At 45.5% G+C, this 57671-nt stretch carries 53 protein-coding genes, 1 tRNA gene and 1 pseudogene (2 of these 55 only partly in view); 9 read left to right on the forward strand and 46 right to left on the reverse strand.

The features are described 5' to 3' along the window. Both H9L42_RS05175 and H9L42_RS05180 read left to right on the forward strand, forming a co-directional pair. On the forward strand, positions 1–902 hold the 3' portion of the coding sequence (locus H9L42_RS05175; protein ID WP_187302319.1) for an ATP-binding protein. Its footprint begins 421 nt before the window's first position; the window shows 902 of its 1323 coding nt (coding positions 422–1323); the start codon falls outside the window, past its left edge; its stop codon occupies positions 900–902. Further along, the gene (locus tag H9L42_RS05180) at positions 896–2209 is read left to right on the forward strand and encodes a sensor histidine kinase (RefSeq protein ID WP_187302320.1); all 1314 of its coding nucleotides are present in this window, start codon (positions 896–898) and stop codon (positions 2207–2209) included. The genes H9L42_RS05175 and H9L42_RS05180 overlap by 7 nt, the downstream gene beginning before the upstream one ends. Before the next feature lie 61 nt (positions 2210–2270). On the opposite strand, the gene H9L42_RS05185 is transcribed toward H9L42_RS05180, so the two are convergent. From H9L42_RS05185 to H9L42_RS05215, 7 genes are all read right to left on the reverse strand, one after another. Beyond that, a complete protein-coding gene (locus tag H9L42_RS05185; protein ID WP_187302321.1) occupies positions 2271–3407 on the reverse strand; it encodes a DUF4317 domain-containing protein in 1137 nt (378 codons plus the stop codon). 20 nt (positions 3408–3427) lie between these two features. Further along, positions 3428–4210, reverse strand: coding sequence for an SDR family NAD(P)-dependent oxidoreductase (locus H9L42_RS05190; RefSeq protein WP_187302322.1), 783 nt, complete (start codon positions 4208–4210; stop codon positions 3428–3430). A 143-nt stretch (positions 4211–4353) separates the two neighbouring features. Continuing rightward, positions 4354–5481, reverse strand: a complete 1128-nt coding sequence (gene recA, locus H9L42_RS05195; protein ID WP_207734920.1) for a recombinase RecA — start codon at positions 5479–5481, stop codon at positions 4354–4356. A gap of 398 nt (positions 5482–5879) precedes the next feature. Further along, positions 5880–7109: a competence/damage-inducible protein A gene (locus H9L42_RS05200; protein ID WP_187302323.1), complete on the reverse strand. Its 1230-nt coding sequence runs from the start codon at positions 7107–7109 to the stop codon at positions 5880–5882. A gap of 23 nt (positions 7110–7132) precedes the next feature. Next, positions 7133–7660 (reverse strand): CDP-diacylglycerol--glycerol-3-phosphate 3-phosphatidyltransferase, encoded by a 528-nt coding sequence (gene pgsA, locus H9L42_RS05205; RefSeq protein WP_187302324.1) that lies wholly within the window; start codon positions 7658–7660, stop codon positions 7133–7135. Further along, on the reverse strand, positions 7657–8976 hold the full coding sequence (gene rimO / locus H9L42_RS05210) for a 30S ribosomal protein S12 methylthiotransferase RimO (RefSeq protein ID WP_187302325.1): 1320 nt from the start codon (positions 8974–8976) through the stop codon (positions 7657–7659). Before rimO ends, pgsA begins: the two co-directional genes overlap by 4 nt. After that, the gene (locus H9L42_RS05215) at positions 8977–11622 is read right to left on the reverse strand and encodes a DNA translocase FtsK (protein ID WP_243235662.1); all 2646 of its coding nucleotides are present in this window, start codon (positions 11620–11622) and stop codon (positions 8977–8979) included. 273 nt (positions 11623–11895) lie between these two features. Between H9L42_RS05215 and H9L42_RS05220 the strand changes: the two genes are divergently transcribed. Both H9L42_RS05220 and dapA read left to right on the forward strand, forming a co-directional pair. After that, the gene (locus tag H9L42_RS05220) at positions 11896–12888 is read left to right on the forward strand and encodes an aspartate-semialdehyde dehydrogenase (protein WP_187302326.1); all 993 of its coding nucleotides are present in this window, start codon (positions 11896–11898) and stop codon (positions 12886–12888) included. Between the two features lie 23 nt (positions 12889–12911). Next, entirely contained in the window at positions 12912–13793 is an 882-nt protein-coding gene (dapA, locus tag H9L42_RS05225) for a 4-hydroxy-tetrahydrodipicolinate synthase (protein ID WP_187302327.1), read from the forward strand. A gap of 63 nt (positions 13794–13856) precedes the next feature. Here dapA and H9L42_RS05230 read toward each other — a convergent pair whose 3' ends face one another. The 34 genes and pseudogenes from H9L42_RS05230 to H9L42_RS05395 all read right to left on the reverse strand — a co-directional run bounded on the left by H9L42_RS05230 (position 13857) and on the right by H9L42_RS05395 (position 49146). Continuing rightward, on the reverse strand, positions 13857–15383 hold the full coding sequence (locus H9L42_RS05230; RefSeq protein WP_187302328.1) for an N-acetylmuramoyl-L-alanine amidase: 1527 nt from the start codon (positions 15381–15383) through the stop codon (positions 13857–13859). Positions 15384–15398: 15 nt separating this feature from the next. Further along, complete coding sequence (locus tag H9L42_RS05235) at positions 15399–17378, reverse strand: N-acetylmuramoyl-L-alanine amidase (protein WP_187302329.1); 1980 nt, start codon at positions 17376–17378, stop codon at positions 15399–15401. Positions 17379–17862: 484 nt separating this feature from the next. After that, positions 17863–19041, reverse strand: coding sequence for a D-alanyl-lipoteichoic acid biosynthesis protein DltD (gene dltD, locus H9L42_RS05240; RefSeq protein ID WP_187302330.1), 1179 nt, complete (start codon positions 19039–19041; stop codon positions 17863–17865). Between the two features lie 4 nt (positions 19042–19045). Beyond that, entirely contained in the window at positions 19046–19276 is a 231-nt protein-coding gene (gene dltC / locus H9L42_RS05245; RefSeq protein WP_187302331.1) for a D-alanine--poly(phosphoribitol) ligase subunit DltC, read from the reverse strand. Between the two features lie 28 nt (positions 19277–19304). Then, on the reverse strand, positions 19305–20462 hold the full coding sequence (gene dltB, locus H9L42_RS05250) for a D-alanyl-lipoteichoic acid biosynthesis protein DltB (protein ID WP_187302332.1): 1158 nt from the start codon (positions 20460–20462) through the stop codon (positions 19305–19307). After that, entirely contained in the window at positions 20462–21982 is a 1521-nt protein-coding gene (dltA, locus tag H9L42_RS05255; protein WP_187302333.1) for a D-alanine--poly(phosphoribitol) ligase subunit DltA, read from the reverse strand. The genes dltB and dltA overlap by 1 nt, the downstream gene beginning before the upstream one ends. 242 nt (positions 21983–22224) lie before the next feature. After that, positions 22225–23679 (reverse strand): polysaccharide deacetylase family protein, encoded by a 1455-nt coding sequence (locus H9L42_RS05260; RefSeq protein WP_187302334.1) that lies wholly within the window; start codon positions 23677–23679, stop codon positions 22225–22227. A gap of 89 nt (positions 23680–23768) precedes the next feature. Next, entirely contained in the window at positions 23769–24842 is a 1074-nt protein-coding gene (gene mutY, locus H9L42_RS05265; RefSeq protein WP_187302335.1) for an A/G-specific adenine glycosylase, read from the reverse strand. Between the two features lies 1 nt (position 24843). Next, entirely contained in the window at positions 24844–25773 is a 930-nt protein-coding gene (gene cysK / locus H9L42_RS05270) for a cysteine synthase A (RefSeq protein WP_187302336.1), read from the reverse strand. A 137-nt stretch (positions 25774–25910) separates the two neighbouring features. Beyond that, on the reverse strand, positions 25911–28670 hold the full coding sequence (locus H9L42_RS05275) for an SbcC/MukB-like Walker B domain-containing protein (RefSeq protein ID WP_187302337.1): 2760 nt from the start codon (positions 28668–28670) through the stop codon (positions 25911–25913). Beyond that, positions 28671–29807, reverse strand: a complete 1137-nt coding sequence (locus H9L42_RS05280) for an exonuclease SbcCD subunit D (protein WP_187302338.1) — start codon at positions 29805–29807, stop codon at positions 28671–28673. A gap of 10 nt (positions 29808–29817) precedes the next feature. Next, positions 29818–30039 carry a YdbC family protein gene (locus tag H9L42_RS05285; protein ID WP_187302339.1) on the reverse strand — a complete coding sequence of 74 codons (222 nt, stop codon included), beginning with the start codon at positions 30037–30039 and terminating at the stop codon, positions 29818–29820. A 43-nt stretch (positions 30040–30082) separates the two neighbouring features. After that, positions 30083–31018, reverse strand: coding sequence for an alpha/beta fold hydrolase (locus tag H9L42_RS05290; protein ID WP_187302340.1), 936 nt, complete (start codon positions 31016–31018; stop codon positions 30083–30085). A 154-nt stretch (positions 31019–31172) separates the two neighbouring features. Continuing rightward, positions 31173–32381, reverse strand: a complete 1209-nt coding sequence (locus H9L42_RS05295) for an RtcB family protein (protein WP_187302341.1) — start codon at positions 32379–32381, stop codon at positions 31173–31175. 27 nt (positions 32382–32408) lie between these two features. Continuing rightward, the gene (locus H9L42_RS05300; RefSeq protein ID WP_187302342.1) at positions 32409–32846 is read right to left on the reverse strand and encodes an HD domain-containing protein; all 438 of its coding nucleotides are present in this window, start codon (positions 32844–32846) and stop codon (positions 32409–32411) included. A 361-nt stretch (positions 32847–33207) separates the two neighbouring features. After that, entirely contained in the window at positions 33208–33600 is a 393-nt protein-coding gene (gene mutT / locus H9L42_RS05305) for an 8-oxo-dGTP diphosphatase MutT (RefSeq protein WP_187302343.1), read from the reverse strand. Positions 33601–33613: 13 nt separating this feature from the next. Then, positions 33614–36904 (reverse strand): DEAD/DEAH box helicase family protein, encoded by a 3291-nt coding sequence (locus H9L42_RS05310; RefSeq protein ID WP_187302344.1) that lies wholly within the window; start codon positions 36902–36904, stop codon positions 33614–33616. Continuing rightward, positions 36891–37889, reverse strand: coding sequence for a translation initiation factor 2 (locus tag H9L42_RS05315; RefSeq protein WP_187302345.1), 999 nt, complete (start codon positions 37887–37889; stop codon positions 36891–36893). Before H9L42_RS05315 ends, H9L42_RS05310 begins: the two co-directional genes overlap by 14 nt. Positions 37890–37899: 10 nt before the next feature. After that, positions 37900–38340: a DUF4869 domain-containing protein gene (locus tag H9L42_RS05320; protein ID WP_187302346.1), complete on the reverse strand. Its 441-nt coding sequence runs from the start codon at positions 38338–38340 to the stop codon at positions 37900–37902. Positions 38341–38524: 184 nt separating this feature from the next. After that, positions 38525–39556, reverse strand: coding sequence for a restriction endonuclease subunit S (locus tag H9L42_RS05325; protein WP_187302347.1), 1032 nt, complete (start codon positions 39554–39556; stop codon positions 38525–38527). A gap of 61 nt (positions 39557–39617) precedes the next feature. Further along, positions 39618–40175 (reverse strand): hypothetical protein, encoded by a 558-nt coding sequence (locus tag H9L42_RS05330; protein WP_187302348.1) that lies wholly within the window; start codon positions 40173–40175, stop codon positions 39618–39620. A gap of 49 nt (positions 40176–40224) precedes the next feature. Continuing rightward, on the reverse strand, positions 40225–41193 hold the full coding sequence (gene xerA, locus H9L42_RS05335; protein WP_187302349.1) for a site-specific tyrosine recombinase/integron integrase: 969 nt from the start codon (positions 41191–41193) through the stop codon (positions 40225–40227). A gap of 70 nt (positions 41194–41263) precedes the next feature. Continuing rightward, positions 41264–41653 (reverse strand): HI0074 family nucleotidyltransferase substrate-binding subunit, encoded by a 390-nt coding sequence (locus H9L42_RS05340; RefSeq protein ID WP_187302350.1) that lies wholly within the window; start codon positions 41651–41653, stop codon positions 41264–41266. Further along, positions 41640–41933 (reverse strand): nucleotidyltransferase family protein, encoded by a 294-nt coding sequence (locus H9L42_RS05345; protein ID WP_187302351.1) that lies wholly within the window; start codon positions 41931–41933, stop codon positions 41640–41642. Before H9L42_RS05345 ends, H9L42_RS05340 begins: the two co-directional genes overlap by 14 nt. Before the next feature lie 34 nt (positions 41934–41967). Continuing rightward, complete coding sequence (locus H9L42_RS05350) at positions 41968–42432, reverse strand: hypothetical protein (RefSeq protein ID WP_187302352.1); 465 nt, start codon at positions 42430–42432, stop codon at positions 41968–41970. Beyond that, a complete protein-coding gene (locus H9L42_RS05355) occupies positions 42429–42893 on the reverse strand; it encodes a DUF3990 domain-containing protein (RefSeq protein ID WP_187302353.1) in 465 nt (154 codons plus the stop codon). The genes H9L42_RS05350 and H9L42_RS05355 overlap by 4 nt, the downstream gene beginning before the upstream one ends. Positions 42894–42909: 16 nt before the next feature. Next, a complete protein-coding gene (locus tag H9L42_RS05360) occupies positions 42910–44043 on the reverse strand; it encodes a restriction endonuclease subunit S (RefSeq protein WP_187302354.1) in 1134 nt (377 codons plus the stop codon). Positions 44044–44067: 24 nt separating this feature from the next. Then, the gene (locus H9L42_RS05365; RefSeq protein WP_187302355.1) at positions 44068–45570 is read right to left on the reverse strand and encodes a class I SAM-dependent DNA methyltransferase; all 1503 of its coding nucleotides are present in this window, start codon (positions 45568–45570) and stop codon (positions 44068–44070) included. A gap of 120 nt (positions 45571–45690) precedes the next feature. Further along, positions 45691–46275 (reverse strand): class I SAM-dependent methyltransferase, encoded by a 585-nt coding sequence (locus tag H9L42_RS05370; protein ID WP_243235663.1) that lies wholly within the window; start codon positions 46273–46275, stop codon positions 45691–45693. Positions 46276–46321: 46 nt separating this feature from the next. Then, on the reverse strand, positions 46322–47413 hold the full coding sequence (locus tag H9L42_RS05375; protein WP_187302357.1) for an HNH endonuclease domain-containing protein: 1092 nt from the start codon (positions 47411–47413) through the stop codon (positions 46322–46324). Further along, positions 47410–47679, reverse strand: coding sequence for a hypothetical protein (locus H9L42_RS05380; protein WP_187302358.1), 270 nt, complete (start codon positions 47677–47679; stop codon positions 47410–47412). The genes H9L42_RS05375 and H9L42_RS05380 overlap by 4 nt, the downstream gene beginning before the upstream one ends. Beyond that, on the reverse strand, positions 47639–47797 hold the full coding sequence (locus H9L42_RS05385) for a hypothetical protein (RefSeq protein WP_187302359.1): 159 nt from the start codon (positions 47795–47797) through the stop codon (positions 47639–47641). The genes H9L42_RS05380 and H9L42_RS05385 overlap by 41 nt, the downstream gene beginning before the upstream one ends. A 77-nt stretch (positions 47798–47874) precedes the next feature. Then, positions 47875–48114 (reverse strand): annotated as a pseudogene (locus H9L42_RS05390) (WCX domain-containing protein); the annotation flags it as partial. Between the two features lie 435 nt (positions 48115–48549). Beyond that, positions 48550–49146 (reverse strand): TetR/AcrR family transcriptional regulator, encoded by a 597-nt coding sequence (locus H9L42_RS05395; RefSeq protein WP_187302360.1) that lies wholly within the window; start codon positions 49144–49146, stop codon positions 48550–48552. Between the two features lie 135 nt (positions 49147–49281). Here H9L42_RS05395 and H9L42_RS05400 point away from each other — a divergent pair, with 135 nt between their 5' ends. The 3 genes from H9L42_RS05400 to H9L42_RS05410 all read left to right on the forward strand — a co-directional run bounded on the left by H9L42_RS05400 (position 49282) and on the right by H9L42_RS05410 (position 51129). Beyond that, positions 49282–50178, forward strand: coding sequence for an ABC transporter ATP-binding protein (locus H9L42_RS05400; protein ID WP_187302361.1), 897 nt, complete (start codon positions 49282–49284; stop codon positions 50176–50178). Continuing rightward, positions 50171–50956: an ABC transporter permease subunit gene (locus tag H9L42_RS05405; RefSeq protein WP_187302362.1), complete on the forward strand. Its 786-nt coding sequence runs from the start codon at positions 50171–50173 to the stop codon at positions 50954–50956. The genes H9L42_RS05400 and H9L42_RS05405 overlap by 8 nt, the downstream gene beginning before the upstream one ends. Positions 50957–51041: 85 nt before the next feature. Next, positions 51042–51129, forward strand: a tRNA-Ser gene (locus tag H9L42_RS05410). Positions 51130–51787: 658 nt separating this feature from the next. Here H9L42_RS05410 and H9L42_RS05415 read toward each other — a convergent pair. The 5 genes from H9L42_RS05415 to H9L42_RS05435 form a co-directional block, all read right to left on the reverse strand. Next, positions 51788–51985: a helix-turn-helix transcriptional regulator gene (locus tag H9L42_RS05415; protein WP_207734921.1), complete on the reverse strand. Its 198-nt coding sequence runs from the start codon at positions 51983–51985 to the stop codon at positions 51788–51790. 2 nt (positions 51986–51987) lie between these two features. Beyond that, positions 51988–52371 (reverse strand): hypothetical protein, encoded by a 384-nt coding sequence (locus tag H9L42_RS05420; protein WP_187302363.1) that lies wholly within the window; start codon positions 52369–52371, stop codon positions 51988–51990. 478 nt (positions 52372–52849) lie between these two features. Further along, entirely contained in the window at positions 52850–53629 is a 780-nt protein-coding gene (locus tag H9L42_RS05425) for a protein-ADP-ribose hydrolase (protein WP_187302364.1), read from the reverse strand. Beyond that, positions 53626–54573, reverse strand: a complete 948-nt coding sequence (locus tag H9L42_RS05430) for an SIR2 family NAD-dependent protein deacylase (protein ID WP_187302365.1) — start codon at positions 54571–54573, stop codon at positions 53626–53628. Before H9L42_RS05430 ends, H9L42_RS05425 begins: the two co-directional genes overlap by 4 nt. A gap of 2 nt (positions 54574–54575) precedes the next feature. Then, complete coding sequence (locus tag H9L42_RS05435) at positions 54576–56126, reverse strand: pyridoxal phosphate-dependent decarboxylase family protein (RefSeq protein ID WP_187302366.1); 1551 nt, start codon at positions 56124–56126, stop codon at positions 54576–54578. Positions 56127–56254: 128 nt separating this feature from the next. On the opposite strand from H9L42_RS05435, the gene H9L42_RS05440 reads away from it, so the two are divergent. Next, positions 56255–57142 carry a LysR family transcriptional regulator gene (locus H9L42_RS05440; protein WP_187302367.1) on the forward strand — a complete coding sequence of 296 codons (888 nt, stop codon included), beginning with the start codon at positions 56255–56257 and terminating at the stop codon, positions 57140–57142. Between the two features lie 66 nt (positions 57143–57208). Continuing rightward, positions 57209–57671, forward strand: the 5' portion of a protein-coding gene (locus H9L42_RS05445; protein WP_187302368.1) for a LysR family transcriptional regulator. 443 nt of this gene lie beyond the right edge of the window; only the first 463 of its 906 coding nucleotides appear in the window; the start codon lies at positions 57209–57211; the stop codon falls past the right edge of the window.

Raw genomic sequence — 57671 nt, forward strand, 5'->3', positions numbered from 1 at the left:
CCATCTTTCTGGCCGCGGCATTGATCAAAAGAAGAAACGCAATCTATCATGAGGGTTGGAAACTGCTCTGCCTGTTTATGATCGTACAGATTATTCTGGGGCTCTGCTATGCTCTTGGTACAGAATCCGATCTGTCTTCGGAGACCGTTTATGAAAATATCCGTTTGGCTGTCATTTGCATGGCTGCAGATCTGTCAATTTTTTATGTGATCAGCGAAGTGGATAAGAAAGCGGCGCTGGAAGCTGCCGCTGAATTCTACAAAAACCAGCTGTCCATGCAGCTTTCACTCTACGAGAATTTTTCTGCTTACGGAGAAAGCCTGCGGCAGACAAAGCAGGATCTGGTTGAATCTCTTTCTCAGGCACAGCAGTCTTTGAAAAGCCGTGATTACTCCAGCGCGGAAAAAATGCTGAAGCCCCTTCCCCAAGAGCTGGAGAAGCTGCGGACCATATCTTACTGCGGGCACCGCATCGTAAACGCCCTGCTCTTTGTGAAGCAGCGCAAAATGAAACAGTACGGTATTTCCTTTGACTGCCGGGTTCGTCTGGCAGAGGACTGTTTTGTAGAAAGCAGCCACCTTTGCCGGATTCTCTCTAATCTGCTGGACAACGCAACCGAGGCCTGTAAGAAAATCTCGAACGCGGAAATTCATCTTACCTGCATTCCGGTAAAAAATACCCTTCTTATTAAGACGGAAAACCCGATTTCCGGTTCGATTCCCATGCAGAAAAACGGATTTCCCGCATCTACAAAGAAAGAACCTGGTCATGGGAAAGGCCTTGCCAGTGTAAAGGAGATCGTAGATCGGTATCATGGAGAACTTCGTATTGAGCAAAAAAGCAGTATGTTTCTGGTATCGGTTGCTTTATTTCAAAAGACAGGAGGAAAAGGAGAATGTTGATCTATTGTTTGACTCTGCTATGTACCACATTAAACTCGGTAATCACCGGTTTGTTTTGCTGTTTTACCCTGTCTGGCCGGCATAAAATCCGGTTTCTTTTGTTCTTTTCTTTGTTTGTCCCTGTACTTTTGGTTGCTCTGGACTGGGCCGATATCGCGGAAATTGCTGAGGGCCACCCTCTGCGAACAATAATTGCTTTAATCGAAAATATATTACTGCTACATTTCTTTTTTGAAGATTCTCTTGTAAAGAAATTACTGATTTTTGCGGCTGGCGCGGTACTCCAGTATTTAAGTGTATTTTTAGTTGCCTTCCCACTTGCAATCCTCGATTTTTTCGATCCGATTCTTGTAGATGTAGAGCTGACCCCGGAATTTCTGGTTACACAGTATCTGGGCATGATCTGCTACTTTTTTCTTATGCTGGTGACTACTCGATTTATCAGAAACCGTTCTGCTGAGGGAAATGAAGGGTGGAACCTGCTGATTCTTTTTATGATTGTTCAGCTTTTTCTTCTCTTCACTTTTCCTGTAGGCATGGGAAAGGTTATCCCTCAGGAATTCCTCGTTTTTTTTATCTTTGCGGCTCTGCTATGCTTTTGTACGGATTTGGCGATCTTCTACGTTATCGACGGTATTAATAAAAAGACAGCACTGGAAGCTGCCGCTGAATTCTACAAAACCCAGCTGTCCATGCAGCTTTCACTCTACGAGAATTTTTCCGCTTATGGGGAAAACCTGCGGCAGACAAAGCAGGATCTGGTCGAATCCCTTTCCCAGGCACAGCAGTCTTTGAAAAGCCGTGATTATTCCAGCGCAGAAAAAATGCTGGAGCCCCTTCCGCAAGAGCTGGAGAAGCTGCGGACCATATCTTACTGCGAGCACCGCATTGTAAACGCCCTGCTCTTTGTAAAGCAGCGTAAAATGAAACAGTACGGTATTTCCTTTGACTGCCGGGTTCGTCTGGAAGAGGATTGTTTTGTAGAAAGCAGCCACCTTTGCCGGATTCTGTCCAACCTGCTGGACAACGCTATCGAGGCCTGCCGTGAAATTCCAAACGCGGAAATTCATCTGACCTGCATGCCGGTAAAAAATACCCTTCTTATTAAGACGGAAAACCCGGTTTCCGATTCGATTTCCATGCAGAAAAACGGACTTCCCGCATCTACAAAGAAAGAACCCGGTCACGGGAAAGGACTTGCCAGTGTAAAGGAGCTTGCGCAGCATTATAACGGAGGTCTGCAGGTGCAGACAGGATCTCTCTTTCGCGCAACAGTAATTCTATTCCCCGATGGCAGGAACGCGTGATCGGATCCTTGATAAAATCAGCCGGACCAAAGACGAGTTTTCGCTGCCGATTGCAATTCAGCTATTCATCTGTACCATCCATTTCAATGTCCAGTCCGTTGACTTCCACATGATCATTGATGGCGATGACGAGGCATTTTCGATCGTCAATAATACGGGTCTCCACAAGATCCGCCCGATCCGGACTTACTTTAATGACAACATCCGGAGTCTCGATGCTGAATTTTTTCGTTTCTGCTACATTAGCAGCCATTAACCGCCGTTTTTCGCCGGCAGTTTGGGTAAAGACAGTTTCCACTTTTTCAAGTTTTTCTTCGGAGGCGCCGCTCTGCTCTAAGAGCCGACGCATATCAAATTTGTCCAGTTCCAAAGGTTCCGGCTCTTCTTTATTTTCCTCGATCATCTCCTGCAGATTGTCATGGATGCAGCGTACCATTTCGAAGTTACACTCTTCGCCCAGGGTCTCGGAAAGGATCTCATTAAAGGTTACTTTCTGATTTTCCGCGGAAAGAGGAATATCGCTTCCAAGCAGTTCCTCGATAAGTTTTGGCTGCAGTTCTTCCGGTTTTTTTGTGAAATAGAGGGCCTGGTGAATATCGGCGGTCCGGTCGTTAAATGCCGGGAACAGGAATCCCTTCACCGGAGGATCCACCACCCAGTCTCGATTGCGGCCGACGATAGAGTTCTGATCCACATCATAACTAAGTCCGGCTTTTGACAATTTAACTGGACAGATACTACACAGTATGTACTCATAAACATTATCCGAAGCATCAAACATCTCGGAACCGTCGGAAGCTTTGCCCGGCACATCATAAACAGCGTGAATCAAAATGATATAGTAATTCTCTCCATATTCAAAGTTGTCGATAATCTTGTTGTAAAATTCGTCGATCAGAGCTTCATCCTCCAGCTTGCTGTTTCGCAGCCGATAAAGGAATTCCTGCGTGCCTCCCGCCTCTTCCTGGTGAAGGGGAAATTCCATGTTAATCAGTTTTTTCCCCAGGGTCCCTGTAAGTGTCTGCTTGAAAATTTCAAAGTATTTAAAGGCTTCCTCCTCCGGAAGGCTCAGAAAAGACCGGTTTATTTCGCATTTACGATTTTTTTCGTGATCCACATAACACCCGCACATCCGGGTAATAGCGCAGTTTTCCGGTGTAAACTGCTTTTTGATTTCCAGAATTTCTTTGCTTATCATAATAACCTCGCTTTATCTTTTTAAATCTTTCGTATGCCCTCCCACAGAGCCATCATAATCGAATGGGGAATAAATTTGGCGGCAATCCGGTGGAGAAAACAGATCGGTCCCGGCGTCGAAACCGCAAGACCGGCTCGATTGTCGCGGAGCGCCCGATTTACAACCCTCTCGCTTTTCGATGCCAGTGGAAAATGCCGTATAGCCTGTCCGTTCCTCGTTTCTTTCGCTCCGGGAATAAATTCGGTATCTTTAATCCAGTAAGGGCAGACCGCCGTTACATGAATTCCCCGGCCTTTCAACTCCCAGCGCAACGCTCTGCTGTAGCGCAGAAGAAATGCTTTGGAGGCGGCGTAAATATTCAGATAGGGAAATGGCTGAAAGGCAGAAGTAGAACAAATTTCCAGAATCCGCGCCCCGGACTCCATCCAGGGCAGACAGAGCCGTGTCATCATCACCGCGGCGCGGCAGTTCAGATCGATCATATCCATACAGTCCGAATCGGAAATATCACGGTAACTCCCGATTTTTCCGAAGCCGGCACAGTTAATCAGAATCCTCAAATTCGGCTTCGCCTCGGACAGTAATTTTTGAAAATAGGGAAAACTGGACGTTTCAGTAAGATACATGGGAAGGACGCGTATCGGAAGCTTCCCCTGCTTTTCCAGTTCACGAAGCCGGTTCCCCCGCCGGGCAATTACCCAGATTTCCTCCACGTCCTCCATATCCTGAATCCGACGTACAAAGCAGCGCCCCAGTCCGCTGGAAGCGCCGGTTACAACCGCGATCCTTTTACCTCTCTCCATATCCGTTCCTCCTGCCTCTCAAAAGAAAACAGGTACCGTACAGCCGATGCGCTCACCTGCTTCCGACACCTGTTTTGTTTCTAGTATTTTCGGCTGTGTATTTGCCGCAGCTTCCTTTTTTAGGATTTCCGGAAAGTGCGGTTTTATTCAATAATTACGCCGTCTTCATCCACTTCAAAATCATCTGGAAACAGGTCGCCCTCTTTCTCATCTTCTTCACTGGAACGGTCTGTCTTGTCGGAATCTTTTTTCAGCGTATCGCGGACAAGCTCTTCAACACGTTCCATCATTTCCGGATGCTCCAGCATGTATTTCTTTACATTTTCACGGCCCTGCCCGATGCGGTCGCCTTCAAAGCTGTACCAGGATCCGGCTTTATCGATTACCTTCAGTTCAATGGCGCAGTCCAGCACATCCCCTTCTTTGGAAATCCCCTCTCCATACATGATGTCAAACTCGGCCTGTTTGAAGGGCGGTGCCACTTTATTTTTTACAATTTTAACCTTTGTGCGGTTTCCTAAAAAGTCATCTCCGGATTTAATGCTTTCCACTCTGCGCACATCCATACGCATGGTCGCGTAGAATTTCAGCGCTCTTCCGCCTGTAGTCGTCTCCGGATTTCCGTACATGACCCCTACCTTTTCACGCAGCTGGTTGATAAAGACTACGGCTGTTTTGGATTTGTTGATAAATCCCGCCAGTTTTCTGAGAGCCTGGGACATAAGTCTGGCCTGCAGTCCTACATGGCTGTCTCCCATTCCTCCTTCAATTTCGGTTTTTGGAACCAAAGCCGCAACCGAGTCTACAACGACAATATCCAGCGCGCTGCTGCGGACCAGCATTTCGCAGATTTCCAGTGCCTGTTCACCTGTATCCGGCTGAGATACTAAAAGCTCGTCTACATTAACGCCCAAGTTTTTAGCGTACTCCGGATCCAACGCGTGCTCCGCGTCGATGAAAGCTGCCTTTCCTCCGTCTTTCTGCGCCTCCGCAATCATGTGCAGCGTCAGAGTTGTTTTACCGGAAGACTCCGGTCCAAAGACTTCGATAATTCTTCCCTTTGGAATGCCGCCAATTCCCGTTGCCAGATCCAGACTCATGGAGCCTGTAGAAATTGCCTCAATATCCATTTTCGCAGAATCATCTCCAAGGCGCATAATCGCCCCTTTTCCAAATTCTTTCTGTATCTGGTTAAGAGCATCCTGAAGAGCCTGCTCTTTATCATCTTTTGTTGACACCGCTTTTGATGCCGCTTTTTTACTGACTGCCAATTCCCTACCTCCAATTATGTGAACGTTTGTTCGTTTTGTTTTATCATACTCTAAACTTCCTGCCGCGTCAAGAAAAATTTCTCGCAGGATTTTTTTACAGCATACCTAAGTTTATTTCTGGTCCAATATTACCATTTTTTTACATATAAGTCAAGCCTTTGCCGCATGAAAAATTGCTCGTATACACCTACATGAAAAAACTCCAGATTGCGTATACAAATCGTATACACAGGAAAGAAAATCAGTGACATTGTGTATAAAAAATACATTTTCTGACTGTTTTTGGGGCGAAAATGACCTTAAAACCCCCGGAACCTCCCGTTTTTTATACGCAATTCGTTCTTTTTGCCTCCCGGTGTATACCCGCCGCCCTGGCCGCGGTTGTCCCCAGCAGGACGCTAGACCAGCTTGTTGATTAAATCCAGCATGGAAAGCAGCGCGTAATTACGGTTCCAGTTGCGGTTCACGTTTCGCATCTGAATTTTTCTGCATACCGTTTTCCCCTGATAAACGGCCCCGATATACACAAGTCCTACCGGCTTTTCCGGACTGCCTCCTCCCGGCCCCGCGATTCCGGTAACAGATATACAGATATCGCTTCCGCTGACCCGATGCAGACCTTCGGCCATTTCACGGGCTGTTTCTTCACTGACCGCGCCGTGGGCCTTTAACGTTTCTTCCCGAACTCCCAGCTCCTGCATTTTCGCTTCATTGCTATAGGTTACAAGGGAGCGGTCAAACACTTGGGAGATTCCGGAAATTCCCGTCATGGCGGCGGCAAACATACCTCCGGTGCAGGATTCGGCGCTGGAAAGAGTCAGTTTCTTTTCCATCAGCTTTCTGGCTACTACCGTCACCAAATCTTCATCATCACAGCTATAGATATATTCTCCGATTAACGCTTTTACCTTTTCCAGCATCTCATCAACTGCCTTAGCGGCTTCTTCTTTTGTCGCCCGTTTGGAAGCGATTCGCAGACAGCATTCCCCTTCTTTGGCATAGGTGGCCAGAGTCGGGTCCGTCTGTCCGTCGATGAGAGGCAGCAGTTTTGTTTCCAGCATGGACTCTCCGATGCCGAAGGTGCGGATCATGCGATAAACGATGGTGCTTTCAGATTTTTTTTCAAGATAAGGAAGCACTCTGCGCTGGAACATGCGTGTCATTTCCCTGGGCGGTCCCGGCATGCAGATAATGGTTTTTCCCTGATGTTCCAGGGCAAAGCCGGGTGCGGTTCCCGCGTCATTGTCAAAGACCACAGCCCTTGACGGCATGTAGGCCTGCTTTTTATTATTTTCCGTCATAACCCGGTTTTGTTTTTTAAAATAGGTTTCCAGCTTATCCATGGTTTCGCGATGGAGAACCAGCTCATCCTCCATGGCCCGGCAGACGATCTCTTTTGTCAGATCATCCTGTGTAGGCCCCAAACCGCCTGTTGTAAGGATTAAATCGCAGTCTTTAAAAATCATTTCGATCATTTCTTCAAGACGTCCCGGATTATCCCCTACCGTATGATGATACATCACATCAAAACCAAGCAGATTCAGCTGCTGTGATAAATAAACCGTATTCGTATTTGTAATCTGACCGAACAACAGTTCGGTTCCCACACTTAAGATTGCGGATTTCATAATACTCCTTCTTTCCCTGCCCTCTACATGGACAGCAGCTGTCTGTTTTTCACAATATACTCAACGCCGGAGATAATGGTCATAGCCACCGCGATCCAGAGGAAAATCTGATCCAGCGGCACGCCGATATAGCGGCACGGCCAGTTGTCAAGAAGCAGCAGAGGAATGGCGATCATCTGGGTAATGGTCTTGATTTTTCCCGTTGTTCCCGCCGCAATGACGATTCCTTCTGATGCGGCCACCTGTCTGAGACCGGTTACGGCAAATTCTCTGGCTAAAATAACGATTACCATCCAGCCGGCCACGTCTCCCAGCTCAACGAGGCAGACCAGAGCCGCCATAACCAGCAGTTTATCCGCCAGCGGATCCATCAGTTTTCCAAAGTTGGTAACCAGATTATATTTTCTGGCGATGTGTCCGTCCAGCATGTCCGTCAGCGCGGCGGCAATAAAGATAATAGTAGCCGTGTACCGGTAACCCAGCAGCAAAACTACAATAAAAACCGGAATGGCGATAATTCGTAAAAGCGTCAATTTGTTTGGCAAATTCATTTTAAAACCTCCCTGCCTGCAAGATCATAATCAAAAGCATCTGTAATTTCAACGTCTGTAAACTCTCCCGGCGTTAAGTTCCGATCCGAGGTAAACAGTACCGCGTTGTCGATTTCCGGAGCGTCCCATACGGTCCGTCCGATGTAACTTCCGTCTTCGTCCTTTTCCTCCACGAGAACCGTAAGGGTTTTCCCGATTTTCGCCTGATTGGATTTCAGAGAAATCTCAAGCTGGGCGCGCATGATGGCGTCGCGTCTTTGGGCTTTGACTTCCTCGTCCACCTGATCTTCCATTTCCGCTGCCGGCGTTCCTTCCTCCTGAGAATAGGTAAAAACGCCGAGCCGTTCAAATCCAGTGTTCTCTGCGAAAGAAAGAAGCTCTTCAAAATCATCCTCTGTTTCCCCGGGAAAACCGGTAATAAAGGTAGTCCGGATGTGTATATCCGGAATTTCCCTTCTCAGTTTTTCAATGGTTCTTCGGATACCTGCGGAAGTGGAGCGCCTGTTCATAGCTTTTAATACGCTGTCGCTGATGTGCTGGAGAGGAATATCGATGTAAGGACAGATTTTTTCTTCCTCTTTCATCACCTGAACCAGTTCGTCGGTAATCCGATCCTCATAGCAGTACATCAAACGGATCCAGGCGATTCCTTCAATGCGGCACAGCTTTCTAAGCAGATCAGCAAGCACATATCCGCCGTAAAGATCCATGCCATAGGCTGTTACGTCCTGGGCAATGAGAATCAGCTCCCTGCACCCATTTTCCGCAAGCATCCGGGCTTCTGAAAGAATGGCTTCCTGGGTCCTGCTGCGGTATTTTCCACGGATCTTTGGAATCACGCAGTAAGCGCATACATTGTTGCATCCTTCGGCAATTTTCAGAGTCGCGGTATAAGGATTGTCCGCCAGCTTTCGGAACGGTGATTCCGCGTAGATCCGGCTGTAATCGCTGTGATATTTTTTCCGAATTCCTTTTGTAAAATTTTCAAGAATCGAGGGAAGCCGTTCATAATCGTTTACTCCCAAAAACAGATCGACCTCCGGCATTTCCTCATAAAGCTCGTCCGCGTAACGCTGGGAAAGGCAGCCCGTTACTGCCAGAACCGCGCCCTCTTTTTTACAATCCGCCATCTGAAAAATCCGTTCAATGGACTCGGTTTTCGCGTCGTTGATAAAACCGCAGGTATTGACAATCACCACATCCGCTTCCTCAGGGGAGCGGATGATCCGGTGCCCCGCGTGTTCCAGAATCCCCGCCGCTGTTTCCGAATCATTAAAGTTTTTCAGACAGCCCAGTGTTTCCATATAGATGTTCATTTATCCTTCTTTTAAATCCTCCGTTTCTTTTCTCAGAGCCGCAAGCTCTTCCTCTGTCATCAGCACCTGTCTCTTTTTGCTTCCGTCGGCAGGTCCGACGATGCCTCTTGCTTCCATCTGTTCCACAATTCTGGCCGCCCGGTTGTAACCTACGCGGAATCGCCTCTGCAGCATGGAAACCGAAGCTCCGCCTTCGGCGACTACCATTTCGATGGCATCCGGCAAAAGCTCGTCCGCGTCGTCAGGCGCCTCCTGAATTCCCCCCTTGTCGATGGTTTCGATAACGTCTTCGGAATACTCGGCTTTTTCCACCTGACTTTTCACAAACTCAATTACTTTATGCACCTCTTGATCCGAAATAAAGGGGCCCTGCACCCGCATCGGTTTTCCGCTTCCAATGGGGCTGAAGAGCATATCGCCTTTTCCTACCAGCTTTTCCGCGCCGGCCATATCCAGAATCGTCCGCGAGTCAAACTGGGAGGACACGGCAAAGGCAATCCGGGACGGAATATTGGCCTTGATAACGCCGGTAATGACGTCGACGGACGGCCTTTGGGTAGCGACAATCAGATGCATTCCCGCGGCTCTGGCTTTCTGGGCCAGTCTGCAGATGGATTCCTCCACCTGAGATGGAGCCGCCATCATCAGATCCGCCAGCTCGTCAATAATAATGACAACCTGCGGAAGGAAGGAATCCTCCTCCCCTCTTTCCGTCACTAGTTCGTTATAGCCAGCCAGATCCCGCACCCCTTCTTCAGCGAATTTCTTATATCGCTTTTCCATTTCCGCTACCGCCCAGTTGAGGGCCGCGGCCGCTTTCGGCGGATCTGTTACCACCGGGATCAGCAGATGAGGGATTTCGTTATAATTGGCCAGCTCCACCACCTTCGGGTCAATGAGTACCAGCTTGACCTCTTCCGGTCTTGCCTTATAGAGAATACTGGTGATGATACTGTTGACACACACGCTCTTTCCGGAACCGGTAGAGCCTGCGATGAGAAGGTGGGGCATTCCTTTGAGGTCCGCTACAATCGCCTTTCCTTCAATGTTTTTTCCTACGGCAAAGGTGATTTTTGATTCCGCCTGTTTAAATTCGGGGGAGTCGATCATCTCCCGAATCGTTACCATATTCACTTTGTCATTTTCCACTTCAATCCCCACTGCCGCTTTCCCCGGAATCGGAGCCTCGATACGGATGCTTTTCGCTTCCAGATTCAGGGCGATATCATCGGCCAGATTGACAATGCTTTTCACCTTTACTCCCACATTCGGATGGATTTCGTACCGGGTAACCGTCGGCCCCTGGGTAACCTGCACCACCTCCGCGTCAATACGGAAATTGTGGAGGGTTTCTTCCAATTTCATGGCTTTCGCCCGCAGTTCAGAGCTTCCGGTCCGGTCTTTTCGGAGCTTTGGCTTGTTCAAAAGATCCATCGGGGGAAAACGGTAGTCCGCGATAGGGTGAGAATTTTCACTTATTTCCTCCGGGGAAAGAGAAGCCTTTGCAGCCTGGCTTTTTGTCATTTTTTCAGGTTCGTAGGCTTTCGCGGCAATCACAGCCGCGGAGGTTTTCTCAGAAATTTCCTGGGAAAGATCGTCTTCCGGTTCCAAATCCGATCGGCCCGCGCTGTGACTGCCTTCCTCGATCAGTCCCTTTCCAGGTTCAGGCTCGGGGACATGTCCATCCAGTCCAAAGCTTTGCTGCATACCGTATCCGTCCGTCTGCGGGGGTTCGTCCGAAAGCCCGTATCCGGAAGCGGCCGGCGCTTCGCCTCCAAACAGATCATCGTTTTCCATATAAGCGAGAATCTGTTTCTGTCCGCTGGAAATTCGTCCCGGTGTGTAAGAGGTTTCCTCCTGGGACTTGCTTTGCTCCCGTTTCAGGCGTTCCCACAGAGGCACGCGCCGTTTCTCCCGTTCCGCGAGCGCAGACCTGTCTGTGCTGTCCATAAGGATCGGCGTTGTTTTTCCTTTGGACACGGGTTCGGAAGGGAGGGATTCCTCCAGTTCCTCATCAAGCTCCGCTTCCTTTTTGGCTCTTCTTTTTTCCGCGGCGCGCTCTGTGAATCGAGAGACCGGGGTGTTGATAATGAGCAGCAGGCAGATGATAATCACCACCACCGCAATCATGTAAAGTCCTGGGATCCCGAAGGCCTTTACAATCAGGCTGCCGATATACATGCCCAGCAGGCCTCCGCTGTCCAGCAGGATCCCGTCATGGTAGTAATCTACCGCGTCTGGAAGTCCAAATCCCAGAACCTGTGGGTCTAGAAAACGGGCGGAGTTGAGAAATGCCGCCATCAGCAGAATAATAAACAGCAGGAAAAGGGCTTTTCTTCCAATATGAATGGTTTTCTTGGCAAATAATAAAATTCCGTATAGGATCAGATAGTATGGAAACGCGTAGGCGATAGCGCCCAGGCAGCCCTTGAAGAAATCCGACAAGGCCTCCCCTACCGCTCCTGCCGCATGAGTCTGAAAGGCTACCGCGAGAAAGGCTCCCAGCGCGATAATAAGAATGGCCCAGATTTCATCTCTCAAATTCGGATCCATTGCTTTCTTTTGGGAAGCGGCCTGCCTGCGGCTTCCCGTATTTTTCTTTTTCGAACCGGCGGCTTTTCCCGGATTACGCTTTTTTTCTGTCATCGTTTACCCCTTATCCCTGCGTTTTGCGCAGAAAAAATCAAATTATATTATACCACAAAGCCAGGGAATGTGCTGTTTTTCTTACGAAAACATTCCGCAAAAATGGACAACCTTTCGATCGATTTTTATTTTCACCGAGAAAGAGGAACTCCGGCGGGCCAATCTGCGTATACTGACATTATAGATTCCTGAAAATAATCGGAACTGATAATTTACAAAGCACAGTGTGAAGTGGTACAATAAGGACATTAAGCATTCAGGAGGAAAAAAGAAATGAAGAAAAAACCGAACATTGCAATTGTGGGCGCCACTGGGGTCGTCGGCTCTACGTTCCTCAAAGTATTAGAAGAAAGGGACTTCCCTTTTGAAAATATATACATGATGGCGTCTTCCAAGTCTGCCGGAAAAACCGTCACCTTTAAAGGAAAAGACTATGTTGTGGAAGAGCTGAACGAACACTCTTTTGATAAGGATATCGATATCGCTCTCTTTTCCGCCGGCGGCGCGACTAGCGAAAAGTACGCGCCGATTGCGGCACAGCACGGTGTAACGGTTGTCGACAACAGCAGCGCCTGGAGAATGGATAAAGACGTTCCTCTGGTTGTACCGGAAGTAAACCCCGCTGATATTGAGTGGAATCACGGGATTATCGCCAATCCTAACTGCTCCACCATTCAGGCTATGGTTGTACTGAAGCCGCTTCACGATAAATATAAGATCAAGAGAGTCATCTACTCCACATATCAGGCGGTTTCCGGTTCCGGGGTTAAGGGAATCAGCGACTTATCCGAAGGGCTGAAAGGCAACGATAAATGTGAAGCCTATCCCCATCCTATCGCGGGGAACTGTCTGCCCCATATTGATGTGTTCCTTGACAACGGCTACACGAAAGAAGAGATGAAGATGATCAACGAGACTCATAAAATCCTCGGCGATGATAATATCAAGGTAACCGCAACAACGGTTCGCGTTCCGGTATTCGATTCCCACAGTGAGTCCATCAACATTGAGTTTGAAAACCCGATTGATGTGGACGAAGTACGGGAGCTTCTGGCAAGTTCGCCGGGAATCATTGTACAGGACGATCCGGCGAATAATGTATATCCCCTGGCGCGTGACGCCGCTGGCACGAATGAAGTGTATGTCGGCCGTATCCGCAGAGACTACTCGGTTGACAACGGAATTAATCTGTGGGTTGTGGCGGACAATATCCGCAAAGGCGCCGCTACAAACGCGGTTCAGATCGCGGAGGAACTGATCAAATAAATTAAGTGAAAGGATGATGCGGCGTGACCTTATTTAAAGGTGCTGGCGTAGCCCTGGTAACACCCTTTTCGGAAGGAAAGGTAGACTACGACAGACTGGAAGGTCTTTTGAACTGGCAGGTTTCTTCCGGTATTGACGCGGTTGTAAGCTGCGGAACCACGGGAGAAGCATCAACACTTAATGATGAAGAACATATCCGTACTGTAAAATTTACGGTGAAGACCGTAAAGAAAAAAGTGCCTGTTATCGCAGGCGCCGGAAGCAACGATACCGCCCACGCCGTATTTATGGCGCAGGCGCTGGAAAACATAGGAGCGGACGGCCTTCTGATGGTTACGCCCTATTATAACAAATGCACACAAAAAGGACTTGTGAAACACTATGAGAAAATCGCGGATTCGGTGAATATCCCGATGATCCTTTATTCCGTACCGGGAAGGACAGGTGTTAACATAAGTCCTTCTTCTGTAAAGGAACTGTCCGGACACCCAAATATCTGCGGTATAAAAGAAGCCAGCGGCAACATGTCCCAGGTTGTAGAAATCGCGAGATATGTGTCCGAAGATTTTGCTCTTTACTCGGGAAATGACGATATGATTGTGCCGCTGCTTTCCGTAGGCGGCGTGGGAGCCATCTCTACGGTAGCCAATGTGATTCCATCGGATACCAGCCGTATGATTCACAAATACCTCAAGGGCGATGTAAAAACGGCGAAAAATATGCAGCTTGCTATGAAGCCGCTGATTGACGCCATGTTTATTGAGGTGAATCCCATTCCGGTTAAAGCGGCTCTCTCTATGATGGATAAGATAAAGCCTGAATACCGGATGCCGCTGTGCGAGGCGGAGAACCTTTCCCTTTATGAAATTATGACGCAGATGAAGGACTACGGCCTGATTCAATAACAACAGAAAACTGCCGCACTGGAAGAATATCCCTGCGGCAGTTTTTGTTATTGTTTCTTTTATTTATTTGGCTTTTCTATTTATGGTCCGGCTGTATTCGCTGTAAATACGTTTGCCTTTTACTTTTCGGTAAGCTCTTACTTTATAATAATACCGCTTTCCTTTCTTTATGCCGGTGTTGGTATAACTTCTGGCGGAACGTTTCAGTGTCCGGATCTTTTTGTATTTCCCGTTCTTTTTCTTGGCGCGGTACACGACATATCCGGTGGCTCCGGTAACTTTTTTCCATTTTACTGTAATTTTCCGTTTACCAGATCGGATGCCGACGGATGGTTTTGCCGGCCGCACTTTCATTGCTTTCACTGCGGAATCGTTGCTGTATCTGGTTGTCCCTCCGAACTTTCGGTAAGCGCGAATTTTATAGTAATACGTTGTTCCGCAGGTAAGTTTTCGATTGATGAATTTCAGCGTGGAACCGCTCTTGACGGTTTTTACCCGTTTATACGTTCCGTTCTTTGTTCTGCTGCGATAGATAACATACCCCTGTGCCCCCACAGATTTACCCCATTTCAGCGTCAGAGTTCGATAATCGGTATTGTAAATGCGAAGAGAGGGTTTTTTCAGGGGAATCGTGCTGCTGCCTTCCTTGGAAAGTCCATAATAAACAGCGATCGCGGCAGCTTCGGCCTCTGCCATTTTTTTTAAATTGGAATTGCTGGACAGCCACTTGGCGGCAGTCAGATTCGTATGAAAAGAATGCTCCAGAATCATACCCTTAGTACCGACTGATTTCGAACCCCGCAGTACTCCATAATATTCCGTCTTGTTATCTTTGTTCAGCCGCTGCCAAATCTGATAATCCTGCCTTGTATCCATGACGGATTCAATGATCTGCCCCAGCATAACGGCCAGAGCGTCTTTTGTATTGCCCTTCTGAGTAATGATTAAAGGATAGTCCGTGGACTTGGAGCTGGTGGCGTTAGAATGAAGAGAAAGAAACAGATCATATCCCTTTGAGGAGGTACCCCGTTCGTACACTCCCATATCTTTGCTCTGAGAGCTTCGGGTAGTATCAACCACTACATTTGTATATTCTTCCAATTCCTGCTTCAGATAATTCTGCAGTTTCCAGGTCATCTGAGATTCATAGTAGGATTTTAAAACCGGGCTGCGGTTTACGTTTCCATAGTGGCCGGCATCCAGCATAACGAAGACATAACCGTTGCTTTTGTGAAAAACGGCCTGAACATTCGTATCTTCTTGCGGATAAATGGTCCAGACAAAAGAACTGCCTGAGGAAACCGGTCCGCTTACCGTAGTGTCCGGCGCCTCCCCGTTTATTTTAATAGAGGAAACGCCATAGCCTTTGTCCGGCGTAACAATCACTTTGACACCCTTTGCAGCAGTCTCTTCCGTTACCGTTTCCGGATCGACAGAAACGGTTCCTCCCGCGCTGGGAATGACGCTTATCTGATATTCTGCTGGTTCCTCTCCGCTTTCCGCCGCAAAAACACCGGGAGCAAAAGAAAACATTGTTGCAACCATAACCACACAGATTACCAGACTGAACATTCTAGCCGCATACTTCAATTCAGTTCACGCTCCTTATACAGTCTTTGTATAGCCATTTTTCAGATAGATCCAATAGCCGTTTCTCTTCAGCTGTCCCCATTTGCCATTGCTGGTCTTGGCCTTCAGCCGATAGACTTTGTTTTTTTTCACTTTACCCATAGTTCTGGAGCTGGTGCTGCAGCTCTTTCTCATACGCAGGCTGGTTACTTTAATCCGTACCCGCTTGGAAGTTTTTACGATCTTCGTGGAAGTTACCGGTTTTGTCCAGTTCAGATAAATCCAGTATCCGTTGGTTTTCAGCTGTCCCCATTTGCCGTTACTGGTTTTCGCTTTCAGCCGATAGGTCTTGTTTTTCTTTGCCTTTCCAAGAACCTTTCCCTTTGTGCTTGGGCTTTTGCGGAATTTCAAATTGCTGCGGACTACCTTCACCTTCTGCGAAGATTTCACTGTCTTTACCGAAGAAGATGAGCTGCTGCTTACAACCTTCGTATAACCGTTTTTCAGGTAGATCCAATATCCGTTTGTCTTCAGCTGTCCCCATTTACCATCCTTGGTCTTGGCTTTCAGCTGGTATACTTTATTTTTTTTAGCCTTTCCCATGGACTTCGAACTGGTGCTGTAACTCTTTCTCATGTTCAGACTGCCTACCAGAACCTTCACCTTCTGTGAGCTGCTTACAATTTTAGAAGAACTGTTGCTGGAGCTTGTGTTTGAAGAAGAGGAATTGTCAGAATCAATTATAGCTCCCGAACCATCCTTGGTCATTCCGTAGTAATCCGCGATGACTTCTGCCTCTGCCTCTGCCATTTTCTTCAAATTAGAGTTGCTGGACAGCCATTTTGCGGCTGCCAGGTTCGTATGGAAGGAATGCTCAACAATCATTCCTTTTGTCCCTACAGCCTTTGAACCTCTCAATACTCCATAATATTCGGTCTTGTTGTCGCTGTTCAGCTTCTGCCATACCTTATAGCCCTGCTTTGTGTTCATTGTATCCTCGATCACTTTTCCCAGATTTTTGGCAAGCTTGTCCCCGGTATTTCCTTTCTGTGTAATAATCAGAGGATAATCCGTAGACTTGGAGGATACCGCGTTGGAGTGAAGGGACAGGAAGAGATCATATCCCTTGGAAGCAGTGCCGCGGTTGTAAACATTCATATCCTTTTTCTGATCTTTCCTGGTTACGCCTATCGCAAACCCACTATATTCTAAAAGCTCTTCTTTCAAGTAATTATGTAAAGACCATGTCATATTGGACTCATAGTAACTGGAGTAAACCGGACTGCGGTTATATTTTCCGTAATGGCCGGCGTCCAGCATGATTTTTATTTGTTCGGAGAAAATTGCTTTTACAGTATGGTCCTTTGTAACATTGTTGAGAGTGTATGTGCTTTTTGCTCCCACTGATTTACCGTCCACTTGCAGGTCGGAAAGATAATATCCGCTTTTTGCCTTGGCGGTAATCGTTACACTGCCGTTTTCTGTCACATTTTGAGAGGCAGTGATGGTTCCCCTTGAAGAGGAATTTACGGAAGTTGTAATTTTAAAGGTGCTCAGTTTCGCGAATCTCGCTGATATGATTGTATCAGCCTCTGCTGTAAAGGTGCCGGAGAGGGCTGTATAAGAGTTTTCTACCGCAATACTATCTTCGCCTACTGTGACCGAAAGCAGCTTATAGCCAGTAGAGGGAGTCACTGTATAAGATACGATTTCCCCTTGCTTTGCTTCCTGCTTGTCTACGGTGATAGTGCCGCTTCCCTCCTCAAGTACCGTTCGGATGGTGTAAACCTCAGTTTCTTCCTGGGAAGGAACCTCTTCCTCCTCATTTTCCGAAAGCATTTTTGCTGCTGGCTCTGCCTCGGCTGCCGGTTCGGTCGGAGCGCTTATTTGTGTCTGCTCAGTCTGCTCACCGCTTGGTGCATCTTCTTGCGCGAATACGGCCGGCGCGAAAGAAAAGACCGTCAGCAGCATGCACACGGCTATTGCTAAACTGAAAATTCTCGTTCTGTTCCTCATTATGTTTACCTCTTTTATAAATAATAACCAGATATTAATATGAAAACGATTTTATTATACAATAGGAATCAAGAAATATTCAATAGTTTCAGCACTAAGAACCATATTTTACATGGGGATTTTCTTATAGTTTTGATAATATATTATGTAAACCACAAGATATATGTACTTCTCTATATTTACGTATGAAACGGTCCTTTTCGGAATTAACAGAATCCAAACATTTTATAAAAATTTTGATAACAAACAGGAAGTATCTTAGTTTCAACATCACATAAGAGAAAGGTCGGAGATAATGAAAGAACACCCGGTAACTGAAAAACCATCAGGCGTACGGCCTAAAGGCCATCTGCCCGATGGTTTTTCTTAAAACTGCGCATAAATGAATTTGGGCGCTGTGGAAAGATTCGCCAGCATAAAGTAGCCGTAAATTGCCATCATCAGCCCATAAAAGAGCAATACATATTTTCCATAGCTCCAGACGTTACTTTGTCTGAGCTTCTGTCGCAAAGTGGTAAATGCTTTCATTGATATCCAACCATCCTTTCCATCCAAGATGAACTTTATCTAAAAAGAAATAACGAGTGTATTCGTCTTTCGCAAAATCGGCGAGATCCGCTCCATATTCTGCGGCAAGCTTTCGAATATTTTTATAGTAAGCATTTCTTTCTGTTTTGGGGAATCCGATGTGGTCGTACCAGTAGCCGTTGACTGGCATCAGCACCAACATGGGCTGAATTCCCGTTTCGCGGCAGACATTTAGAAAACACCGGAGATCGTCATATTCCGGAGACTCTGCGTAAGACGCGTTTCTTGAGGAATTTTTTGTTTTATCCAGTTTTGGAAGAATATTTTTCCTGTAAACGCGATTGGCGACATAAAATGGATTGTCTTTAGAGCCTTTTTGTCCCTCTTTGCGGGCAATGGCATTATAAGCAGCCCAATCCGGCTCTTTCGATTGTACCCTTTTTTTCGGATTATAGGGTTCCACGCCTTTTACAGCAGCCGCGGCCGCGATACCTACTTTGCTTTTTTCGGCGAGAAATCCTCGGTAAAAACGGACATACTGCCGATCGTAAAAACTGGGATTTTTGTTTAGGAAAACTCTTTCATAGCGTTCCACTCTTTCTTTTGTCTGGGGATCACCAGATAAAAGAGCTTTGCTTCTCTGTATCATATAGTCCTTTGTTTTCTGTGAAAGCTTTTTATTCTGAAGCATGGCTACAAATGTCTCGTCAGAAAAACGGGAGGCATAAGCCGGCGCAAGAACCCCCTCTTTGGTAAACCACTGAGGAGACAGAATCAGCACAACCTTTTTATTTTTTACGCCATCTGACAGAGCAGACAACTCTACAGCATGGAAAAGAGACTGATAATACCCGGCTCCAACCATCATCATATTTAGGGCATTATCTTTAAACAGATTCGCCGGATGACTGGCCATCTTTTTTCCATGCCGGAACTCAGAAGAACCTAAGGTGAGAATGGTATTCTCATTCATATTCTCTTTGATTTCTTCTGTCGCGAAAAATTTGTAGGAGCTGATCCAGCTTCCGAAAGAATGGGGATCAAAATGCGCTTTTTTATCAATCAGCGTATGGATCCCCAACACCGTTCCGGAAAACAGAATAAAGGCGATCAGAAACGCAGTTACCCTTTTCACGGTTCTAACTCCTGGACTGAATCAGAGCGATGATCTTTGCCGGCGTCTCCACATCGCTGCGTTCTACTTCTGATGGAGAAATCACAATCCCGAACTCGTCCTCTATAGCGACGAGAAGTTCTGTAAAAGCCAGAGAATCCAGCAGATCTTCCTCAAACAGGTTCAGATTCCGATCTTCTCTTACAATATCGTCTTCACAAATTTCTTCCAGTAGATTTAATACTCTTTCTTCCATTTTTAAATACACCTCACTTTTAAAATTTTTATATCAGCGCTCCCGAAAACAGGAGAAAACCGAACATAATCAGATTAATGGTAACCAACCAGGACAGAGTCCTATACCAAATCTTCTTTTTATTTCTTTTATAAAATCCTGACTTTTTCTGATATATTTCCGTCAGAGCCAGGAGTACTCCATGGTAAAGACCGTAGAGCAGGTAATTTGCTGTGAGCCCATGCCAGGCCCCCATAACAGCCATATTGAGAATAAAGCCGATGGAGGCGCCTGTCAGCCGCGACGTAAACCATTTCCCTTTGATCGCGAGCATCATAAACCGTGAAAATAGGAAATCACGGAACCAGAAAGATAACGTCATATGCCAACGGTTCCAGAAATCCTTCATATCAACGCTGGCGAAAGGCCGTTTGAAATTTTCAGGAACTCGGATCCCGAAGAGATAGCCGGAACCGATCGCCATCAGGCTGTAGCCTGCGAAATCAAAGAACAGATAGATTCCATAACAGTAGCTGTACCCGACATATTCCAGAAAGCTCTGTGGATCCTGAAAGAATCCGACTCCCCTGTGAACCAGAGCCGCCAGAACAAATTTATATAAAACCCCTATTAAAAATTTTAAAATCCCATTTCCAAGAAGGTCCAGATATTCTTCCCTGGTATAACGTTTTTTTCCATCCTCCAGATATCTCCTGCTCCGATCAATGGGGCCACAGCTGAATGTAGAAAACAAGAGAAGAAAGTCTGTAAAATCAAGCCACTTCACTTCCCTGATAATCCCGTCGTAGATTTCGATAATGATCTGTGCCGCCCGGAATGTCAGATATGAAATCCCCAGGAACTGGAACAGACTGAAGGAAGCTCCTCCCGCTATCTCTGAAATTTTGCAGAGAATCAGCGGAAGGATAACAAGAAAAAGAAAACTTCGGTAAATTGCCGTATTTCTGTTTTCTCCCTGGGAAAGCCGTAGTTTTAAATAAAGCTTTATCAGGAAAAATTCCAGCAGATAAAATGCAATCAAATAAGCGAGATGTATTTTATCCGGCCAGAAGACAACGCCGATTATCAGTATGGAAACTGCCGTCCGGTATCCTTGAAGGGATCTACCGGTAAATCCCAGTACAATGGCTGGAATAAAAACCAATATTAGCAGCAGGAAAAAGGAAATACTTCCAAAAAAACTCATTATACAAGTCCTCCCAGCTGTTTTCGATCTACCTTCCCGTTTTGATTCATAGGAAGCTGGTTAAGGAATATAATCTTCTTCGGAATCATGTAAGAAGGAAGATATTCTCTCAGCTTTTCCTTCATGGATTTCGAAAAAAGTGTCGGATTGGAAGGTTTTGCATCTCCCATAACAAAGGCTGTCAGGCTCCGAACCTTACCGTCCTTCCTGTTCGGCACTACTACCGCGTGGGAAATTTCTTTCAGCTGCAGCAGATTTTTTTCGATATCTTCTAATTCAATGCGATAACCGTTCAGTTTAATTTGTAGATCGATCCGGCCTTCATAATAGAGATTTCCGTCATCGTCCAAATAACCTTTGTCGCCGGTACGGTAAGCCCGATAGGATTTTCCCTCTTTTTCCAGGTTAAAAAACGCTTTTTCCGTTAAATCATCCCTCTTAAAATAGCCCGCGCTCACCGTGTCGCCGGCGATGATAATTTCTCCGGATTCGCATGGAGAGGCCTTAGAACCGTCCGATTTTCGGATTTCCAGAAAGGTTCCCGGTTTTGGTTTTCCACAGGGAAGCGGACAGATCCTGCTTGCCAGTTTTTTCGTTACATGCACCTCTGTGACAGCGACTGTAGATTCTGTCGGTCCATATGTGTTCATAATCACAGCTTTTGGGAAACGTTCCATCAGCTTGAGCGCTGTGGAATTGGTCAGAGTTTCCCCACAGAACAGGAAAGCTTCTATGTGCGGCATCTGTCGGCTGTCGAACAGCTTGTCCGCCAGACACATGTCCGCGAAAGAAGGTGTCGAAACCCATATCGCAGTGTCCGACTCTTTTAGAGCAGGCATCAGTTTTTTAAAGTCCATCTGTGTTTCCTTATCAAGGAGATATAGAGTCCCTCTGCAGGCCAGACAGGTATACAGATCCATAACTGACAGATCGAAGGAAAAGGGAGCCTGGTTTAAAAATACTTTCCCTATTTTATCTTTTACAGGAGTTCCAAGTCCCACGGACCATTCCAGATAATGATTCAGATTGTTTGCGGTTATCTGAACGCCTTTTGGCATGCCTGTACTTCCAGATGTGAAAATGATGTAAAAAATATCTTCTCCCTTTACCCAGAAGCTCTCATCAATCGCTTCTTCCCATTCCTGAATTATAGAAATGGTATCTTCCAGAGAAACAGCATTGCCGAGATCCGCGGAGGTATCTTCCAGAGCGAAGATCAAAGACGGCTGCGCGGCTTTGATGGTACTTTCAATACGACTGTCGGGAATGGAAATGTCCAGCGGACAGTAAGCCCTTCCTGATTTTACAGCCGCGAGAAAGCAGACGATCATATAGATATCTTTATGACCATACACAGCAACTGGAGCTTTATTGTCTTTGCATTGGTTCTGGATGTAATTTGCGAGACGTCCGGAATAATCATCCAGCTCTTTATAGGTAAGAAAGCGGTCCTGATAGCGGACGGCTATATTCTGCCCATGATTTTGGGCATAAAAAGATAACTGTCTTAAGATGTTCATGTTATTCACTTCCCTTCTTTACATTCACACTTTACACATTCGCAAAGAACACGATCTCTTTGCTTTGTTCAAGTGTACGTGCTTGGGATGAAATTGTCAAGATAGAAACCATTTAAGGATTTCTTACAACTTTCTTACACCATTATATTAAACAGAGAAATTAAACTTGAAATAAATCAGGGGTAAAAAGAGATTAAACCAAATAGAAAAAAGATCCCGCGGGATCTTTTTTCAGGTGTTTATTATTTAAGGTAAAAATAATCATATCCATAAAATTTACCGTTTTTGGGCGTTTCATTATACCGATATTGTAAAAGCTCACTGACGGTTACCAGCTGATAGCCTTCTTTTAGCAGCCATGGCACCATCTGTTCTACCGCCTTAGCAGTAGAATCATAGATGGAGTGCATCAGAATTACCCTGCCATCCAGATTTTTAACGCCCTTAACTACCTTCATAACACTTTTCGCTTTTCGGCTCTTCCAGTCCAGTGTATCTACAGACCATAGAACAATCGGCGCTTTCGCATGTTTTTCCACCGCCTTACTGTTATTGCCGTACGGAGGCCGAAAAACAGACGCAGTCTGTCCACAGGCTTTTTTCAGCGCGTTATTAGTTTTATCAATTTGTTTCCTGACCTGCTTTGGTTTTAGCTTTTTTAAATCCGGATGGGACCAGCTGTGGCTTCCAATCTCCATTCCCAGTTCCGCTTCCCTTTTGACTACTTCCGGGTAGGCCGCTACATTCTGTCCCAGTTCAAAGAATGTGGCAACAGCGCCGTATTCTTCCAAACAGTCTAAAATACGGTTACTTGTTTTAGGAAACGGTCCGTCGTCAAAGGTGAGTGCCACCATTGGCCGGGATGGATCAATGGCTCGTATCTCAATCTGATCACGGATGACGCCTTTTAGTTCCTGGTACGTTACCTCCACCGCGATGGGACCTTCCTCCTTATTTACAACCGTCCCCGCGTCAAAGTAGAATTTTACGCCCTTTTCTGTGAGCACAAATTTGTTAAAATTTTCTTCCGCATTAGATAAAGCATTTTGATACCTTTTTACCAGCTGGTCCGGGTATTTTTCTTTAAAATACTTTGTCATATACTGGGAACAGAAGTCCTTATAGTCCGGATTAAAAATTTGAATCGCGGTGAGCGGCATTCCAGTATCCGTTGAGAAATTGTAAGTGTAGATATTGGAGGAAATAGGCGTCATCTGACGTTTATCCGCTTTCCTCTGTTCCTCAGAAAATACCAGCCCTATTGCCGCCCGCTGCGTTTTATAAGAATCGTAATCTACCAGCATGGCGATTGTATCTTCTTTTCCCGCGCCTTTGTGATCGGTCTCAAACTGATTGACTAGAGCTTCCGCGATTCCTTGGATATATCCATCCATAGAGGATTGACCGGTGATCGGGTATTCCATAGCCGCTGAAAGAGGCGTTCCAAACTTTACTAGCTCTTGTGGCTGCCCTACATTTTTTGTTTCATCCACTTCTTTAAAATATTCGGATGCATAAGCCTTAAAGCTGTCTTCATCATTGTAGGCATCTCCTGAGAACAGCGCCGCGATCACAATGACTGCTGTTACCACACACATAGCAAGCAGTACTCCGGTAAGAACTTTGTGTATTTTTTTCTTTCTTTTCAGACGAGCCTCACGGTTGGCGCGTCTTCTGTCTGCATTCGTTACTGTCAAAACTTTTCCCCCCCTGTAGCAACACTTTTATTGAATTCTCCCCATTATAACATAGAGGTCTTTCCTTTCAATACCCTCTTAAAGAAATTTTAAACATTTTGAAAAAAATCTTCATCCAGAAATTGCCGAAATGCGGTGGGAAGCGCGATGGAAGCCCCCAGTTCGTTTTTGCAGACCCATTCCATTTCCGGAGCTTCCTGGCCGCACTCCACATAAAATCCGGTCATATTCCATTGAATATGGCTGAAAACATGTTTGCGAATTGCTTCCCTTTTCAGAGAGACAGGGCTGACGCCCCATTCGGACAGGATCTCCATAGCTTCTTTCGCTGTTTTCTTCTCCGAAATATTGGGGAGCTCCCACAGACCGGCAAGAAGGCCCTCCTTTTTCCGTTTTTTTACCGCGATTTTCGTTCCGCATCGGAGGATAAAAACCGTACGTTCTTCCTGCTTTCGTTCTTTTTTTGTATTTTTTACCGGAAGCTTCTGCTCCGTTCCATGCCGGTGCGCGACGCATAAATCTTCCATCGGACAGACGCCGCATTTGGGAGCACCGCTAGGAACGCAGACAATGGCGCCCAGCTCCATCAGGCTTTGGGTAAAGTCTCCGCATCTGGTCCTGGGATATACCGCTTCCAGACGGGCTTTTACCTGTTTTTTTACAGCGGGCTTCTGAATATCCTCATAGCTTTCGGTGATTCGGGAAATCACCCGCAGTACGTTTCCGTCTACAGCTGCCACCGGTTCGTCAAAACAATTGGAGGCAATGGCTCCCGCCGTGTACTCGCCGATTCCCGGCAACGTTAGTATTTCACTGTATTCGGAGGGAAATACGCCGTTGTTTTCCGATATAATCTTTTTTGCCGCTTTCTGCAAGTTGCGCGCTCGGTTGTAGTACCCCAGCCCTTCCCACAGTTTAAGAAGCCGATCTTCATCCGCTTCGGCGAGATCTGCGATAGTCGGAAATTCTTTCAGAAACCGTGTGTAGTACCCTTTTACCGCTTCCACTCTGGTCTGCTGCAACATAATTTCAGAGAGCCATACATGATAAGGCACTCTGTCTTTTCTCCAGGGAAGATCTCTGGCATGTTTGAGGTACCAGGGGATCAGAATTTCCGGAAGCGTTTTATATAAAAAATCGAGGCTTTGTTCCTTTTCGTTCATTCTATTCGTCAAACAGCGGCGTGGAAAAATAGCGTTCCGCCGTATCCGGAAGAACGGTTACCACTGTTTTTCCTTTTCCCAGTTTTTTCGCCAGCTGCAGCGCCGCCGCCACGTTGGTGCCGCTGGAAATTCCGCACATAAGTCCTTCCATGCTGGCAAGTTTTTTGGCGGTATCAATGGCTTCTTCATCGGAAACAATATAAATATGGTCATAAATTTCCTTATTTAAGATTTTAGGAATCACGCCGTCTCCGATTCCCATCTGCAGGTGGGTTCCGATGTCCCCTCCCGCCAGGATCGCGGCGTTTTCCGGTTCCACTGCCCAGATTTCCAGATCCGGATTCTGGGCTTTTAAAACTTCTCCGATTCCGGTAATGGTTCCTCCGGTTCCGATTCCGGAACAGAAGCCGTGGATATCCCCTTCCACCTGCTCCATGATTTCCAGCGCCGTATGATGACGGTGCGCCATGGGGTTATTTTCGTTTTCAAACTGCTGAGGTACGAAAACCTTGGGATCTTCTTCCGCCATCCGCAGGGCGGTTCTCAGGCATTCGTCAATACAGTCGCCGATATTTCCCTCATCGTGAATCAGGATCACTTCCGCTCCGTAATGTCGCACCAGTTTCCTTCGTTCTTCACTGACCGAGTCCGGCATGATGATGATCGTCCGGTATCCCTTTACCGCGCCGATCAGCGCAAGGCCAATGCCTTGGTTGCCGCTGGTCGGTTCCACAATGATGGAGTCTTTGTTAACCAGCCCCTGTTTTTCCGCCTCACGCAGCATGTTGTAGGCCGTTCTTGTCTTTATGGATCCTCCTACGTTCAGACCCTCAAATTTCACGAGAACCTCGGCGCTGTCCGGATCGTTCATGCGGTTCAGACGGATCATCGGCGTATGACCGATGGCTTCTAATACGTTATTATATATCATATTATCGTCTTCTTTCTTTTATAATAATTTCATACCTTTTATCATATCACTTTTCTGCCGTTTTTGGTAGAGGCGATTTTAAATTTTCAGGAAGAGGCGAGTGTACGGAACTCCCTTTTAAGCTTACGCAGGCTCTCTCAGTCTGTCCGCAATATCACCCGGCTGCCCTTTTCCCGATCCTTTCGCACAATAATCTGGCGGTCGATTTTTTCTTTCAGCTCCGACACATGGGAGATGATGCCTACCAGACGGTCCCCCCGGGACAGTTCGCTCAGGGCCCGGACTGCCTGCTGCAGGGACTCTTCGTCCAGAGATCCAAAGCCTTCATCCACGAACATGGTGTCCAGCTTTACGCCTCCGGCGCTGGACTGGATTTCATCGGAAAGGCCCAGGGCCAGGGACAGGGAAGCTTTGAAGGCTTCGCCTCCGGATAGGGTTTTGACGCTGCGCAGGCTCCCGTTGTAATGATCGATCACATCCATCTCCAGTCCGCTCTGGCTGCGGTAATTTTCCGCGGCAGCGCGGCGTTTCAGTTCATACTGCCCTCCGGTCATGACCATGAGGCGGGTGTTGGCGCATTCTAAGATTCGATCAAAAAACGCCGTCTGCACATAAGTCTCCAGCATGATCTTTTCTTTTCCCGAAATGGTCCCGCCCGCGGTGTCGGAAAGGGATTTGACCCATTTCCAGGTTTCCTCGGTTTTTTGAAGGCTTTCCGTTTCTTCCCGCAGACGGGTAAGGGTCTCCTGATTGCGGTCAAGACGCAGGCGGATCTCCCCTATTTCCCGGGAAAACCGCTCTTTTTCCTGCTGCAGGCGGATCTTCCGCTCCCGAATTTGATGAATGCCCTCTGTTTCTTCGTGTTCCAGCTGTTTCTCCAGAGCTTCCACCTTTCCCTCCAGCGCCCTTACCCGCTCCTGGCTTTCGTGATAAGCGTTTTCTGCCGCTTCCCGTCCGCGGCTCATGAGATTTTTCTGCGATTCCAGCTCCTGAAGGGCTTTCTCTGCCTGACGGACGCCGGAAAACTCAAGAGATTCGGAAAGTCTCTGTATGGTTTCTTCCTGGTGCCGGACACTTTCCTTTAACGCCGCGGCAGCTTTTTCCAGCTCCGCAAGTTCTTCCCTCTCCTTTGTCAGAAGCGCTTCCTGCCGCGGCAGTTCTTCTTCCAGCGTTTGTTTGCGGGCGGTCCGCTCCGCGATTTCCTCCGCTTTTTTTCTCCAGCTTTGAAGGGTTTGCTCCTCGTCCTGAATCCGCTGCCCAAGCCTTTGAGGAAGCTCCTCCGTACCGCAGGCTCCAAGAAGCTCCTTTCCAAGTTCCGCAAGCTCCGTCTCCCGGGCCTGCGTTTTTCCTCGCAGCTCCATAGCTTTGCCGCTCGCCTTTTCCGCCTGCTGACGGGCCTTTTCCCATTCTTTTCTCGCGGTTTCCACCTGGGATTTTTCGGGAATTTCTTCCGTCAGCCGCGCCGGATGCGGATGCTCTCTGGAACCGCAGACCGGACAAGGTTCTCCGGCTGTAAGCTCCTTTGCCAGAATCCCCGCCTGCCCGTCCAGGAAGCTCCTGTTTTTCTTGTAGTAATGGTTATGAAGGCGGTCTTCTTTTTCCGCGGCCCGTTCGTATTCACTTTGGGCTTTCTCAAGTTTTGCCTTCAGGGTATTCCACTCCCCTTGTTTTTCGAGAGCGGCTTTCAGACGTTTCAGGCGATCCCGGCTCCTATGAAGCTCGTTTTCCGCCTGCTGGCCTTCCGCCTGAGGATTGCCGATGGCTCTTTGCTCTTCCCGTCCCTTTTCAAGGGCTTCCTGCAGACTATGGATGGATGCTTCAAAGCGGCTTCGCTTTTCTTCGGTTTCCGTGATTGCCTGCTCATTTCTCTGTTTCTTTTCCTTCTGTTCTTCCAGTTCGCCGTAACGGGACATCTTGCTTCTTATATCCGCGATTTGCGCGCCCAGCGCCTCCCACTCGGGGATTCGCTCCTTTTCACGTGCCAGATCTTCTTTCTTTTTTTGAAGGGAAGCTTTTTCTTGTGACAAAGCCTCCCTTTGTTTTTCAAGCTGCCCGCGGGCTTTTTCCTCTGATTCCGCTTTTCCCAGAAGACGGTTTATTTCCGCTTCCGCCTCTGCTGCTGTTTCGGCTTGTTTTTCGGTTTCCTCACAGCGGTTCTGATCTTCCGCGATCAGAGATTCTAAAAGTTCCATCGCTTCCGGCCCGGAAAGCTCCGCGGAATCCTCCGGCAGACCTTCTTCCCGTTCCTTCGGCATCCGAATTTCACGGATGGACTGCCGGATACCGCGCTCTTTCTCCTGCCGGCTGTGTTCCAGCAGGCTGTACTCCTCTTTCAACCGATTCTGCAGGAGTTCAAATTTCTGTGTACGGAAAATCCGGCGGAAAATTTCTTTCCGTTCTTCTGTGGAGGCAAGAAGCAGCCGCAGAAAATCCCCCTGGGCGATCATGGCGATCTGGCGGAACTGGGAACGGTCGATTCCCAGAATTTCTTCGACTGCCGCGGTTACTTCTCTGGTTTTGGTCAGAACTTTTCCATCCGGCCAGGTAAGCTGGGACTCCGCTTTCTGGTGGACAAGTCCGCCGCCCCTTTTGGCGGGGCGTTCATAATCGGGATTTCTCCGGACCGTATAGACGCGGCCTCCGTAAAGGAAGGTGAGTTCCACAAAAGTCGGCGTTTCCGGCCTGGCGTACTTGCTGCGGAACATGCCGGCGTCTCTGGTCGTTCCGCTGGCCTGTCCGTACAGGGCGTAGGTGATGGCGTCGAAGATTGTGGTCTTTCCCGCTCCCGTATCGCCGGTAATCAGGTACAACCCGCTTTTCCCCAGCTTTTCCATGTCCAGAACCGTTTCCCCGGCATAAGGGCCGAAGGCGGAAATTATCAGTTTAATCGGTCTCATTTACCCTTCCTCCCAGATTTCTTCAATCAGTGTTTTCATAAACTCCGCCTGCCGCGGACTGAGTTCCCGGTTGTTCTGCATCCGGTACAAATCGGAAAATAGATCCAGCGGTGATTTCTTCTGTCCGGCAGGCCGCAGTTCGCCTGGGGCTCTGTCTCCCCTGGTGCGCCGGTTGTCGTAGGAAAGGCGCATGAGATTGGGGTAAATGGACCGAAGCTTTCCAACCGCGTCAGGGATATCCTCTTCGTCGGTCAGAATGATATGAAAGTACCGATCGGTATCAAGAGTTTCGTAGAAGGAACGGTCTGTCACTTCCATATAGTTTCCGCGGATTTCCTCCAGATCTCTTCGCGGGGTCAGGGGTCTGGTTTTCACCGTTACCTGCCCCTTTTCCCGCAGCTCAAGGACTGTTACAGACTTCTGATGCCTGACTTCGGAGAAGGAATATTTCAGCGGGCTTCCGCAATAGCGGACCGTCTCTTTCCCCGCGGACTGGGGGCCGTGAAGGTGTCCCAGCGCCACATAATCAAAGGCCTCAAAGACTCCCGCGTCCACATTGTCCGTTCCGCCGACAGAAAGCTCCTCGGATTCACAGCGGACCGATCCGGTGACAAACTGATGGGTAATCAGTACGTTCCGTTCCTTTTCGTCCACGTCCATAGATTCAACGGCAGCTGCCACAGCGTCGGTATAGGTCTCAATCTCCCGATCCGGAAAAAACGCCCGTACCTGGGACGGCTTTACAAAGGGCAGCATAAAAACGCGGACCGGTCCCCAGGAATCCCGCAAAGTAACCGGCGCGGTTTCCCCATGATAGACCGGCGAAACGTGAATCCGGCTTTTTTCCAGAATTCTTCCGCCAAAGGACAGGCGCTCCGCCGAGTCGTGGTTGCCGCTGATCAGAAAAACCGGGAGCTCCGCTTCTGCCAGGCTGACAAGAAAGTCGTCAAACACTTCCACTGCTTCGGCGGAAGGGACGGATTTGTCATAAATATCTCCGGCAATCAGCACTGCGTCCGGTTCTTCCTTGCGGATGATCTCCAGAATCTGATTTAAAATGTATTTCTGATCTTCGATCATGGAAAATTCGTTCACTCGTTTCCCGATGTGCAGATCCGAAAGATGGATCAGCTTCATAGATCTCCTCCTATCCGAAATATTCGCCCAGCCGCTTGTAAAGCTGTTTTGCTTCCTCTTCTGTAAGGGTGACGCCTTTTCCCATTTTTTCGTGTTCCGGCGCCCAGTCGCGGATGTCGAATTTCGCCGCGCCGCCGTTCCAGGAAATCCGGTTCAGTTCCTTGGTCCAGCCGCTGGATTTTTCGGAAAGAACGCCCAGTTCTTCTGTAATTTCATATTTTATGTCTGCCATGATGCAAGTTCTCCTTTTGTGTTTCTGTTATTGTGTCATGCCTTTAAAGGTATTTGCGGATCGTCCCGTCCAGGAATTCGATAACGCCTGCGCAGACTTCCTCTTTCAGATCCGCGTAATTATGAATTTCGTGGCGGTATCCCGGATAAAGTTTTGTCCTCACATCGTGTCCGGTTTCCGCCAGCCAGTTGGATACCTGGTAAACGCCTTGCCCATACATCCCCACAGGGTCCTGATCTCCCGCGATGTTGTAGACAGGAAGGGTGGCCGGCACCTTTTCCGCCCATTCTTTTCCGTTTATCTGTCGGAACATATCGATAAAATCCCGGAGCGCGCGGTTTGCGGTAGGTTTCGTAAAGGCGTCAAAGGGGTCTTCGGCGTGATCTTTTTGCACGTACGGGTCGTCGCAGATCCATTCGTTCCCCAGTTTAATTTCTCCGCACCGCTCGCACATCCAGCCCATCAGCTTCGCGGTAAGCATGGGATCAGATTCCGCCCCTTTTCCGTCGGCGATTAGACGATCCAGCTCCGCGACGACGTCATCTCCGATGGGGAAAATTCCCGGTGTGCCGCAGATAATGACTCCCGACAGCTCATTGCCGTATCTGGCGATAAAGTCTCTGGCAATCATAGAACCCATGCTGTGGCCGAACATGAAATACGGAAGCTTCGGATATTTTTCACAGACCAGTTCTTTCAGCCTGTGTTCATCTTCTGTCATGGTATGGGGACCGGCTTCGCCCCAGTCGCCCCAGGTGTTGTTTTCCAGGGCGGTTTTGCCGTGGCCTACGTGATCGTCAGCCGCGACGATGTATCCTGCTTCCAGATATTTGACAATCATATGAAAGTACCGCCTGGAATGTTCCCCGAACCCGTGGACCAGCTGGACAATGCCTTTCGGCTTTGCGGCGGGAACGTAGATCCATCCATAGACGGTGTCTCTTTGGTTAAACGATTGGAATGTTACTTCATGCAGCATAAGTCTGCCCTCCTTTGCCTTTTGTTTTAGATGGTTTTTTCGCGCGGTTTTACACGGAACTGTCCTTATTTTATCATGGGAGCCTTCGGGATTCAAATGTTTCACAATTCCTTACGGAGTGGAAACGAACGGGTGGGACGTCCTGCCCACCCTTCTACTCCGAAGCCTTATAATTATATAGAGGACGGATCCGGCTGATGATCGCCACCGTCGGTTCGATCTGACCCGCGATTTCGTCCATGCTTTTGTAGGCCATAGGCGCCTCATCGAGGGTATGCCTGTTCACGCAGGTTGTGAAAATCCCTTCCATTTCTTTCTTGTACTGCTCCAGGGAAAGAGAGTCTGCCGCCGTTTTTCTGCTCATAATCCGCCCTGCTCCGTGAGGCGCGGAAAAGTTCCACTCTTCGTTTCCTTTCCCGATGCAGATCAGGCTTCCATCCCGCATATTAATGGGAATCAGAACCTTTTCTCCCTTCTTTGCTGAAATCGCGCCTTTCCGCAGTATCATGGCCTCGGTGTCAATATAATTGTGAATCGTCGTAAAGGATTCTGTGACGGAAAGCCCCATACCTCTGACGAGGACGTCCATCATGGCTTTCCGGTTCATGGCGGCAAAATGCTGAATGATTCTCATGTCGTGGATATATTCATCGAACAGTCTGCCTTCTACATAAGCCAGATCTTTGGGTACCGGCGTCATCTGCGCGCGCTGCTTTCTCAGCTGCTTGAGTTTTTTATTGATTTCTTTACTGCGCCCCTGCTCCTTCATGCCCTTTATCGTCTCGTCAATCTGGAATCTGGCGTTTCCGCAAAGCGCCCGGAACCCTTCTTCCTGGTAGTAGCGGGCCACTTCATTTCCGATGTGCCGGCTTCCGGAATGGACGACCAGGTACAGCGCTCCCTTTTCATCTTTGTCAACTTCAATAAAATGATTACCTCCGCCGAGAGTTCCGATGCTCCGCCGCGCTCTCTCCAGGTTGACGTGACGGGCGCAGGTCAGATCGGCAAGCGGAATGCGGGAAGCCAGTTCGTGCTCCGTCTTTCTGATTTCCCTTCCCGATGGAATTTCATTTCTTATCAGACGATCCAGCCGGTTAAAATCCAGTTCTGCTTCCGCAATACGCGCGGTTTCCATACCGCAGCCGATGTCAACCCCTACCATTCCCGGCACGACTTTGTCGGTTATGGTCATGGTAGTGCCGATGGTGCAGCCGAGACCGGCATGAACATCGGGCATGACGCGGATTTTGCTGCCTGCGAACGCTTCCTGGTCGCATACGGCGCGGATCTGCCCTGCCGCCGCTTTTTCCAGCTCCGCGCAGTAGCAGACTGCGGTGTTATGGTTTCCTGCGATTCGAATCATGTAGTCACTCTCCTGAGGTTAAAAACTTTATTCCTCTAAAATTCTCTTTGCTTTCGCGTATTTTTCTCTCCAGTGGGTAATTTGTTCCTCGGTTGCGTCTCTGCAGCCGGTCAGCCGGGGCTCATCGGAATTGTGAGCAATGTCCGCCAGTTTGACAGCTTTCGCTATGGGGTTTTCCTTTATCGCCCGGACATATTCGAAATAATCGGTTTCCCTCTCATGGGTCAGAAGCCGCAGGGCATCCAGAACTTCTTTTGGGAATTGTTCTTCCAGCTCTTTAAAGGTAAGACCTGTATCTTCCACGACATCATGAAGCAGGGCAACGCAGGTTGTAAATTCATCGGCCATTTGTTCCGCCACATGATACGGATGGAAAATGTACGGCACTCCGCTTTTGTCCGTCTGTCCGTGGTGGGCGGCATAGGCCAGTTTCATCGCTTTGATTGTAAGGGGTGTGTAAACCATACATTTCCTCCTGAAAATTGTGATTTTAATGTTTTTATTTTATCCGTTCTGATGGGTTTTACCCGGGTGGATGTATATACACAGCCGAAGAGTAGAAAATTCCTTTGAAACAACGAAAGTGTGTACAGTTCTCGAATGAATCGATTATCTGTACACGTTTCTAGTTGGGTCTGCTGGATCGGTTTGCGGAAAATAAAATAATTATAGATAAAAATGCATAAACAGCAGCGATTCGACTGTAACCGACAAATTTCGACCATCTGACAGACGAATTCCTGAGACAGCGATAGGTGTCGATGTGTACAGAACGTTTTTTCCCGCTTATTTGTACACGCGCTGCTTTTGGGGATTCATGGCTTTTTTACTTCCAGTCGGTATTCTTCAGCTTTTTGATCAGATCCTGATCCGCAGGCAGCCAGTTTACGCTGTCTAAGTTTTCTCTGGTCAACCATCTGGCCGCTTCGTGTTCCTTTAAAAGCGGCGTGCCGGATTTAATCCTGCAGAAAAAGCAGTCCATAGACAGGTGAAAGTCGGGATAGTCGTATTCCACTGTGTCCGCCAGAGAGCCGATTTCAATTTCCAGTTCCAGTTCTTCTCTGATTTCCCGGCGCAGAGCTTCTTCCGGACTTTCTCCCGCTTCCAGCTTTCCGCCGGGAAATTCCCAGCCGCCTTTGAAGGCTCCGTATCCTCTCTGGGTCGCAAAAATTCGTTCTCTATCTGTGATGATTGCTGCCACGACTTGAATGGTTTTCATGGGTTCCTCCGTTCTATGCAATCGCATTTGCATTGATCCCATCGATCACTTTTCGAATTCCATTCCATAGGTTCAGATCGGTAAACAGCTCTACAACACTTCCTTTATCCGTAAAGGGCGGTTCCTGCAAGACAGACAAATCCTTTAAAATACCATTGTGAACAATATACTCTACAATTTGGTTCACAAAATAGATCTGCCTGCTGTCAAGGACGCTTCCATCCAAAAATTCGGAAAAGGCTTCTTTTGCAGCGTTCATATCAAGACCGACGATTTCACGGACAAATTCACCAAGGGGCTTGTTTCCATATTCTGCTTCATACTCTGTCTTCGTTCCCACCTCGCTCCACAGGATTTCTTCCAGATTTGTTACATCAAGTTCAGTCAAAGGCTGATTTGTTTTCAGCTTTGCGATGGCGATATGATCCGGGTGTTGTCTTACATAAAACTCAGCCTTGACTTTATAATTTTTCAGTTCGTCATTGTCAAGTTCCGCATCCTTCCACTCGATTGACAGAATATCGTCGTCAAAGTTCGTGATATAGGACTCTCTTCCTTTTGGGATGTATTTCATCAAATTTCGAAGTTCTTCCCGAATATGCTCAAATTCATTAATTCCCGCTTCTTCTAAATAGTCTGTATCTAAAATAGTGGTAATCAGTTCAGCTTTCGCCTGGATTTCCGGTATATTGGCAATACCTGCAACTGCGCTGACACGTTTCTTCAGGTCCGTCCTGGCCTTTGTGTATTTCTTTCCAGTAAGATAAGCCAGTTCAATTCCATACAGCAAGGCATCAAAACGAACTGCGTTGATTTCATCCTTATCTGGCAAAAGGTATGGAGAAATCTCCTCTTTTACCATTAACGTGTCTTCATAGGTTAAAATATCATAATTTGCAGGCTCTGCATATTTATCCACATATTTCAGATGCTGCCGGACAGCAAAGTTTTCACGATTAAGTTGTCTGACTTTGGTTGCCATTTCATCAACCAGTTCCACACGAAATGTTTTCAAATCTTCCGTCTGGTACTCAATGTCCTGCAGTTGATATGCAATCTGAAATTTCAAGTTGAAAATCGCACCTTGCAGAGCCAGTCGATTGGCCGTTGCTTTTCCTTTATTCATACGGAAAAACTCAAAGTTCCCGCAAAAATCGAATATATAAAACTTTTCTTTATCCTGCCCATCGATCAAGCCCGGACAGAGTCTTGTTCCCCTTCCGATCATCTGCCAGAACTTTGCTTTGCTCATAACTTTTTTAAAGAAAACCAGATTCAAAATCTCAGGAATATCAATACCAGTATCCAGCATGTCCACCGAGATTGCAATCTGTGGCATTTTTTTCGGATTGGAGAATTCATCAATGGCACTCTGGGCATAAGTCATATAGTTGTCGATCACCTGAGCATAGTCGGGTAGATGGGGATATTCCTTATGAAAGATTTTTAAAATCTGCTCTGCATGATTATGATTTTTTGCAAAGATAATAGTTTTTCCAAGTTTTTCTCCATAATCAATTTTTAATCCATCTGTCATAAGGATATGAAGTACATGTTTGATCGTATCTTCATTAAACACCCAGGTATTCAACGCTGACGACTCAATCTTTTCCGGAACTTCACCGTTTTCCATTTCAAAAGTATCTTCGTATTGTTCTTTATCTTCATCGGACAAATCATCATACACAATCCCCTGTTCAATGAATTTCAGTTTTGATTCGACAGACTGATAATCAACTAAATATCCATCTTTTACTGCCTGTGCCAGATCGTACCCATAGGTCGGCACTTTATTTTCTAATTCAAAAATCTCGTAAGTATTTTTATCAATTTCATCTTTGGGTGTGGCAGTAAGCCCGACTAACGGTGCGTCAAAGTAAGAGAAAATATCCTTGTATTTGTTATAAATCGAACGATGAGCTTCGTCGCAGATAATCAGATCAAAATGACCACAAGTAAACAGCTTTCCTTCCTCGTCCTGAATCGTGTCAATACACCGCTCCATAGTCTGGTAGGTAGAAAATACGCAATGAGCATTGTAATTTTCTTTATCCTCACACAGATTTGTTACCGATAAATCCGGAAGCAAATTTGTAAAGCTCCGTTTCGCCTGGACTACTAAAGAAGTACGGTCCGCCAGAAACAGTATATTTTTGATCCAGCCTGCAGTAAGAAGTACATCACAAAGTGCAATGACAGTTCTGGTTTTCCCGGAACCTGTCGCCATCACAAGCAATGCCTTCCTTCTGTTTTTTTGATCAAAACTGTCACACACAGCCCGAATTGCCGCTTCCTGGTAATATCGTCCTGCAATATCCTTTTTAACTTGCAGATATTTCAGACTTGTCTTTGCCCTCCGGAGATTGAAAAGCTTTTCCAGATCCCGTTTTGAATAAACGGAAGCGACTTTTCTTTCCGGATATTGATTATCAATGATCCGTGTCTCAAATCCATTAGACAGAAAAATAATCGGCCTTCTTCCGTATTCTTCTTCCACAAGATCCGCGTATAGTTTTGCCTGCTGCCTTCCTTTTGCAACATCTATGCAGGTTTTTTTTGCTTCCAGGACCGCCAGCGGAACATGTGCGTCATCATAAAGAACATAGTCGGCGAATCCGGTTTCCGACTGATTGGGCATTCCTTTCAGCTTTACTTCATTAAGCCAGTCTTTTCCTTCTGTCCATCCGGCATCCTGGAGCATAGTGTCGATGTATAATTTTCTCGTGCTGTATTCTGTCTGCTCCAGTGGCTTTGGGACATAGGTCTGCTGTTTTTCTTCTCGTTTTTTAGTAAGCTTTTCCTTTAGCGCCTTATTTTCAGCAATCAGCTTTTGGAGATCTACTTCTAAAATTTCAGGATTTTTGCGTTCTTCGTAACCCTTTTCCTTCAGAAGCTGCGGATTAAATTGCGTTTCCTCATAATCTTCTCCGTAACAATACGCTACAAAATCAAGGAAGATATGTAAATTGTTCAGACAGAGTTCTGCCTGGGCATAGGAAATCTTTTTATTTGTATGTGCCGCCCGGTTTCCTGTTTTTCGGATCAGATCAAGTCTCTTCCAAATATCAAAGCCTACTATTTGGCGAAAATCCTCGCTGTTCATCAGGGTAACCAGGTTGTCCTGGTAAGGCATGGTAAGAGAATCGTCTACCGAGTACATCCACTTTACTGCAAACTCCATCGCTCTGCGGCAGTTTACCACACATGCACTTGTATCAATGCTTATGATCTTCTCGGCTGTAATGGCCGCATCGGAAAATGGATTGAATTGTGGATCTTTTTTTAGAAAGTCAAAATTCGTCATTGTTGGATTCCTTTGTTCGTGTGTTTTCCAGTTTAATTCCCTGTAAGTTTTTTAATATCAGGTCCCTGTTTTTTTCATGCAGATATACTTCATTTAATTTTGTTTTACTGTATTGCAGATAAGAATCTTTGGTTTTTTCTATAAGAAGTTTTGAGAAATATCTCTCCCAACTGAAATAGTCTCTGCTTTCAATATAATCTTCAGGATGTTCCAAAACAGCGTGAATGTCCTTTCCCTGAATCAAACCTGAACTTAGTATAAGCCACTCAAACGATTCGGGGAAAAATAAATAAATATTCTCCCGATTAGAGGCATACTTATAAAGGCGATCCATTTCCGGACCGATGGCTGCTCCATCAGCTATTACACATACTTTTTCTTTTCCGATCTTTTCTAGTATGTGAAAAATATTCGATTTTCCTTCAGCGCTTTCACAGGATATTCCCTTTTCAGTTGCTACTGCTTTAAAAAATTTAAATCCAGAATTGGAATCCTCTGTTATGAGTACTTCTGGCACCACAGGAAGTCTCTGGTGATTAGAATATATCTGGTACATCTGCTGATACATTTTTTTGGTATTATGATATTTTCCAGAGCAATGCAACCCATAAATCTCATCTACGCTGTAAGGCAGCGTATATAAGTTTTCTCTGGTAATCAGGACATAATAATTATCCGAATTTTTGATTCTATCAGCGAATTTTTTTGATGAAACAAACGCATTTTCTTCATCTATAAAGAATATGGTTCCTTCGGTATGTTCGAGAATCAGTTCCCAATTTGGCCCTTCCAATATCCTGCAAGGAGCGTTACTGATCACATCAATACCACTGGAGCTTCCTAAGTTTTCTGCCTGCCGCAGCATATTAATCAATGTTGTTTTTCCTGTCGCACTGTCCCCGCGCAGGATTGTAATATTCCTTTTGATTTCAAATTCGTAATGAAGCCGATTGTTTTTTACAACGATTTCATATTTTCCTTTCATGATGTATCACCTATACATATTCTCCTGCAACCCGAACAAATTGATCCATATTACGGACAGTATCCCCTGTATTAAGTATTTCCAATTCAAATTCGTCTTTTCCGAAATCCATAATATGTCTCAGGTTTATTGTCAGATCTCTGTTTTTTGCAATTCGCAAAATCCACTTTGCGCAGTTATCCCCACAGACAGATGCGTTAAATACTTTGTCGGATGAATCAAATGCCATCAAAATCAGAGTTTTCACTCCCCCTGATATATCTTTTACGGAAATTGGGCCAAGAATGGGACTGTCAATTAAATGCGAGCTGATAACCTCTGACTTATCTACATCCTTTATCATTTCTACAGACAAATTATCTGTAATCCACTCATCTTCATACTGGTTGTCAAAATAGGTGGGTGGATGATATATTGCCTGTTCCATGTTTCCTAAATATACACGCAACATAGGGTACCTCCTTCCTCAATGCCTTTATTATATCATATTCTTACACGCTTAACGAGCTTTCATCAATTAGCTGCTTCCAATCGCTTAATATCCAAATTCACCTAAAAGTTCCATATGATCAATGAGCTTTGACTCAGGCAGACTACATTCATAGCATTCGTTGTATCTCTGTTTTTGTTGCTATTTAATGCATAACTTTTGATTTGTCGACTTGTTCCTTGAACTGAACGAACTGCTGTTGCAACTCAATCGGAGGGAGGTAGAGACTAATATTTTGCATTTCCTGCGCGTTGATATTGGCTTGTCCGATGGCAGTTTTACACATGCCAAGCAGCATTTGTTTAGAAAAATCCGTATTTAAGAATGCGGAAAGGAATTCCGGCAAAACGCGCTCGGTAACGCGCACTCTAATAACAAATCCAGCTAGTACCATCATTTCGTCCCGATCATACACGCATGTCTTTCCAACAAGTTCTTTGCTGTTTGTACGATTGAAAAGCACATCGCCACGACGGACAGCACATTTATCCAACTCATTATCTGGGATGTCAATGCGTTTAGTATCGGACAAATCCAATTCACCACCATAAGTGATATTGTTCATGCGGAGATATGGGTATCTGCCACCATCAACAGCCGGACGACTGGAACCATAGCGAACATCTTTAACGATGTCTCTTATGGTACAGATTTCCCATCCCATCGGATTGTCTGGATACACGCCAAACATCTCGATAAATCGGGCTTTAATTAGTTCGTCTAATCTTTGAATTTGTTCCGCCTTACAACTAATCAAATTTTCTAATATATCCAAAACACAGATCACCTCCCTTTGATGATTCTCATCTGGAAGATTAAATTCTTCGTTTTGGTAATCTTTAAAATAGATATGCGGAACTGTTGCTCCTGTATAGTATTTTTCTAAGTGCATATTCTTAATTGCATAATACAAATATTTAGAGCAGACTCCCGTTTTAGGCAATATATATTGCAGTGTCCCTATTACCGACGACTGTGCAGGTAACAACATTGTCCTCCCGACACCTGCCCCATCCTTTACAACTGCAACATATTCATTTTCCTGATCATATCTGTCTATGTATTTTATTAACCCACTTGCACCATAAACTGGATAGATTCCATCTACTTCAACTAAATCTTTCTGCGCATATCTGGATGTCTTTTTTTCGCAGACTTCCCCAAGTTTCACTCTCATTCTATTCCTCATAATTGTTTTTATATGAATTCACTTGTTTTTTCTGTAGTGTTATGATATTCTAATGACTAAGGAAGCGGTTTTCTACCGTATAGTCAATTTGACTTAAGCGGCTTACTCGCTTCTTTTTTATATTTATCATATCGTATAAAAATAAACCTGTTGGACCGTTTCTTATTACAAGTGTAGCATGATGATATTGATTCAATCTGGCATTGCCCTCATTGCTCCCCTGCACAACGATCCCAAAGGAAGCATCATATCTATACCACCCTTTTCGGGCATCTTGCTTATGTTTTTCTTTTTTGTTTTCACTCCATCTTTTGTTGGTCGCGGTTGAGATAATTTCCTCTATTATTTGCGCCGCATTTGCTTTTGCTTTCGCAGTCGCGCCTCGCAGGGATTTCGTATAATTTGAGGCAGAATATTCATCTGGAAAATCGCTTCCAATTTCTATGCTATCCTGATATTCTTTAACAATAACAGAGTTCCCTATGTATCTCTTTAAATATTGTTCGACATCTTTCCACGGGATATTCTGTTTCCCTGAAAATAATATATGTTTGATGATTGGAATATCCCTGTGTTCTTCTTTTTTCGTAAAAACTTCCCTTCTCAAATTCTTGTTCCCCTACAAATCTCAATTTCACATCTACCCACGAAACAATTTATGTAATATATTTTCGATGTGCACTTTTCACATTATTCTGATTCACAATTGCATACTGCATCGTTGTATCAATTTGTGAATGTCCCAATATTTTTTGTACTTGTTCAATTGGCATTCCCTTATCAATCGCTCTTGTTGCCATTGTCCGGCGGAACTTGTGTGGATGAATTCTCTCAATATCCAATTTCCTTCCAAGCTGGCGGAGTCTTATTTCAACACCACTTATTTTTAACCGATTATATGGATAGTCTAAAGTTACAAACAATGCCGGATTGTTATCAATTCTGCTTTCTAAATAATTTTTAATGTGCAGCTTTGCCTTTGCATCGAAATAAACACGCCTCTCCTTTTCGCCTTTCCCAAAAACTACACATTCGCGTTCCTCAAAATCAATATCATCTCTGTTTAAATTCACCAATTCACCTACTCGTATGCCGGTTGAATACAGCAAATCAATAATGGCCAGATCTCTCGGTTCTTTGCATCCATCTCTCAGCCGTTCGATACTCTCATCAGAAATGATTTCTTTAACAGGAGTTTTCGTCTTTATCTTATGAATGCGCCGCATTGGACTTTTTAAAATGTAGTCCTCTTCCTCCAACCAAGAGAAAAAACTGGAAATATTTCGCCTGATATTATCAATTGTTACTTTGCTGCATTTATTGAGTTTCTGATAATCTGACAGATATTTTCTTATTTCCTCTGTTGAAATCTTTCGAATACCTACATTCGTATTCTTCAACAGATGACTAACGGTCGCTTTGTAATAAATTAGGGTCCGTTCGGAACACCCTTCCACTTTCTTTGCTTCTAAAAACATTTGCAGATATTCTTCATTGCTTACAAACTCCATCTCCAAATTGTTTTCTGCAAAGTATGTTACCATCACCTGTTGCAATTTCTTTAATTGTGCTGCATTAAGATAATCAGACATCTCGTTCAGGACACTGTAAATTTTCTTTTCCATGTTGATATACCTCTTTTTTAGAAAAGTATATCAAATTTTCCTGATACCTGTCCTTTCTTTCTGCATTTACTTACAACCACGATCTTTCAAGTTCTTTTTTCAAAACACAAAACATATCATAAAAATCTGCTTTTACCTGCTTTACAATTTCCAACGCAATTTCCCTGTTGTAGGAATGTACAACGTTGTTTCTTGCCTGCAATGCTCGAATCCACAGAGTCTCATCTTTGATCATTCCCGCTTTATACGCTGTTTTGAGAATTGTTTTGGGCGAACCGGTTGCGCTTTGCTCATATCCGTGCTGCGTCAGAATTTCTTTCATAACTTTCCACGCCTGTTCAAAACAAATCTCATACAACCCTACCAAGCCTGTTAACACAACATTGTCATAGGGCTCCTGGTAATGATAAATTTCTTCCATATTTGCTAAGGCTGCACAGAAATTTTCATACTTTTTCATAAAGAACTCGACCTTCCTTTTCTATGGAGTCTTTCAGCTCCGGCTGCATCTTACGATCCAAGCTTACAATATCATATTCAAGAAGCGTTGAGGTTTCTTCTTCTACATCCAGGGCAAAACGGTCAAATTCACCGCCAGTCACTGCCAGATCAATATCGCTGGTTCGATGATAATCACCTCGCGCTCTGGAACCAAACAAAACAACCTTCTTGACATCATGCCTTTTTGCAATATTGCAAATTTCTTTGATGACTTCTTCCTTTATTCCGTTATCCATCATAGAGGTTTCCTCTGTCCTTCGTTACTAAGTGTTCTTAAATCACCTTATTTTCCAAATAGCATTCAAGCAGATAGGATGGGTTCTCATAATACATACTGCTGTTATAGTCGTCAATTTTCCTGCTGATGAAGGAATGGTAGACATTCCACAAAGCCTCTATCGTCCCTTTCTTTTCAACCTCTGCCACACCTTTTATCAGCCTTTTATATACTTTCCCGATGTCCCAGTGCGAAGGGATCGTATAGACACATTCTTTTACATTATCAAAGTTTCCCGGTTCAATTCCTGCTTCACTGATAAAATCATCACTGACACGTTCGATATTATCGCTGTGGTAAATATCTGCCAGATCATAAATTTTTTCAATCCGTTTTTTCCCTAATTGATTCACAACATCAACCCTTTTGTTTTTCGTTTTCCTGGCAATATAATCAATCAGGCTGCATGTAAAAAACAAATCGTTCTCTTTTGGATTTTCTCTTCCATTGTTTTCTTTCATTCCTGAACCTCCTCAAATCCTCTATATTCAAGGCATTTCAACGATTCTTTGGTACAGAAGTTAATTTGATGTGTGGGATATTTGAATTTGGCCAATATCCAAAACTGTTCTCTGGTAATAGCCCCATCTACATAATCAGAGATATAATTATAAATCTGATCATTGGCCATTGCTCCAATTACGATGTCATAATCATGACTCTTTCCACTCCTGCATGCAACGATAAAATCCAGCCACTCATCCGTCATATCTTTAAACTCTTTTATCTTCAAAGCGGAATTTAATCGCACTTCATAGATAGATACAATTTTGGTATCATAGCGTCTTGCCCATCTTTGAGCCTGTTCTTTAATTACTGTACAATAGAACCCCGTCCCAAAATCCTTTGTATTTCTCCCAATACGAATTTGTGGATGTTCAACCGGCATGTAACTGCCATGGTATACCGTCATTTTTGCCATTAAACTCCCCCCTTTTCTAACCAAAATATTCCTGCATCAGGCTGTCAAATAGAAGTTGCGTTTCGTCTAGTGATTTCTGTATGGCAACTTTTGATTTGTCGGTCTGGGCAACAAAGGCGGCAAATCGTTCCTGCTGTTCTATCGGTGGCATATAAACTACCAAAGATTGTACATCTTTTTGGTTGATACTAGCTTGATTGACCGCCTTTTTTGCTCGTTTTAAAATTTGCTGATAAATGAATTGAGAGCAAAGCAATTTCGTAATGTAAACTGGATGCAATTTATGTTCGTCTACGTGCAATCTCATCATATTTGACTCAAAAACTGTATTTTCTATTAAACCTTGAACCAAACCGCACTTACCGAGATATTCAATGCTATTGACTCGATTGATAACAATATCATTTTCATATAGTGAGTATCGCTTCAGCTCTATTTCTGAACAAATTAGCCGTTTTAACGATGAAAAATTCACCACCTTGCCATCATAAAAACTATCTATTCGAAGAATAGGTACGCCCGTTTTATCTGATACATAATCTGACTGAGGCTTATAAAGTCCATTCTGCGGCTCGATTGTCAAAACTGATCCCAAAGTCACTCTTGGTAAATTATGTGGATTCGTCATTGGGTCCCCAAACATCTCCACAAATCGGGCTTTGATTAGTTCGTCTAACCTTTGTAACTCCCGATTTCGCATATCTTTGATAGCAACAATTGTATTTAGCTGATTGACAATTTCTTTCTGTTCTTTTAACGGCAAATCAGGTATTTGCATTTTTCGCATTGTTGCCTGGGTTAGCTTTTGACGTGTAGCACCATTTACTAAGCCATCAGTGTTGTAGAACATCAATGAATAGCATAAAAAATCTACATCTAACCCAGTCTTCGGCTTTAAAACGTGGGCATGATTATTTACCCAGCACTTTCCAGAAACTCTATATGCAATGGGCCTTGTTTTCGAACCAAAATTTCCACCATCTTCTGCTAAAAGAACAAGTTCGTCATCAAAGATATATTCTGCGACATAATCCTGTATTCCATTCGCACCATAGTATGGATATGGGCCTTCTTGTCTATTCGCTGCTGTTATTGGTATTCGCATCGAATCCAATATTTCACAACAGTCTTCTAATAACATCGTTTGCATCTATTCATCCCTACAAATCTCAATTTACTTTTTCAACAACTTCTCCAGTTCATCCATATTTTCTTGGATTTCTTTTTCCAGTCCTCGAATATTCGCCAGAATTTCCTCTGTCGGCGGATACTCTACTGGAATATATTCAATCTCTTTATACTTATTTATAGAAAGATCGTAGTTATTCTCTTTAATTTCCTTCTTTGGCACGAAAAAGGATTTTTCCGTTCTTGCCCGCTCCGTTTCCTTATCTCGGTTGCGGAACCGCTCGATAATATCCGGAATATCATTTTCATTGACAGGGCTTCTTTTATCATCAAGGCTCAGACCGTCTGCTTGCATATCATAGAACCAGACATTGTCCGTTCCACCATGGCCGGTTTTAGTGAAAACAAGGATTCCTGTGGAAACTCCCGCGTATGGTTTGAATACTCCTGAAGGCATCGAGATCACAGCTTCCAGCCGGTTTTCCTCTACTAATTGTTTGCGTATATCTTTGTGGGCTTTTGAAGAACCAAAAAGCACTCCGTCAGGGACAATGCAGGCACATCTGCCCCCTACCTTAAGCATTCTCAAAAATAAAGCAAGGAAAAGCAACTCTGTTTTTTTCGTTTTACACACCTTCAGCAAGTCCGGTTTTACGGAATCATAATCCAGACTTCCCTTAAAAGGCGGATTGGCCAGTATCAGCGAATATTTATTTTCATCCATATTCTGATCGGACAAGCTGTCCTTATACTCAATATACGGATTTTCGATGCCATGGGTCATCATATTCATCGCTCCAATACGAAGCATGGTTCGGTCCATATCATATCCGAAGAACATATGATTCATATAATGATCCTTCTTCTCTTGGTCAAAAAAGATTTCTTCTTTATAGTTTTCCTTCAGGTACGCTCCTGCTGACACGAGAAACCCGGAAGTTCCGCATGCAGGGTCACAAATTGCATCATCAGGTTTTGGATCCATCAGTTCCACCATCATCCGAATAATATGACGCGGTGTCCGGAATTGGCCATTTCTCCCTGCGGAAGCAATTTTAGAGAGCAGGTATTCATACACATCCCCTCGAATATCCATACCTTTTTCATCAGCCATTAACTTGTAAATTTCATCCAGGGAATCCACAACTTTTGACAGCATTAACGGAGTCGGAAGTTTGAAAATAGCATCATCCATGTACTTGGAGTACGCGCTGTTTTTGTCGCCGTGCAGTTTTTTGATAAACGGGAATACCCATTCCTGCATAACTGTATACATTTTTGCCGCCGGCATGTCGCGAAATACCGACCATTTGAGCTGGTTTCCGTCAATTGTGCGTTCACCGATTTCCACCTGATCCGAAAACATACTTTTGTACGGCAATCCCAGCATCGCACTTTCTTTTGCTCTGGTGTTATCCACATCATCCAAATCATGAATAAACATCAGGTATGTAATCTGCTCAATCACTTCCAACGGATTCACTAACCCGCCCGAAGCAAATACATCCCACAAATTATCTATTTTATTTTTTAACTCACCAGTAATCATCTATTTATCCTCTCTGCTCGAAGCATCAGAACGTCTGTTTTTTCATAGTTCAACTATAGCATTTAAGCCTAACATCGTCAATATTAAGCCTGTCTTTTCTGATAATCATCAACATCCGCTCTACCTTTTCCGCCCCAAAAAATTCATCCACCTCACTCCATCTCTCCCAGGAAGCGCGTCCATCGACACCCACTGCTTTTCCAGCTGAAGCCCCGGAACTTCACGAAGAAGACGCTCTGTTTTTTCCTCATTAAAATCCGTATAATACCGCCCATCCCGGACTCCTTCAAAATTCCCGTACTTAAAAGAGGCGTACAAGATCCCATTTTCCTTCAGTCCGGCGCAAAGCCGCCCCACAACCTCTTTCAACGCATCATATGGCAGGTGCAAAAGCGACGCACAGGCCCAGATTCCGTCATATGTTTCTTTTTCGTGAAAGTCTGTAAAACGCATATGCTTCACTTCCATTTTCGCGTAATCCGAAGCAAGCCTGCAAAGCTCCGCTGAACCGTCAAGAGCGTCCACTCTGTAACCGGCGTCTTTAAAGGCCTTCGCGTCTCTGCCGCTGCCGCACCCAAAATCCAGTATGTACGCGCCGTCCTCCAGATTGTCCAGAAAGGCCGCCCGGGTTTCCGCAAAATTCACATTTACGGTTTTCTTAAAATACTCTTTGGCATTGCTTTCATAATAATCCAACGTTTTCATCAAACACCTCATCCGTCAGCGTTTATTTATCCGCTTCCCGGTAGACTCAGTTCCGAAATCCCATGTTGTGGGCCGCCTGATAAACCGGAAGCATAATTTCCTTCAAAGTCTGCTTAAACATCTCGAACTCCAGCCCTTCCCGATAGAGTCTGTACCGGACGTCCGCGCTGTTTACATGTTCCCGGCAGCACTTGTCAAAAGCCTGATGAATCTTCTCGTACTTCCAGACCGACTGATATCCGTGAAACTCCACATCGGCCAGCCGATGAAAGTACCTGTCCCAGTCCGGCAGAAAATTGCCCTTGCTGCTGTTGATCGACTTGGTTGTCGGGTGCAGGTTCCAAAGCTCATCGTTGGCCACATAGGACCAAGGAATAAAATGATCCAGCGAGATTTCTCTCGGCGCGACCAGCTGATTGCCATAGATTTCTTTCAAAGGCTCAGTCTCCGCAACCAGTTTCCAGTACGCCTTAGCCTTTTCCATCTTACGTTCCTGCGGCGCGTTCAGCTTATCTGAAATTCCGGGAACATTCGGATTTCGTTTCTGCAGATAAGTAATCAGGTTGAAGTTGATCCAGCCGGAAAGAATTTCCTGATTCTCATACAGGTAAGGGAACCATTCATCCTGGATTTCAATGCGGGTGTCGAGTCCGGAAAGCTCACCGATATAATAAATCAGCCGCTTTTCCTGCCGCATTTTCCGAATGAGATTGCGTTCCGAAGTCTTCCATTCTGCCTGACCCCGCAGCGCACTGTAAAAAGGAGCCTGCAGCCGGTACGGCACATTTCTCGTCAGCGTCCGCTTCATTTTGGAAACGTTTTTATCCTCGCAGTTTCGCACAAATTCAAGGATTGTTTCCTTCTCTTCCGAGGATTTCAGTCCGCTTATCCTGGAAAGATAATGAACCAGACTTTCCAGCGTATCGGCCGGACCCAGGTTCAGGTGGTATTCCGTCACCATATACCACGCCTCGCCGATCATAACATCCACAAGCTCTTCATAACTGGCTGAGGTCCGCCCTTTCGCGACAATTCCCATAATGGCTTTAAACCAGAACAGCTTGTAGCTTTCGCTTTTGTTGTCAAACAGCCGGGATAGATATTTGATGTCCAATGTTTCCGATACTGGTAAGTTCATGCTGTGTCCTTTCCTGAGCAGTATGTTAAATTTGATTTATCCTTCTCCCCAACCGTATCCACGCTCATATCCGGATGGTTCCAGTAATATTTCAAGGACTGGTAAAAAGCTTTATAGGAAGTCTTATACAGATTCGGCCGAGTTACCTTTACTTTTACTTTATAGGAGTTTCCCAATCCGGTTATATTAAGAATCTGCCATTTCAGAGCTTTTCTGTTATACTTTTTATAGTACTTCGTTACAGTTTGCTTCCGCGCCATTCTCATCTGCAATCACCTGGCTGGGTCCGGATATACCATAGACCGCTTCCGCATTCATTCCCCATGGAATGGCACAGGAAATCATCACCGCTGCCGTCAAAACAGCTAAAACTCTTAATTTCATTTTATTTTCCTCCTTATCTGACACAGTACTATATGTGGTTTTCTCTTCCCAGCTCCATAAGCCAATACCACTCATCGCTATACAGGACTCTCGCTCCTTCCCAGTATCTCCTCCAGCCGATGTTCCATAGCGTCGACTACATTCTGAGGAGATACAATCCGTACTCCAGCTCCAAGTCCCACCAGCCATCCGAAAAACTGCCCGCTTACAGCCACTTCCTGGCGAATACGAAAATGCTCCCGATCCGTTTTCTGAATGATCACATCTGTCCCGAAGCGGTCAAGAATGGCTCCAATTAAGTTGTTTTCACACTCTAGCGTTACATGCTCCCGTCATAAGCCAGAAGAGTTACTCTTATTTTACAGGAAGGATGCCTGATTGGCAATTTGCTACTGCTCTGAAGAAATTCCAGAAAGATCGGTTCGAAACTTACATTTTTTTCAATACCTTTATAACAGGTCTATTTTACAAAATTATCAGGGCAAAAAAACGGCCTCAAGTCAGCCGTTTCTATTTTTACGAGAGGCTCCATCCCAGGGTTCCTCCTAATTGTATCCCCGCACCTCTAAAGTTACTTAATGGATACAAAAGTTGTAGGTTTCAGAGCCTGCCTTTTTAAAAATCAGGCCAAATCAGAGATTTTCCCGAAATACAACCTGGCAAATGGGAAAGTTTTGTATCCACAGGGCTAGATTTAAGGAAAAAGGATACAATCCAACTTCTCACTTTTCCACTCATCCTGTTCCGCTTCCTCAATTTCCCGAAGCTTCCGATTGATTATGCTCAACATCGCTTTTACCTCCCAGTTCCTCCCGCACAATAGAAAATACCCCGTTTTCCGAAATACGGTAAATTCGCCTTACAAGCTCCTGCTGCGGCAGCTTTTTTCCAGTCTGAAGCCAGTATTTTATAACGCCCATCAACGCCGAAAGCTGATACTCCAGGAATGAAAAATCCACTTCCCTGCCGCTGTACTTTTCTCTCAGCAGCGCCATCCATTCCTTTTTCAGCTTCTCCCCCAGCAGAAGGTAATGATGCCGCTTAAACAGCAGTTCAATATGCGTGTCCTCTTTTCGGAGCGCTTGAAGAAAGATTTCCCCAAAGGCTGAGACCTGCAGCGCGCGGCTGAAATCGATCCTTCGGATTATCTCTTCCCGGATTGGCAGAAAGATACTCTCAATCGCTTTGTCTAAAAGATCGTAAATATCGTCGTAATACACATAGAACGTCGTCCGGTTGTATCCCGCTGCCTGGCAGAGCTCGCGGATTGAGATTTTCTCAATTTCGTTTCTTTCATAAAGCTTCCAGAAAGCTGTAAGGAATTCCGCTTTCGCGTCCCGTTTTTCCATGTCCTGTTTCCTCCCGTTTTCATGGTAACATAAAATCCGACACTTTGCATCGGATTGTTGATTGAATTCCGGCAGCCGCCCGGTTTATACTGTTCCCAAAGAACCCGAGAAACCATGTAAAGGAGTGGAACCGAAATGGAAACAATCAGCGTCCGCAGTCTTACAAAGGATTATGGCGGAGGAAAAGGAATTTTTGACATTTTTCTGTCCATCCGGCAGGGGGAAGTGTACGGTTTTCTTGGTCCCAATGGCGCGGGAAAATCCACGACCATCCGTCATCTGATGGGATTCTGCAGGCCCGATTCAGGCAGGGCGGAAATTCTGGGAATAGAATGCTTTCGCGGGCAGAAAGCGATTCAGCCCCATGTGGGGTATCTCCCCGGTGAAATCGCCCTTCCCGATGATATGACAGGAACCCGTTATCTGAAGCTCATTGGAAAAATGCGCAAGATGAAGGAGTTTGGCTATGCCCAGGAGCTGGCGCGGCGTTTTTCCATAAATCCGGATCTGCTCATAAAACGAATGTCCAAAGGCATGAAGCAGAAAGTCGCCATTATTTCCGCCTTTATGCACGATCCGGATATTCTGCTGCTGGATGAGCCGACCAGCGGTCTGGATCCCCTGATGCAGAACCGTTTTGTGGAACTGGTGGAAGAGGAAAAGAACAAGGGCAAAACGATTTTTCTTTCTTCTCATATTTTTGAGGAGGTAGAAAAAACCTGTGACAGAGTTGGAATCCTGCGGGGCGGGAAACTGATCCGTGATATTACGATTGATGAGCTGCGCAGTTCCCAGATGACCACTTACCAGATCGGTTTTTCAGGCATTTCGGATTTAAGAAAGTTTCAGACGCAATACCCTGACGCTCACTGCGCAAAAAACGCGCTGCAGCTGACCATTTCCATTCCCGATTCCCAAATCAATCCTCTGATCAGCGCCCTTTCCCAGTGCAGCCTGCGCTTTCTGAGAGAGGAAAAACACACGCTGGAAGAGTATTTCATGCAGTTTTACGGAGGTGAAGAACATGTTTAATGCTCCCTACTTTGCGCATCTTACAAGATCCAACCTGAAATTCCTCGCCGCCTTCACCCTGGTACTCTGTCTGTTTCTCACTGTAATGACAAATGTATTCACACCGGAAACGGTAACGGATCTGCAGTCGGCAGCCCGCGGAACCATTGCTTCTCAAATCCTTACCGGCAACGGCACGCTCATTGGTTTCATGGCAAACTCCTTTTATGCCCTGATGGCAATTATCTTTCCCATGGTGTATTCCATTCTGACCGGAAACCGCCTGGTTGCGGAAAAGGTAGATAAAGGAAGTCTTGCCGGATTTCTGTCAACGCCCGTTACCAGGTTGCGGATTGTCCTTACAAGCACCCTTTATCTGCTGATTTCCCTGATTGTGATGTGGGGACTGACCTCTCTGGTGGGGCTATTGGCAGCGGAAGCCTTTCAGCCGGGCGCGTTGGATCGGGAAACTTTTTTGCTGATGAACGCCGGCGCATTTTTATACCACCTTGCTGTCAGCAGTATCTGCTTCTGTTCCTCCTGTATTTTCAATACTTCCAGAAACTCTCTGACTTTCGGCGCGGGGCTGCCATTGCTGTTCTTTGTCATCAGCCTGCTGCGGAAGCTTTCTCTTGATCTGGATTTTCTGAAATATTTCACGCTGAACACCCTGTTTGACACGGAAGCTATTCTGCAAGGAAGCGGATACGCGGCAGATTTCGCGATTCTGGCGTGCCTGTCCGCAGTGCTTTACGCGGTTGGAATTCTATGGTTTAAAGAAAAGGATCTGCCCTTATAACATTTCTGCTTTCCAGGAGCCTGCTCTGCGGAAAAAAGCACTTGCACCCGACCGACAGATCCGCTATACTATAGAAGTACGTTTAGGAGAGATGTCAGAGTGGTCGATCGTGCGGCACTCGAAATGCCGTGCCCTTCACCGGGCCCCGGGTTCGAATCCCGGTCTCTCCGCCAGATAAGAAATGACACCCGCTGTGGTGTCATTTTCGCTTTTTGATGAAATAAAGAAACCGTTGGGAACCGCGTCCGTCACCTGACTGCTGGCCGCCTTTGCGGCCGGGTATACACCGTCGTGCGGATTTTTGAAATTGCGTATACAAAATGTATACACCTTCGGGTAAAATTAAAGGATTGCGTAGAATTTCATTAAAAAATATACTCCATCGCTGCCTTTTTCGCTGAAAAACCGGGTCAAACGGTCCTGTTTTCTACGTAATCCGAAAGTTTTTCTCTCAGGTGTATACTTTCACCTTCCCTGCGGCACACCACCCAGTCCCGAGTAGCGATGTTGCGTGGAATAAGCCTTACATGTTCCGCGTACTTTAACGACTGATAGATAACAGCATGTTTAAGGTTCACCATATCGGACGATAGTAGGAATACTTAAGATTCCAAGGATACTTATCAAAATCTTGAAGAAATGTCAATTTTGCAGAAAAATAATTTTGAACAAATGCGCATTTTCGCTAAAACGAATATTGAAGAAATGAAAATTCAAATATATCCAATGGATTACGAAGAGTTTTGCGATGCGAAAGGTACAATAAAACCAAACAGCAAATAGACTTGGCTTTAATGTTAGTTTAGGAATAACGTAACAAAAGAAATTCTATCAGTCTGTAAATTCAAATAACTCCTCCACCGTCGTATGAAAAACTTTTGCAATATCCATTGCCATTTTCAGAGATGGATTATATCGTCCGTTTTCTAAATGGACAATTGTTTCTCTACGAACTCCAATCAAAGCAGCTAACTCACTTTGCTTCATATTTTCTTTTCCCCTGTATTCTTTAATCCTTGTTTTCAACATCGTTATTCCATCCCATTTTTATCAATCCAGTAAAAGACAATGGCTCGAATTAGCACTAAAATAAAAATACCGCCAGTTAAAAGATAACCAGTTAAATATGGAGAAGTGCCATCTAACAGCAAAAAGGGAAAGATGATAATTCCCATAAAGATGAGGGCAGCCTTGAAGCAGATAGCATCTGCGATTTGTACGGTCTTTTTCGCGTACTCGTCCATGACATCAGAATTTTTCTTCAACCAACTTACGACAGCCAAAAGAATAATCACAATCCATACCGGCGCATTGGAATTTAATTTATAAACCACCATCAGATGGTAGTATACCGGAATGCAGAAGGCAATAATGGCTTGAACAAACATAAGCGCTCTTAGACTTATTTTTTTCATAACAACCCCAAAGTGATATATTTATAACTTTTGCTGTTATAAATATATCACTTTAGATTGCCTGTGTCAATAGAACATGTGAAATTTTTTTAACTTCTCAATACGGAACAGTGGGCTGTTGTCTATCAAATTCATGTGTTTTATTTTATGGCACATGAGCATTTATTCTTACCGGTTTATATGACATCATTTTTGAGTGAGATGTGAAAAAAAGCCAGGAAGCGCTCCGTCACCTGACCGCTGGCAGTCTCCTGCGACCGGGTATACACCGTCGTGCGGATTTTCGAAATTGCGTATACAAAAAGTATACACCTTCGGACAAAATTAAAGGATTGCGTAGAATTTCATTAAAAAATGCGCTCTGCTACTGCTTTTTTCGCTGAAAAACCGGGCCAAAAGACCCAGTTTTCTACGTAATCCGAAATTTTTTCTCTTAGGTGTATACCCCACTGTTTTTTATAACTTTTAGGATTCATTCTTACCGTTTCAACAGCCGTTCATAGATCTCCCGATCCCGATCTTGAAACACATTAAACACCACCATAAGCTCAGGATGCGCTCTCAAGACTTCCCTTACGGTCTCCACAGCGATTTCCGCGGCCTCTTCATTTGGAAAATGAAACTCTCCTGTAGAAATACAGCAGAAAGCCACGGATTTCATTTTCCATTCCACAGCCGCCGCAAGACAGGAACGGTAACAGGAAGCCAGCAGCGTTCGATCCTGCTCCGTAACCTTTCCCCGCACAATCGGGCCGACCGTATGAATTACATAGCTGCAGGGCAGATTATAGCCTTCTGTAACCTTCGCCCTTCCCGCAGGTTCCTCAAATCCCTGCTCCTCCATGAGCTTTGCGCAGGCAAGACGAAGCTGGACGCCGGCAAAGGTGTGGATAGCATTGTCAATACACCCGTGGCAGGGAACATAACAGCCGGTCATGCCGCTGTTTGCCGCGTTTACAATTCCGTCCGTTCCGAGAGTTGTAATATCCCCCTGCCAGAGATAGAGGCCGTCCCGCGCCGGCTGCAAATATTCCATTTTTGTAATTCCCTTTGCCCCAATCTCCTCCTGCAAAAGCGTGTCCTGAATCCGCAGGAACTCCTCACCGGCTTCTTTTGGAGGACGGACATTTACAAGAGAGCGAAACAGCTGCCACTGAGAATCCTCATCCGGCGGAAAGCTTTCCGCCTGCTTTCTGTACTGGGGCATTTCATCAATCAGACAGTGATTCAGCCACCCAAGCGTTTCTATTTTTTTCATGCGGAAACACCTCCCCGCAGCGATTCCAGGCTTCGCAGCCTTTCAAGGGTTTCTCCGATGTCACTGTCAATACAGATGGAACGGTTTTGAATTTTTTCCGGACATCCGCTATCTCCCGCATTCAGACAGGCGTAAACAGCCTGAGGATTCCGGGCGGTCATCTTCCAGAATGGATATTTAATAATGACCGGGGTGTTATATCCCACACCCATCTCCAGAAAAAGCACCTTCCGCCCATGAACGCGGCGGAGGAAAGCTTCGTAACGTCCGGCAGCTTCGCGCCACCCGTTGTCCTCTACGAAGCTTCCATCTGAACGAAGATTCATGGTCATAGGACGTCCGCACTTCGGGCAGTACGGAACCATCTCCGGGGGCACAGCCGTTTTCGCCAGGGTCCCTTCCGGCAGCCGCGGTTCTCCTGACGGCAGAATCTGATAGCCCTGAGCTTCCACCATCTTTCGAATTATTTCCTCGTTGTCATAAGTTTCCTTATGGCAGGGCCTGCTGCACTGAAAAAGTCCATAATCCCCCTGCGTATAGAACAGACGCTGCCTGTCGAATCCCGCTTTCTGAAAGCAGTGATCCACATTGGTCGTAATCACAAAATAGTCTTTACCCTCCAACAGGTGCCGCAGCTTTTCGTAGACCGGTTTCGGAGCCTGCATGTAACGGTTTATCTGAATGTACCTGCTCCAGTAAGCCCAGTACTCTTCCAGAGTTTTATACGGATAAAACCCTCCCGTATACATATCGTGAAATCCGTACTTCTTCTCAAAGTCTCCAAAATATCCGGAAAAACGATCTCCGGAGTACAAAAATCCGGCAGAGGTGGAAAGTCCGGCCCCCGCGCCGATCACAACGGCATCTGCCATGTCCAAGGCTTCTCTGAGCTGTTCTTCCGCGGAAATCCCCCTTGGGAGCCTTACTTCTCTTTTCTGAAACATTCTCATCCCATCCTTTCTTCGCACTTGTCTTTTCTGCTTCCTATTTTACTCCCTCCGGCAGCTTTGGCAAGTACGCACTTTTCGGTAACTATGTCACTTGAAAAGTGCAAGTTGAAAAAAGGAAAAAGCAAAAGAATCAAGAAAGTGCGCGCGAACCGTTCTAATTCTTTTACAGTACCGCGAATATCCTTTTGGGTTGTCTCCGGATTAATGGTACACATCCGCAAAACCTTTTTCCCTCGAAGTTCCGTGGTAAAAATCTGAGCAAATCCGCTGTTTGTAATCTTTCTTGAAATCTCAGAATTGATTGTATCGATATCATGTGAATTTGCATGAACATCCGGTACATAGCGAAAATTGACAATACCGAGCTGCGCAGGAGAAATAATTTCCCACTTTGGTCTTTCACGAAGCAGCATTTCCGTAAAGTTCGCCAGAGCGCATCCATGCTCAATGATTTTACCCATCTTCCGACTGCCCATGACTTGCAAGGTAAGCCATAATTTTAACCCACGCGCCGGACGTGTCAGTTCTGGCCCTAAGTCCCAAAACTCAATACTTCCCGGATAGATTTCAGAGTCTTTTAAGTATTCCGGGTGCGAAGCGAAACTTTTAATCAGAACAGATTCGTCCCGCACTAATACTGCGCTGCAGCCGTAAGTTTGCAGCATCCATTTATGCGCATCCCAGCTCAAGCTATCTGAGTATTCAATACCGGAAAGCTCATCTTTGAGCTGTTCAGATAATAATGCCGACGCGCCAAATGCTCCGTCAACATGCATCCACATTCCATACTTATGGCAGATCTTTGAGATATCCATTAGCGGATCAATACTGCCTGTATTCGTCGTCCCAGCAGAAGCGATAACTGCAAAGGGCTTCCGATGCTCCAGCAAGTCCTTTCCAATACTTTCCCGCAACCGGTTAATATCCATGCGAAACCTCGAGTCTGTCGGAATTACGCGGATCTGTTCTTTACAAAATCCAATCATAAGAAGCCCCTTTGTTACAGAGGAATGGGTTTGTTCTGACACATAAACTACCGCTTGGTTACGCTCATTATAAGTTAGTTTACAATCCCTTGCCGCAGCTAAAGCAGTTAAATTCGCTATCGATCCGCCGGAAACAAAAAGACCGCCGCTTTTCTCGGGATAACCGGCTAAACTACACATCCATCGAATCAATTTCTTCTCTACAAGATCTGCTATCGGCGCATTAATCCGGCAACTTGCATGAGGATTATATGCGTTTGTCATTACATCACCCATCCAAGATAGCAGTGACGCAGTTGAAGGAATACAGGCGAAGCTGCGTGGATGCTGTGCCAAAAAGGCATGAGTGTAAATATTCTGCAGCATTTCAGAGTACACATCCTGAACGGGGCGACCATACGCAGGAATACTTTGTTCTTCCATACATTTATAGATCGCTTTTGAAGCGGGACGATACACTGGTTGTACATCCAGCGTATTATAAAACTGAACCGTCTGCTCTACAAAATCTTTCATTAATTCACCAATTTGAACATTTTGCTGTATTCCTTTTATGCTCATACCGAATGCCTCCTACTATATTCATTTACTGTCTTGTTTTTTTTCAATCTTAATGCTACCATAAGAAATAAGCACTGTAAAATTCATGGTTTTTATGATATAGTTCAATTTTTTTGAAAGGAACTTTTATGGAAATCCGAAATCTCATAACTTTCGTAAGGATCGCGGAAGTAAAGAATTTTTCCAAAGTCGCGGAGCAGCTAGGCTACTCGCAATCTGCAGTTACTATGCAAATCAAACAGTTAGAAACCGAACTGCACGCGCAGTTATTTGAACGGATCGGGAAGCGTGTAAAATTGACATCCGCGGGTGAAAGACTGCTGCCTCATGCCCTGGATATATTAAACTCTGTCACGCAAGCAAAAAGCATTGCCCAGGAGCCGGAAAAAATTTCAGGGAAACTCCGTATAGGAACTTGTGAATCATATGTGATTAGTATGCTCCCACCTGTCATCATGGAATTTAGCGAGATTTGCCCCTCTGTTGAAATCAGTACGCATACTGCCTTAGTTTCAGATCTGTTTAATATGCTCCGTCAAAACGACGTTGACATCCTTTACTTTCTTGATGAGAAAATCTACTTCCCCGAATGGATCAAACTCTTGGAACAGCCGGAAAACATTTTTTTCGTAGCTTCTGCAGATTCGAAATTAGCCAGCCAAAAGAAAATTCCAATCGAACAGTTGTTGCAGGAGCCCCTGTATCTTACAGAAAGGGGAATCAGCTACCGATATGCTTTGGAACAATCCTTAGCCTCCAAGGGATATGAACTCCATCCGTTTTGGGAAGTGGGAAATACGGATGTAATCACTCAGTTTCTTTTAAAAAATAAGGGAATTTCATTTTTTCCAGAATACGTTGTCCAAGATTATCTAAAAAACGGGCAGCTTGTTATTCTGAATACAGAATGTCCTGCGTTTATTATGTGGAGCCAGATTGTATATCACCGGAATAAATATGTGACACCACAAATGAATCTTTTTTTGAAATTAATGCTCAAGCATATTCGAAAATGAGTTGTTTCTAAACGACAACGCTTTTTCACGCGCCGTCCCCCTGTGGCGGAAAGGAGACTTTCGATTATGGAAATTCGTGTACTTCGCTATTTTCTGGCGGTCGCCAGAGAAGAAAATATTACCGCCGCGGCTCAGTTCCTGCATCTGACGCAGCCGACTCTGTCCCGTCAGATCCGGGATCTGGAGAACGAGCTGGGACACCAGCTTTTCAGCCACCGGGTGGTTCTTACGCCGGAAGGAATGCGCCTGCGAAAACGGGCGGAAGAGATTGTGTCTATGGTGGACAAAACCGAAGCAGAATTTCATTCTATGGATGAGGTCACCGGCGGGGATATTTACATCGGCGGCGGCGAAACGGATGCCATGAAACTAATCGCGAAAATCGCCAAAGATCTCCATGACGCTTATCCGGATATTCACTTTCATCTTTACAGCGGGAACGCCGAGGATGTTACCGAACGACTGGACAAGGGCCTTTTGGATTTTGGTCTTCTGATTCAGCCTGCAGACCTTTCCAAGTACGACTTTC

This window comes from Zhenpiania hominis (genome assembly GCF_014333425.1).
GTDB classification, from domain to species: Bacteria; Bacillota; Clostridia; order Peptostreptococcales; family Anaerovoracaceae; genus Hominibacterium; species Hominibacterium hominis.

Coding starts and splice junctions, on each gene's coding strand:
- H9L42_RS05290 (WP_187302340.1), bottom strand. CDS start 31,018: ATGCTGCATGAAGTAACATTCCAATCGTTTAACCAAAGAGACACCGTC.
- H9L42_RS05300 (WP_187302342.1), bottom strand. CDS start 32,846: ATGGTTTACACACCCCTTACAATCAAAGCGATGAAACTGGCCTATGCC.
- H9L42_RS05340 (WP_187302350.1), bottom strand. CDS start 41,653: ATGAAAAAGTATGAAAATTTCTGTGCAGCCTTAGCAAATATGGAAGAA.
- dltA (WP_187302333.1), bottom strand. CDS start 21,982: ATGAACATCTTAAGACAGTTATCTTTTTATGCCCAAAATCATGGGCAG.
- rimO (WP_187302325.1), bottom strand. CDS start 8,976: ATGAACATCTATATGGAAACACTGGGCTGTCTGAAAAACTTTAATGAT.
- H9L42_RS05345 (WP_187302351.1), bottom strand. CDS start 41,933: ATGATGGATAACGGAATAAAGGAAGAAGTCATCAAAGAAATTTGCAAT.
- H9L42_RS05200 (WP_187302323.1), bottom strand. CDS start 7,109: ATGAAATCCGCAATCTTAAGTGTGGGAACCGAACTGTTGTTCGGTCAG.
- pgsA (WP_187302324.1), bottom strand. CDS start 7,660: ATGAATTTGCCAAACAAATTGACGCTTTTACGAATTATCGCCATTCCG.
- mutT (WP_187302343.1), bottom strand. CDS start 33,600: ATGAAAACCATTCAAGTCGTGGCAGCAATCATCACAGATAGAGAACGA.
- H9L42_RS05325 (WP_187302347.1), bottom strand. CDS start 39,556: ATGAGAGTGAAACTTGGGGAAGTCTGCGAAAAAAAGACATCCAGATAT.
- H9L42_RS05425 (WP_187302364.1), bottom strand. CDS start 53,629: ATGAAAAAAATAGAAACGCTTGGGTGGCTGAATCACTGTCTGATTGAT.
- H9L42_RS05310 (WP_187302344.1), bottom strand. CDS start 36,904: ATGACGAATTTTGACTTTCTAAAAAAAGATCCACAATTCAATCCATTT.
- H9L42_RS05215 (WP_243235662.1), bottom strand. CDS start 11,622: ATGACAGAAAAAAAGCGTAATCCGGGAAAAGCCGCCGGTTCGAAAAAG.
- H9L42_RS05435 (WP_187302366.1), bottom strand. CDS start 56,126: ATGAGCATAAAAGGAATACAGCAAAATGTTCAAATTGGTGAATTAATG.
- H9L42_RS05315 (WP_187302345.1), bottom strand. CDS start 37,889: ATGAAAGGAAAATATGAAATCGTTGTAAAAAACAATCGGCTTCATTAC.
- H9L42_RS05320 (WP_187302346.1), bottom strand. CDS start 38,340: ATGTTGCGTGTATATTTAGGAAACATGGAACAGGCAATATATCATCCA.
- H9L42_RS05190 (WP_187302322.1), bottom strand. CDS start 4,210: ATGGAGAGAGGTAAAAGGATCGCGGTTGTAACCGGCGCTTCCAGCGGA.
- H9L42_RS05430 (WP_187302365.1), bottom strand. CDS start 54,573: ATGTTTCAGAAAAGAGAAGTAAGGCTCCCAAGGGGGATTTCCGCGGAA.
- cysK (WP_187302336.1), bottom strand. CDS start 25,773: ATGATATATAATAACGTATTAGAAGCCATCGGTCATACGCCGATGATC.
- H9L42_RS05440 (WP_187302367.1), top strand. CDS start 56,255: ATGGAAATCCGAAATCTCATAACTTTCGTAAGGATCGCGGAAGTAAAG.
- H9L42_RS05380 (WP_187302358.1), bottom strand. CDS start 47,679: ATGAGAATGGCGCGGAAGCAAACTGTAACGAAGTACTATAAAAAGTAT.
- H9L42_RS05275 (WP_187302337.1), bottom strand. CDS start 28,670: ATGAGACCGATTAAACTGATAATTTCCGCCTTCGGCCCTTATGCCGGG.
- H9L42_RS05285 (WP_187302339.1), bottom strand. CDS start 30,039: ATGGCAGACATAAAATATGAAATTACAGAAGAACTGGGCGTTCTTTCC.
- H9L42_RS05355 (WP_187302353.1), bottom strand. CDS start 42,893: ATGGCAAAAATGACGGTATACCATGGCAGTTACATGCCGGTTGAACAT.
- mutY (WP_187302335.1), bottom strand. CDS start 24,842: ATGAACGAAAAGGAACAAAGCCTCGATTTTTTATATAAAACGCTTCCG.
- xerA (WP_187302349.1), bottom strand. CDS start 41,193: ATGGAAAAGAAAATTTACAGTGTCCTGAACGAGATGTCTGATTATCTT.
- dltB (WP_187302332.1), bottom strand. CDS start 20,462: ATGAGTTTTTTTGGAAGTATTTCCTTTTTCCTGCTGCTAATATTGGTT.
- H9L42_RS05185 (WP_187302321.1), bottom strand. CDS start 3,407: ATGATAAGCAAAGAAATTCTGGAAATCAAAAAGCAGTTTACACCGGAA.
- dltC (WP_187302331.1), bottom strand. CDS start 19,276: ATGGAAGAAAGAGTATTAAATCTACTGGAAGAAATTTGTGAAGACGAT.
- H9L42_RS05395 (WP_187302360.1), bottom strand. CDS start 49,146: ATGGAAAAACGGGACGCGAAAGCGGAATTCCTTACAGCTTTCTGGAAG.
- H9L42_RS05370 (WP_243235663.1), bottom strand. CDS start 46,275: ATGAAAACGTTGGATTATTATGAAAGCAATGCCAAAGAGTATTTTAAG.
- H9L42_RS05415 (WP_207734921.1), bottom strand. CDS start 51,985: ATGTTGAAAACAAGGATTAAAGAATACAGGGGAAAAGAAAATATGAAG.
- H9L42_RS05220 (WP_187302326.1), top strand. CDS start 11,896: ATGAAGAAAAAACCGAACATTGCAATTGTGGGCGCCACTGGGGTCGTC.
- H9L42_RS05180 (WP_187302320.1), top strand. CDS start 896: ATGTTGATCTATTGTTTGACTCTGCTATGTACCACATTAAACTCGGTA.
- H9L42_RS05365 (WP_187302355.1), bottom strand. CDS start 45,570: ATGATTACTGGTGAGTTAAAAAATAAAATAGATAATTTGTGGGATGTA.
- H9L42_RS05360 (WP_187302354.1), bottom strand. CDS start 44,043: ATGCAAACGATGTTATTAGAAGACTGTTGTGAAATATTGGATTCGATG.
- H9L42_RS05385 (WP_187302359.1), bottom strand. CDS start 47,797: ATGAAATTAAGAGTTTTAGCTGTTTTGACGGCAGCGGTGATGATTTCC.
- H9L42_RS05295 (WP_187302341.1), bottom strand. CDS start 32,381: ATGATTCGAATCGCAGGAAACCATAACACCGCAGTCTGCTACTGCGCG.
- H9L42_RS05400 (WP_187302361.1), top strand. CDS start 49,282: ATGGAAACAATCAGCGTCCGCAGTCTTACAAAGGATTATGGCGGAGGA.
- H9L42_RS05405 (WP_187302362.1), top strand. CDS start 50,171: ATGTTTAATGCTCCCTACTTTGCGCATCTTACAAGATCCAACCTGAAA.
- H9L42_RS05350 (WP_187302352.1), bottom strand. CDS start 42,432: ATGAAAGAAAACAATGGAAGAGAAAATCCAAAAGAGAACGATTTGTTT.
- H9L42_RS05235 (WP_187302329.1), bottom strand. CDS start 17,378: ATGAGGAACAGAACGAGAATTTTCAGTTTAGCAATAGCCGTGTGCATG.
- H9L42_RS05280 (WP_187302338.1), bottom strand. CDS start 29,807: ATGAAGCTGATCCATCTTTCGGATCTGCACATCGGGAAACGAGTGAAC.
- H9L42_RS05375 (WP_187302357.1), bottom strand. CDS start 47,413: ATGAACTTACCAGTATCGGAAACATTGGACATCAAATATCTATCCCGG.
- H9L42_RS05420 (WP_187302363.1), bottom strand. CDS start 52,371: ATGAAAAAAATAAGTCTAAGAGCGCTTATGTTTGTTCAAGCCATTATT.